General features: G+C 35.5%; 58 protein-coding genes, 2 pseudogenes and 3 riboswitches (1 of these 63 running past the window's edge). Of the genes and pseudogenes, 11 read left to right on the top strand and 49 right to left on the bottom strand.

Annotated features, from left to right (window positions below):
- The 3 genes from ACXYMZ_RS11540 to ACXYMZ_RS11530 form a co-directional block, all read left to right on the top strand.
- Positions 1–141: the 3' portion of a DMT family transporter gene (locus ACXYMZ_RS11540; RefSeq protein ID WP_458948553.1), read on the top strand. The gene continues 168 nt to the left of window position 1, outside the view; the window shows 141 of its 309 coding nt (coding positions 169–309); the start codon falls outside the window, past its left edge; the stop codon is at positions 139–141.
- Between the two features lie 11 nt (positions 142–152).
- Positions 153–503 carry a DMT family transporter gene (locus ACXYMZ_RS11535; protein WP_458948552.1) on the top strand — a complete coding sequence of 117 codons (351 nt, stop codon included), beginning with the start codon at positions 153–155 and terminating at the stop codon, positions 501–503.
- 137 nt (positions 504–640) lie between these two features.
- The gene (locus tag ACXYMZ_RS11530) at positions 641–2,536 is read left to right on the top strand and encodes a BCCT family transporter (RefSeq protein ID WP_458948551.1); all 1,896 of its coding nucleotides are present in this window, start codon (positions 641–643) and stop codon (positions 2,534–2,536) included.
- A gap of 52 nt (positions 2,537–2,588) precedes the next feature.
- Here ACXYMZ_RS11530 and ACXYMZ_RS11525 read toward each other — a convergent pair whose 3' ends face one another.
- The 9 genes from ACXYMZ_RS11525 to ACXYMZ_RS11485 form a co-directional block, all read right to left on the bottom strand.
- On the bottom strand, positions 2,589–3,020 hold the full coding sequence (locus tag ACXYMZ_RS11525; protein ID WP_458948550.1) for a hypothetical protein: 432 nt from the start codon (positions 3,018–3,020) through the stop codon (positions 2,589–2,591).
- Between the two features lie 2 nt (positions 3,021–3,022).
- Positions 3,023–3,235 carry a helix-turn-helix transcriptional regulator gene (locus tag ACXYMZ_RS11520; protein WP_458948549.1) on the bottom strand — a complete coding sequence of 71 codons (213 nt, stop codon included), beginning with the start codon at positions 3,233–3,235 and terminating at the stop codon, positions 3,023–3,025.
- A 105-nt stretch (positions 3,236–3,340) separates the two neighbouring features.
- Entirely contained in the window at positions 3,341–4,366 is a 1,026-nt protein-coding gene (locus ACXYMZ_RS11515) for a C45 family autoproteolytic acyltransferase/hydolase (RefSeq protein WP_458948548.1), read from the bottom strand.
- Positions 4,353–5,120 carry a MerR family transcriptional regulator gene (locus ACXYMZ_RS11510; protein ID WP_458948547.1) on the bottom strand — a complete coding sequence of 256 codons (768 nt, stop codon included), beginning with the start codon at positions 5,118–5,120 and terminating at the stop codon, positions 4,353–4,355. Before ACXYMZ_RS11510 ends, ACXYMZ_RS11515 begins: the two co-directional genes overlap by 14 nt.
- 143 nt (positions 5,121–5,263) lie before the next feature.
- Positions 5,264–6,532, bottom strand: coding sequence for a DEAD/DEAH box helicase (locus tag ACXYMZ_RS11505; RefSeq protein WP_458948546.1), 1,269 nt, complete (start codon positions 6,530–6,532; stop codon positions 5,264–5,266).
- A 129-nt stretch (positions 6,533–6,661) separates the two neighbouring features.
- Complete coding sequence (locus ACXYMZ_RS11500) at positions 6,662–7,186, bottom strand: RNA polymerase sigma factor (protein WP_458948545.1); 525 nt, start codon at positions 7,184–7,186, stop codon at positions 6,662–6,664.
- A gap of 23 nt (positions 7,187–7,209) precedes the next feature.
- Complete coding sequence (locus ACXYMZ_RS11495; RefSeq protein WP_458948544.1) at positions 7,210–9,438, bottom strand: sensor histidine kinase; 2,229 nt, start codon at positions 9,436–9,438, stop codon at positions 7,210–7,212.
- Complete coding sequence (locus ACXYMZ_RS11490; RefSeq protein ID WP_458948543.1) at positions 9,416–10,108, bottom strand: response regulator transcription factor; 693 nt, start codon at positions 10,106–10,108, stop codon at positions 9,416–9,418. Before ACXYMZ_RS11490 ends, ACXYMZ_RS11495 begins: the two co-directional genes overlap by 23 nt.
- Positions 10,109–10,302: 194 nt before the next feature.
- Positions 10,303–10,806, bottom strand: coding sequence for a QueT transporter family protein (locus ACXYMZ_RS11485; RefSeq protein ID WP_458948542.1), 504 nt, complete (start codon positions 10,804–10,806; stop codon positions 10,303–10,305).
- Between the two features lie 7 nt (positions 10,807–10,813).
- Positions 10,814–10,858, bottom strand: a riboswitch (PreQ1 riboswitch).
- Positions 10,859–11,038: 180 nt separating this feature from the next.
- Positions 11,039–11,146, top strand: a riboswitch (SAM riboswitch).
- Positions 11,147–11,257: 111 nt separating this feature from the next.
- Between ACXYMZ_RS11485 and ACXYMZ_RS11480 the strand changes: the two genes are divergently transcribed.
- On the top strand, positions 11,258–11,704 hold the full coding sequence (locus ACXYMZ_RS11480; protein ID WP_458948541.1) for an OsmC family protein: 447 nt from the start codon (positions 11,258–11,260) through the stop codon (positions 11,702–11,704).
- Between the two features lie 128 nt (positions 11,705–11,832).
- On the opposite strand, the gene ACXYMZ_RS11475 is transcribed toward ACXYMZ_RS11480, so the two are convergent.
- The 31 genes and pseudogenes from ACXYMZ_RS11475 to ACXYMZ_RS11325 all read right to left on the bottom strand — a co-directional run bounded on the left by ACXYMZ_RS11475 (position 11,833) and on the right by ACXYMZ_RS11325 (position 41,145).
- Positions 11,833–12,336 (bottom strand): DUF3231 family protein, encoded by a 504-nt coding sequence (locus tag ACXYMZ_RS11475; RefSeq protein WP_458948540.1) that lies wholly within the window; start codon positions 12,334–12,336, stop codon positions 11,833–11,835.
- 169 nt (positions 12,337–12,505) lie between these two features.
- The gene (locus ACXYMZ_RS11470) at positions 12,506–14,005 is read right to left on the bottom strand and encodes a carboxypeptidase M32 (protein WP_458948539.1); all 1,500 of its coding nucleotides are present in this window, start codon (positions 14,003–14,005) and stop codon (positions 12,506–12,508) included.
- 122 nt (positions 14,006–14,127) lie between these two features.
- On the bottom strand, positions 14,128–14,601 hold the full coding sequence (locus ACXYMZ_RS11465; protein WP_458948538.1) for an acyl-CoA thioesterase: 474 nt from the start codon (positions 14,599–14,601) through the stop codon (positions 14,128–14,130).
- Positions 14,602–14,632: 31 nt separating this feature from the next.
- Positions 14,633–15,676 (bottom strand): ribonucleotide-diphosphate reductase subunit beta, encoded by a 1,044-nt coding sequence (locus ACXYMZ_RS11460; protein WP_458948537.1) that lies wholly within the window; start codon positions 15,674–15,676, stop codon positions 14,633–14,635.
- Positions 15,657–16,103 carry a flavodoxin gene (locus tag ACXYMZ_RS11455; RefSeq protein WP_458948536.1) on the bottom strand — a complete coding sequence of 149 codons (447 nt, stop codon included), beginning with the start codon at positions 16,101–16,103 and terminating at the stop codon, positions 15,657–15,659. The genes ACXYMZ_RS11460 and ACXYMZ_RS11455 overlap by 20 nt, the downstream gene beginning before the upstream one ends.
- On the bottom strand, positions 16,088–18,322 hold the full coding sequence (locus ACXYMZ_RS11450) for a ribonucleoside-diphosphate reductase subunit alpha (RefSeq protein ID WP_458948535.1): 2,235 nt from the start codon (positions 18,320–18,322) through the stop codon (positions 16,088–16,090). Before ACXYMZ_RS11450 ends, ACXYMZ_RS11455 begins: the two co-directional genes overlap by 16 nt.
- Before the next feature lie 125 nt (positions 18,323–18,447).
- Positions 18,448–18,639, bottom strand: a riboswitch (cobalamin riboswitch).
- A gap of 160 nt (positions 18,640–18,799) precedes the next feature.
- On the bottom strand, positions 18,800–19,753 hold the full coding sequence (locus ACXYMZ_RS11445) for a zinc-binding dehydrogenase (protein ID WP_458948534.1): 954 nt from the start codon (positions 19,751–19,753) through the stop codon (positions 18,800–18,802).
- Between the two features lie 154 nt (positions 19,754–19,907).
- A complete protein-coding gene (locus ACXYMZ_RS11440; RefSeq protein ID WP_458948533.1) occupies positions 19,908–20,660 on the bottom strand; it encodes a sensor histidine kinase in 753 nt (250 codons plus the stop codon).
- A gap of 51 nt (positions 20,661–20,711) precedes the next feature.
- The gene (locus ACXYMZ_RS11435; RefSeq protein ID WP_458948532.1) at positions 20,712–21,392 is read right to left on the bottom strand and encodes a response regulator transcription factor; all 681 of its coding nucleotides are present in this window, start codon (positions 21,390–21,392) and stop codon (positions 20,712–20,714) included.
- Positions 21,393–21,428: 36 nt separating this feature from the next.
- Complete coding sequence (locus ACXYMZ_RS11430; RefSeq protein WP_458948531.1) at positions 21,429–22,025, bottom strand: redoxin domain-containing protein; 597 nt, start codon at positions 22,023–22,025, stop codon at positions 21,429–21,431.
- Positions 22,026–22,054: 29 nt separating this feature from the next.
- Positions 22,055–22,642 carry a peroxiredoxin family protein gene (locus ACXYMZ_RS11425; RefSeq protein WP_458948530.1) on the bottom strand — a complete coding sequence of 196 codons (588 nt, stop codon included), beginning with the start codon at positions 22,640–22,642 and terminating at the stop codon, positions 22,055–22,057.
- Between the two features lie 18 nt (positions 22,643–22,660).
- Positions 22,661–23,419 carry a cytochrome c biogenesis CcdA family protein gene (locus tag ACXYMZ_RS11420; RefSeq protein ID WP_458948529.1) on the bottom strand — a complete coding sequence of 253 codons (759 nt, stop codon included), beginning with the start codon at positions 23,417–23,419 and terminating at the stop codon, positions 22,661–22,663.
- A 5-nt stretch (positions 23,420–23,424) separates the two neighbouring features.
- A complete protein-coding gene (locus ACXYMZ_RS11415; RefSeq protein ID WP_458948528.1) occupies positions 23,425–24,066 on the bottom strand; it encodes a hypothetical protein in 642 nt (213 codons plus the stop codon).
- 172 nt (positions 24,067–24,238) lie between these two features.
- The gene (locus tag ACXYMZ_RS11410; RefSeq protein ID WP_458948527.1) at positions 24,239–24,820 is read right to left on the bottom strand and encodes a class D sortase; all 582 of its coding nucleotides are present in this window, start codon (positions 24,818–24,820) and stop codon (positions 24,239–24,241) included.
- Between the two features lie 108 nt (positions 24,821–24,928).
- Complete coding sequence (locus ACXYMZ_RS11405; RefSeq protein WP_458948526.1) at positions 24,929–25,903, bottom strand: c-type cytochrome; 975 nt, start codon at positions 25,901–25,903, stop codon at positions 24,929–24,931.
- A gap of 259 nt (positions 25,904–26,162) precedes the next feature.
- Positions 26,163–26,582 (bottom strand): arsenate reductase (thioredoxin), encoded by a 420-nt coding sequence (arsC, locus tag ACXYMZ_RS11400; protein WP_458948525.1) that lies wholly within the window; start codon positions 26,580–26,582, stop codon positions 26,163–26,165.
- A gap of 12 nt (positions 26,583–26,594) precedes the next feature.
- The gene (locus tag ACXYMZ_RS11395) at positions 26,595–27,893 is read right to left on the bottom strand and encodes an arsenic transporter (RefSeq protein ID WP_458948524.1); all 1,299 of its coding nucleotides are present in this window, start codon (positions 27,891–27,893) and stop codon (positions 26,595–26,597) included.
- A 15-nt stretch (positions 27,894–27,908) separates the two neighbouring features.
- Complete coding sequence (locus tag ACXYMZ_RS11390) at positions 27,909–28,253, bottom strand: ArsR/SmtB family transcription factor (RefSeq protein ID WP_458948523.1); 345 nt, start codon at positions 28,251–28,253, stop codon at positions 27,909–27,911.
- A gap of 118 nt (positions 28,254–28,371) precedes the next feature.
- Positions 28,372–28,818, bottom strand: a complete 447-nt coding sequence (locus ACXYMZ_RS11385) for a hypothetical protein (RefSeq protein WP_458948522.1) — start codon at positions 28,816–28,818, stop codon at positions 28,372–28,374.
- Positions 28,819–28,861: 43 nt separating this feature from the next.
- Positions 28,862–29,446, bottom strand: coding sequence for a hypothetical protein (locus tag ACXYMZ_RS11380; RefSeq protein WP_458948521.1), 585 nt, complete (start codon positions 29,444–29,446; stop codon positions 28,862–28,864).
- Positions 29,447–29,463: 17 nt separating this feature from the next.
- Positions 29,464–29,760 (bottom strand): hypothetical protein, encoded by a 297-nt coding sequence (locus ACXYMZ_RS11375; RefSeq protein WP_458948520.1) that lies wholly within the window; start codon positions 29,758–29,760, stop codon positions 29,464–29,466.
- Between the two features lie 297 nt (positions 29,761–30,057).
- A complete protein-coding gene (locus tag ACXYMZ_RS11370) occupies positions 30,058–30,285 on the bottom strand; it encodes a helix-turn-helix domain-containing protein (protein ID WP_458948519.1) in 228 nt (75 codons plus the stop codon).
- Positions 30,286–30,295: 10 nt separating this feature from the next.
- Positions 30,296–30,785, bottom strand: a pseudogene (locus ACXYMZ_RS11365) (DUF2975 domain-containing protein).
- Positions 30,786–31,057: 272 nt separating this feature from the next.
- Positions 31,058–32,530, bottom strand: a complete 1,473-nt coding sequence (locus tag ACXYMZ_RS11360; RefSeq protein WP_458948518.1) for a phospholipase D family protein — start codon at positions 32,528–32,530, stop codon at positions 31,058–31,060.
- A 97-nt stretch (positions 32,531–32,627) separates the two neighbouring features.
- On the bottom strand, positions 32,628–33,266 hold the full coding sequence (locus ACXYMZ_RS11355; protein ID WP_458948517.1) for a LysE family translocator: 639 nt from the start codon (positions 33,264–33,266) through the stop codon (positions 32,628–32,630).
- A 144-nt stretch (positions 33,267–33,410) separates the two neighbouring features.
- Entirely contained in the window at positions 33,411–33,650 is a 240-nt protein-coding gene (locus ACXYMZ_RS11350; protein WP_458948516.1) for a type II toxin-antitoxin system Phd/YefM family antitoxin, read from the bottom strand.
- A gap of 247 nt (positions 33,651–33,897) precedes the next feature.
- A pseudogene (guaA, locus tag ACXYMZ_RS11345) lies at positions 33,898–34,839 on the bottom strand (glutamine-hydrolyzing GMP synthase); the annotation flags it as partial.
- 114 nt (positions 34,840–34,953) lie between these two features.
- Complete coding sequence (locus ACXYMZ_RS11340) at positions 34,954–37,149, bottom strand: transglutaminase TgpA family protein (protein WP_458948515.1); 2,196 nt, start codon at positions 37,147–37,149, stop codon at positions 34,954–34,956.
- Positions 37,146–38,414, bottom strand: coding sequence for a DUF58 domain-containing protein (locus tag ACXYMZ_RS11335; protein WP_458948514.1), 1,269 nt, complete (start codon positions 38,412–38,414; stop codon positions 37,146–37,148). Before ACXYMZ_RS11335 ends, ACXYMZ_RS11340 begins: the two co-directional genes overlap by 4 nt.
- Positions 38,414–39,373 carry an AAA family ATPase gene (locus ACXYMZ_RS11330; protein ID WP_458948513.1) on the bottom strand — a complete coding sequence of 320 codons (960 nt, stop codon included), beginning with the start codon at positions 39,371–39,373 and terminating at the stop codon, positions 38,414–38,416. Before ACXYMZ_RS11330 ends, ACXYMZ_RS11335 begins: the two co-directional genes overlap by 1 nt.
- A gap of 275 nt (positions 39,374–39,648) precedes the next feature.
- Positions 39,649–41,145, bottom strand: a complete 1,497-nt coding sequence (locus ACXYMZ_RS11325) for an amidase (protein WP_458948512.1) — start codon at positions 41,143–41,145, stop codon at positions 39,649–39,651.
- 291 nt (positions 41,146–41,436) lie between these two features.
- On the opposite strand from ACXYMZ_RS11325, the gene ACXYMZ_RS11320 reads away from it, so the two are divergent.
- Positions 41,437–42,411 (top strand): MBL fold metallo-hydrolase, encoded by a 975-nt coding sequence (locus ACXYMZ_RS11320; protein ID WP_458948511.1) that lies wholly within the window; start codon positions 41,437–41,439, stop codon positions 42,409–42,411.
- 19 nt (positions 42,412–42,430) lie between these two features.
- Positions 42,431–43,012 carry a VanZ family protein gene (locus tag ACXYMZ_RS11315; protein WP_458948510.1) on the top strand — a complete coding sequence of 194 codons (582 nt, stop codon included), beginning with the start codon at positions 42,431–42,433 and terminating at the stop codon, positions 43,010–43,012.
- 37 nt (positions 43,013–43,049) lie between these two features.
- Here the strand turns inward: ACXYMZ_RS11315 and ACXYMZ_RS11310 are convergent, their stop codons facing one another.
- From ACXYMZ_RS11310 to ACXYMZ_RS11275, 8 genes are all read right to left on the bottom strand, one after another.
- Positions 43,050–43,964, bottom strand: a complete 915-nt coding sequence (locus ACXYMZ_RS11310; protein ID WP_458948509.1) for a chemotaxis protein — start codon at positions 43,962–43,964, stop codon at positions 43,050–43,052.
- A 50-nt stretch (positions 43,965–44,014) separates the two neighbouring features.
- On the bottom strand, positions 44,015–45,523 hold the full coding sequence (locus ACXYMZ_RS11305) for a methyl-accepting chemotaxis protein (protein ID WP_458948508.1): 1,509 nt from the start codon (positions 45,521–45,523) through the stop codon (positions 44,015–44,017).
- A gap of 45 nt (positions 45,524–45,568) precedes the next feature.
- Positions 45,569–46,840 carry a diguanylate cyclase domain-containing protein gene (locus ACXYMZ_RS11300; protein ID WP_458948507.1) on the bottom strand — a complete coding sequence of 424 codons (1,272 nt, stop codon included), beginning with the start codon at positions 46,838–46,840 and terminating at the stop codon, positions 45,569–45,571.
- A 39-nt stretch (positions 46,841–46,879) separates the two neighbouring features.
- A complete protein-coding gene (locus tag ACXYMZ_RS11295; protein ID WP_458948506.1) occupies positions 46,880–47,599 on the bottom strand; it encodes an EAL domain-containing protein in 720 nt (239 codons plus the stop codon).
- Between the two features lie 117 nt (positions 47,600–47,716).
- Positions 47,717–48,652 carry a ring-cleaving dioxygenase gene (locus ACXYMZ_RS11290; protein WP_458948505.1) on the bottom strand — a complete coding sequence of 312 codons (936 nt, stop codon included), beginning with the start codon at positions 48,650–48,652 and terminating at the stop codon, positions 47,717–47,719.
- 257 nt (positions 48,653–48,909) lie between these two features.
- Positions 48,910–49,191 (bottom strand): GNAT family N-acetyltransferase, encoded by a 282-nt coding sequence (locus tag ACXYMZ_RS11285; protein WP_458948504.1) that lies wholly within the window; start codon positions 49,189–49,191, stop codon positions 48,910–48,912.
- Entirely contained in the window at positions 49,191–49,478 is a 288-nt protein-coding gene (locus ACXYMZ_RS11280; protein ID WP_458948503.1) for a (4Fe-4S)-binding protein, read from the bottom strand. The genes ACXYMZ_RS11285 and ACXYMZ_RS11280 overlap by 1 nt, the downstream gene beginning before the upstream one ends.
- Positions 49,479–49,601: 123 nt before the next feature.
- The gene (locus tag ACXYMZ_RS11275) at positions 49,602–50,570 is read right to left on the bottom strand and encodes a DMT family transporter (RefSeq protein ID WP_458948502.1); all 969 of its coding nucleotides are present in this window, start codon (positions 50,568–50,570) and stop codon (positions 49,602–49,604) included.
- A 136-nt stretch (positions 50,571–50,706) separates the two neighbouring features.
- Here ACXYMZ_RS11275 and ACXYMZ_RS11270 point away from each other — a divergent pair, with 136 nt between their 5' ends.
- Positions 50,707–51,591: a LysR family transcriptional regulator gene (locus ACXYMZ_RS11270; RefSeq protein ID WP_458948501.1), complete on the top strand. Its 885-nt coding sequence runs from the start codon at positions 50,707–50,709 to the stop codon at positions 51,589–51,591.
- 181 nt (positions 51,592–51,772) lie between these two features.
- Here the strand turns inward: ACXYMZ_RS11270 and pdxS are convergent, their stop codons facing one another.
- Positions 51,773–52,657, bottom strand: a complete 885-nt coding sequence (gene pdxS, locus ACXYMZ_RS11265) for a pyridoxal 5'-phosphate synthase lyase subunit PdxS (protein WP_458948500.1) — start codon at positions 52,655–52,657, stop codon at positions 51,773–51,775.
- 123 nt (positions 52,658–52,780) lie between these two features.
- Here pdxS and pdxR point away from each other — a divergent pair, with 123 nt between their 5' ends.
- From pdxR to ACXYMZ_RS11245, 4 genes are all read left to right on the top strand, one after another.
- The gene (gene pdxR / locus ACXYMZ_RS11260) at positions 52,781–54,178 is read left to right on the top strand and encodes a MocR-like pyridoxine biosynthesis transcription factor PdxR (RefSeq protein WP_458948499.1); all 1,398 of its coding nucleotides are present in this window, start codon (positions 52,781–52,783) and stop codon (positions 54,176–54,178) included.
- Between the two features lie 116 nt (positions 54,179–54,294).
- The gene (locus ACXYMZ_RS11255) at positions 54,295–54,780 is read left to right on the top strand and encodes a Dps family protein (protein WP_458948498.1); all 486 of its coding nucleotides are present in this window, start codon (positions 54,295–54,297) and stop codon (positions 54,778–54,780) included.
- A gap of 135 nt (positions 54,781–54,915) precedes the next feature.
- On the top strand, positions 54,916–55,587 hold the full coding sequence (locus ACXYMZ_RS11250) for a hypothetical protein (protein WP_458948497.1): 672 nt from the start codon (positions 54,916–54,918) through the stop codon (positions 55,585–55,587).
- A 464-nt stretch (positions 55,588–56,051) separates the two neighbouring features.
- Entirely contained in the window at positions 56,052–57,512 is a 1,461-nt protein-coding gene (locus ACXYMZ_RS11245) for an Msr family ABC-F type ribosomal protection protein (protein WP_458948496.1), read from the top strand.
- The last annotated feature ends 159 nt before the right edge of the window (positions 57,513–57,671 follow it).

Raw genomic sequence — 57,671 nt, 5'->3', positions numbered from 1 at the left:
TTTGCCTATGCAGTATGGAGCGGAGTTGGTACTGCTTTAACAGCCATTATCGGTTTTCTAATTTTCAAAGAAAAAGTAACGATACAAACGGTCGTAGGTATATTTTTATTGATTATCGGAATTGTATTAATGAGATTATGAGGAGAATGAACATGAATGGATTTGTTTACTTATTTGGTGCAATAGTTTTTGAAATTATAGGAACAACAATGTTGAAGCTATCAGATGGATTTACTGTACTACTTCCTAGTATCGCTGTAGCAGTTTTCTTCGGCCTATCCTTTTACCTATTTGTTTTTGCATTAAAAACGATACCGCTTAGCTTAGGCTATAGCATTTGGTCTGGGCTTGGGACTGCTGGTGCTGCACTCATAGGCGTACTCTTGTTTAATGAAGTGCTTTCTGGAGTAAATCTAATTGGGCTCTTGATTATTATTATTGGTGTAATTGTAATGAATTTGCATAAAAAACCTGACACGACAAGTGAATCAACATCCTCATAAATTAAAAAATCCAATCCTTATTTCTTGATTATTTTTTGTTAGTTTCTCTCAAAGCAGGGTAATACTATCAATAAAATCGTTTCTCTATAAATTTTAGGCGATCGAAAATACAGTTATATATAAGGATTGTGATAGCAATGTCTAAAGAATTTACAAAAGAAAAAGAAACCCCTTATGTATTATACATATCTGCAACTTTAATATTTTTATTTGTTTTGTGGGGAGCATTCTTTCCAGGTCATCTAGGCGCTTCTGCTGGTGCAGCTTTGGATTGGGTCCTTGCAACTTTTGGGTGGTTCTATTTACTACTCGTTAGTGGATTTGTTCTTTTTTGTATTGTCGTAGCAATTTCTCCTTTTGGAAATATCCGACTTGGTAAAGAATCCGATCGTCCGGAGCATTCCTATATATCATGGGTTGGAATGCTTTTTGCGGCCGGGCTTGGTGCAGGATTTGTATTTTTCGGTGTAGCTGAACCGATTCTCTATTATCTTGATGCACCTCCTGGTTATGTCGGCGGAACACCTGAGGCAGCTGTTGTCGGTTTGCGTTATGGTATTTTTCACTGGGGACTACATGCTTGGGGCGCATTTTCTGTTGTAGGCCTTGCACTCGCATATGTTCAATATCGAAAAGGTCAACCAGCATTAGTTAGTTCAGCTTTTTATCCTTTGCTTGGTGAAAGAACAAAAGGCTGGGTCGGAAAATTAATCGATACACTTGCCGTAATTTCAACAGCAGCTGGTGTAGCTACAACCTTTGGAATTAGTACATTGCAAATGTCTGGTGGTTTGTCGTATCTTACACCTTTAAATAATGGGATTCCCCTGCAGCTAACCATCATTGCAATTGTTACTGTTCTATTCTTAATTTCAGCAGTACGAGGAATAAACCGTGGTATTAAAGTACTTACGAATATCAACTTGGTTCTGGCAGGGTTGCTTTTAGTTTTTGTCTTATTTTCTGGACCAACGATTTCATTATTCGAAAGTATGGTCACATCAATCGGTGGTTATGCAACAAATATTATTCCCATGTCACTAACAATGAGTCCATTTGAAAATAATGAATGGCTTGGTGCAAATACAATATTCTTCTGGGCATGGCATCTTTCATGGTCACCTTTTGTCGGCTTATTTATCGCCCGCATTTCAAGAGGTAGAACGATACGTGAATTTATTATTGGTGTATTGATTGTCCCTGCTGTACTGGCAATTATTTGGTTCTCAACATTTGGTGGAACTGCTTTAAATATTGAATTAGCAGGTATTTTCCCTTTAGCAGAGCAGGCAGCAACTGAAGTTGAATTAACACTGTTTGCGATGCTCGAGCAACTACCAATTCCACTTATTTCAAGTATTATTGCGATTGGGGTTATCAGTTTATTCTTCATTACTTCAGCTGATTCTGCAGCATTCGTGCTAAGTTCGATGACCTCGAACGGTACTTTAAATCCAACATTCCGATTAAAGATTCTTTGGGGACTGTTAATGGCTGGTACCGCTTCTGTCCTACTCGTAAGTGGTGGTGGCGGATTAGAAGCATTGCAAACAGCTGCACTTGTCGCAGCACTTCCATTCGCATTCGTTCTGGTATTTATGATGATTTCTTTAGTGATGATGATGACGCGGGATTTAAAAGTGTTAGAACTAAGAAAACAAAGAAATAGAGACAATACATTGAAACAATCTGTGCGTGAGGAAACATATGTCGATCTAAAAGAAGACCTAACAGAAGAGTTAAAAGAAGAAACATATGATGAGTTAAAGGAAGATCTAAAAGAAGAACTACTTTCTTTAGGTAAAAACAACGCAGAAATGATTCAATTTCAAACGAGTGAACAAAATTCCATTGTCGGTAAAGCACTTCGAGATATCGCTTTTCCTACACATGTAAATATCAGTGCTATTGAACGCGGCGAAGAAATTATTTCCCCTTCAGGTAGCACAATCATTGAAGCCGGCGATCTATTGTATATATTAACCGCTGCAGATCAGAAAGAAGCGATGCAGAAGATTTTGCTTGATAATTAAATAATTTTAAAAAGGTTTGCATCGTTCGACTAGATAAACGATGCAAACCTTTTTAATTCTCAAAATCATCCTTTTGACGTTTTGTTCGTAGGTAATAGATATAAACGAGAGGAATCAACCCGCAAATAAACAGTACTCCACCTGAGATTATCCCACTGATTACATCGAAGCCTTCTGTTAGCGAAACTGATAATCCAATAGTCGCAGCAATCACGGCTAGAACAATCAAAGAAATGATAAGACTCTTTCGTGGATTAATTTTTTCATTCTCATGATCAACGCTGATATTCATCGATAAATACGCTGCGACAACACTAGTTAGAATAAATACAATCCAAAGAGGGTTTTCTCTCATTCCATCAAACCCCTTGGTAATGAAGTCGTAGCCTAAAATTCCAAGTATTCCAATGGTTTGAACGAGATAGGCAATGCGAATGGTTTTTAAGTTCTTTAAAACTAATCGTTCGTCTGTAATTTTTTCCATTTTTAATCGCTCCCCTTTTCTACCCAAAATACTTCATCTAATGTTTTATTAACGGTGTAACAAATTTCTAGACATAGTTTCAGAGTGGGATTATATTTACCCTTCTCAATTAAACTAATGGTTTGACGAGTGACACCTACCTTTTTTGCGAGTTGTTGTTGGGTCAAGCTCATTTCTATACGTGAAAGCTTTACTTTATTTGCCAAGAGTAACATCCCTCCTCATCATTACTGTAACATATATATTACATAAAAAAGAACAAATTCGTTTAAGAATTCGTTCCTAGATTTGCTAAACTGATTAGTCATACTAATGGAAACCTATACTAACACTTCTATCTTCCCTGATATAGATTGAGGGAGTAGCTCTTCTCCTTTTAACCATTTTTTTAAAGAAAAATGATACGGCTCACAATCTCCACCAACTCCAACAATGATACTTAAATCTTTTGGATGGTATACTACCGTATGAAGTGTTCCGAAAAATTGCTCGTAGTATTTAAAGAATAATGGAGAATTTTTATTGTTAAATTTTTCATAGTAATTCAATGGGCTTGAGGACCTTACTTTTAAGTTATCAATTACTTCTTTTCTCTTTTTTGAACCTGTTAACATCATAGTTTGTTTATTTTTATCTTGTTGGGATTGAAAATGATTGGTGCAGGTAAGTGGTACGGAATGATGTGAAATCAGTTTATCTGGTGTGGCCTCTACAATCGCTGCGTTTCCATTACTATCTAAAATCGAATAGTTATAGCAATACCTTTGCGGGATTTCTTTAATCAATCTAATTGCTTCGTCTGTTGCGGTGCACTGATCTAAGACAAGTCTGCAAATTGTTGTCGCAAGAAAACCTTCACCTTTGAACTGTTCATTTACGAAATGCAATCCAATTACTAGCCCCTTCTCATTCATCCCATCAAGTCTTCCAAGTATTTGCTGACTAAAACCAACGCTAGCATATCCAGTTTCGGGTTTTTGAAAGACGAGCCTTGCATCATATAATTGGTCGCTGAAATCATAATTCCGTACATAAAAGGTTTCATTTGCGTATGTGGAACAACCCATTGGAGGCATGACAACATTATAACCACTAAAAAGTTGAATTGCAGTTTCCTTATTTATTTTAGCACCCTCAGCAAGACCAGTTAATTCTTGTAAAAACGTTGGAGAAATTTCTTCGAGTTTGTTAGCTGCATCTTCTGGATTTACAAATCGTTGCAAGGGTTCGAGCTTTTCAATAAAGGAACTATTCTTCAATCGTTTTCCTTGTGTATATCCCATTTCATTCGCTTCACCAACTAATTCAACTACAATTACATTTAAATTTTTATCAATTCTCAGCATACTCACCTTCCATCTTTAGAATTGGGATAACAAGATCCATTTTTTCTAACTCACTTCCTCTATACCATTCAAACACTGGCCCAGCTGGGATCCAGTTGTTTTCCATACAATAGGAAAATAATTTTCGATAGGCAGAAACGATGTTTGAAAACTTTCCACCAAAAGGCTGAGCGACACATAGTACTGCAGGTTCTTGAACGCGTACGCCCTCTGGAAAATACTGGTTTATGACATTTCCCCGGACTGCAAAACCAATTTCAGCTTTTACAAGACTAACAGTAGCTGAAGTGGTTCGAAGATATACATTATCAATAGAAAAATTCTGCTCAACGATTTCATTGCGTCTTTTTAGCATGATTTCTTTAAAGTCTCCTGGCTTTGCTTCAGCTTGGAACCAAATAACAGCTTCCGCAGCTTTTTCAAATAAATATACAGGCACTTCTTGTTGACTGGCTTCCAAATATTGAATACCTACATCTAGTTGCTGCTTTTTTTGTTTTAATAGCTTGATCCAATTCCTCTTCATCTCTAATTGCTCTGACTTATTTGCTTGTAAATAATTTTGAATTTCGTCAATAGAAATATCTGCTTTACGCAAGCTAGCAATAAGTTTGGCAGTTTGTATTTGCTCATCCCTATATAAACGATAACCATTTTCTTTGTTTCTCTCTGGGATTAGTAGTTTTTTTGTTTCATAATAACGTAAGGTACTTTCAGGAATACCTGTCTTCAAGGAAAATAATTTGATATTCATGCTCTCTTGCAAAAAAATGCACCTCCCTTAATAATAGAATAAACCTTAAAGTAACTTTAAGGTCAAGTGGATTCATTTAGAAGCCTAAAAAGACCTAGAGAACTAATTCTCTAAGTCTTTTATTTAGAATGCTGATTCAATCTTTAGCGAGTACGTTTCCTACCTTTTGGTCGACTCGTATTCATGTTTTTTCGTGAAGAAGGACTTGTAGTATTTCCTCTACGACTTCCAGAGCGTTTTTCTTCTTTAACTTTTTCCTTGCCAGCTCTTACATAATCCTCACGATCAGGGATACTTATGCCTTTTATGATTTGCATTTCCAATTTTTGATGAATTCCTTTTTCAATCATTTTCAAGAACTCTAAGTCTTTCGGAGCCACTAAAGTATAGGCAACCCCGTCACCACCTGCACGGGCAGTTCGTCCAATTCGGTGAACATAACTTTCAACATCATGTGGAATATCATAGTTGTAGACATGTGTCACGCCTTCTACGTCAAGCCCTCTTGCAGCCACGTCAGTTGCAACTAGGAATTGCGTTTTCGCATCTCGAAAGCGTTTCATTGCTTTTTCACGTTTTGCTTGTGATAGATCACCATGCAATTCATCAGATTCGAATCCAGCTGCAATTAAAGCTTCATGAAGTTTTTTGGCACGTATTTTTGTTCGACAAAATATAATTGCTAAGAAAGGCCGATGTTCTTCGATTAAATGGATTAAAGTAGCTTGTTTTCTTCGATCTGTCGTTTCAATTACCACTTGCTTTACTTCTTCAACCGTCACCTTTTTCGCTTTCACTTCAATAAATTCTGGATCTGCCATATATTTATTTGTCAGCGTTTTAATTTCTTTTGGTATTGTCGCAGAAAATAGCATCGTTTGCCTTGAAGAAGCTGTTTCATTCATAATCTCAGTTACTTCTGGAAGAAAACCCATATGTAACATTTGATCCGCTTCATCTAACACAAGCATCTGAACGGTTGAAAGATCAATACTTTCGCGTTGAATATGATCCAATAATCGCCCTGGAGTTGCAACGACAATATGAATTGCACCTTTTAACTTTTTTAATTGGTGCTGAACATCTTGACCACCGTACACAGCTAGCACGTTAATACCTTCAACGTTTTCAACCATTTTCTTTATTTCTTTTGAAATTTGCTGTGCCAATTCTCTTGTTGGAGTTAAAATGAGTGCTTGGATGTCTGCTTGCTCCACATCAATTTTTTCTAATATAGGAAGTACAAAAGCAAGCGTTTTTCCTGTTCCAGTTTGTGCTTTTGCAACAACATCCTTCCCTTCAAATATAGCCGGGATCGTCAATTCTTGAATAGGAGTTGGCGCAACTATTCTTAATGACTGTAATGTATGGTTAATTTCTTTTCGAATACCAAGTTGTATAAAGTCAGACAAAGTTAATCACTTCTCTTTTCTTAATCATAAAGCCGTAGTATCTGTTTCATGACTTTTTTTAACTATAGCATAATAAGGCTTAGTATTTACAGTGTGAGTCGGATTATGTGTGTCATGCTCGTGACTTTTTTAAATTTGTTTTGTAACAACTTGGGCTACAAGCATTTCCTTTAAATGGATTCTAGCTCTACGCAAGCGAGTTTTTACAGATGTCGTTTTCAAATCTATATGACTTGCTATTTCTGCATCTTGTAGTCCATCATTGATTTTCAAAAATATTACTTCTTGGTAAATCTTGTTTAAGCGGAGTACCATACTTTTTATCTGCTCCAACATTGCATGGAATTCTACTTCCTCCTCTACTATATTTTTTTCAGTTTGGACAACGTCAGCTAATTCTTCACTCTCAATTGGTGTAGCTTGCTTCCTCGCTTCACTTCGCACCAAGTCGATGGCCGTCCGTCTTGCGATTACAGACAGCCATGCACTCCATTTCGTGTTGTCTTTGATGGAATCTTTTTTCTTAATTGCTTTAATAAAAGTTTCTTGCACAACGTCTTCTGCCAATTGCATGTCCTTTGTGATTTTAAAACAACTATATAATAACCGCTGATATTCCTTACGATAAATTTCATTTATATCTAAAGTATGCATATTCAACATCCTTTTCATAACAACTACAGTGGCAATTCAATGGTAACTTTGAATAAATCTCCATCTGTTTCTATAGTCATACTTCCGTGATGAAGTTCAACGATTGATTGCGCGATGGCTAAGCCTAGCCCGCTACCATCTGTTTGTCGGGAAGTATCTCCGCGTTTAAAACGTTCCGATAATTCATTTGTATTTTCATTTAATTCATATTTCGATACGTTTTTAAATGAGAATATTGCTTTGTCTCCACTCACAGAAAGATTAATATACACGCGTGTTTGCTCTAATGAATATTTCAATATATTTTCGATTAAATTATCAAATACTCGCCATAGTTTTTGTCCATCTACAACTGTTTCAATTGGTGGATCATCGAATGTAACTCTGAATTGCAAACCGGATGCAGTGATCATATCATCGTATTCACCTAAAGATTGCTGAAGCAATTGGACAAGATCTACCCTAGCCTTTTGCAATTCAATATTCCCACTCGTCATCTTAGAGATTTCAAATAAATCATCAATTAACACCTTTAATCGTTTGGATTTCCGATCAATTATTTCCAAATAAGCAGCACTTTCGTCGCCTAGATCATTTTGATTTTTCAAGAGTTCTGTATACGTGATAACAGAAGTAAGTGGCGTCCGTAAATCATGACTTACATTTGTAATTAACTCTGTTTTTAATCTTTCACTTTTAGCCTGTTCTGATTGGGATTGTTTTACCCCTTGCTTTAGCTCATTTATATTTTGGGCAAGTTTTGCGAGAACATTATCACCCTTCACATGAAGATCCGGACGTAGGTTTCCAGCTGCCAATTCATTTGTGTTTTCTACAATTTGATTAAAATCACCAATTTTATTAATAATCATAAGTGCAGTTGGAATCCCTATTATTCCTAGAATCAGAATGTAAATCAAGATAAATAGTGGATGCATGATAGCTAAAATACTCGCTAATCCTAGCGCGAATACTAATCCAAATAACAGTAGGATTTGTATGCCAATTGACTGGCCAAGGAAAGCTAGTTTTAATCTTTCAATCAACTTAATCGTAGATTTCTTGGTAACTAGAAATCCTCTATAAGATAAACTTAGTTTCCATTCTTTTTCAAGAACTTTCCAATCTTTGATTGTTGATAATAGGTAAATACTTTGAATGTATGAAAGTGCTAATCCCAAGGTAGCTATTAAAACGCCTATTACGATAGATGGAATAAAGGCAGTAGTTATATAGTAAACTTGATTTATTAGAATCAAAAATGATATGAAAGTAAAAATTAAGGTTACACCTAATAATAAAAACCTGATATCAATTGGAAGTTTATTATAATAAATGCTCCAGTGCTTGATCTCTATTCGCATTTTCTTGGCTTTTTTAAAAATAAGTACCGATAAAATTAAAGTAATTATAGTAAGAGCTACAAGGCTCCAAAAGATTACTCGCTCTACTTTATATTCTTCATAAAGTTGCATATAAGGATGTGAACTAGCTAAGGTAGTTGGGACCCCAATTCTCCCTTCAAATTCTCTATCTCCGTTGCTCATAACTTCAAAGCTGTATTCCATTCCCGAACTTTCATAAGGAATATAATTCCAGTTCATAAAAGATATCTGCTTAAAATAGAGCATGTTGCTGCTATTAATATCATTTACCTGGGCATCTTCACTCGTCATATTAGTGAAAACTTCTCCTGTCACTGTGTCCTTAAAATAATATTGAAAGCTCTCTTTTAATTGTTCATACTGAGCACGATGATTCTCTTTATTTTTATAATATTCTTCAAGAGCTTTTTCTTTTTCTTGTAAAACTTTCGCTTCAATATGTTCCTCGCTCTCAAAGTTCTTCGTAATATCTGCAATCTTTGAATCTCTATCTTCTATATAAGAATCAGCGAGAGTTTGTCGTTCATTGCTCAATGCGTCCTCAATCATTTCTTCGTATTGAAAGTTGATACTCTCAATTTGTTCGGATAAATCACCAAAGCGATAGCGGTGCTCTTCAATTTCATCTCTTGAAACGGTTAGCCCTTCCTTTGCTTCCTCAAGTGATAAGTCATTTACCTCAAATGTATCAAAGAGTCCGGTAAATTGATCGACCTCACCATATTCGAATTCTGGTGTGTGGAAGTAACTTTTTTGCCCGTAATAGTAACCATGATCAACGAGTAAAAATATGCCTGTGATCCCAATAGTAAAGAGTAACGAAGTAATTAGTAGAGTCGTTAAGCTACTTTTCCATTTTGTACCCAATGCCCCACACCACCTTTAAGTATCTTGGATTTTTTGAATCGATTTCAATTTTCTCACGGATTTTACGGATGTGAACTGCTACCGTGTTTTCCGCATTGTAATTTGGCTCGTTCCACACTTTTTCATAAATATCATCAATAGAAAAAACACGACCGGCATGAGTCATAAGCAGCTCTACAATTTTGTATTCGATTGGCGTGAGCTTCACCACTTCCCCATGCGCTGTTACTTCTTTCGAGGCCACATCTAGTGTAAGTCCATTTAAATCAATAACTTTAGTGGCACCTTCAAATGTACCGAGCGTGACATACCTTCTTAACTGCGATTTTACTCGAGCGACAAGTTCCATTGGATTGAATGGCTTTGTAATATAATCATCGGCCCCAACTTGTAATCCTAGAATCTTATCCGTGTCCTCTGTTTTTGCACTTAAAATAATGATTGGGATATTCTTTTGTTCACGTATTTTATGTGTGGCAGAAATACCGTCTAATCTCGGCATCATCACATCTAAAATGATGAGGTGTATCTCCTGTTTATGTAAAATTTCTAATGCCTCGATTCCATCTTTTGCCTTGATAACTGTTACTCCCTCATTCTTCAGATAAATTTCAATAGCATCGCGAATTTCTTTTTCATCATCTACAACTAATACATTATAATTAGCCAATGCTTCCCCTTCTTTCCGTACTTCTTATCTAAAACAATCATAGCCTGTAAATCTTAAACTTAAGTTAGTAAATTTCTGAAGATTTTCTTAAGATTTATGAATGTCTCTATTATATAGTTCAATAAGAGTCACGACAAAAAAGAGTGCAAAACGCTGTTATGCGTCTTGCACCCTAAAAAGAATTGCTTCATTTTTTAAGAATATATATTTTTATCCATTAATTGATTAAAATTCAATCGTTTATTTAATGCATAAATCAATGGGATACCTACTGCTAGAACTGCAAACTCACCAACTGCTGTTGTGAACCATGTGAGTAGGAATGGTAATCCTAAAGCAAGATTCAGTTCAAACGCAATGATAAACATATTGAATGTAAACACCAGCGTATTTGCAACGAGTAAGATCCATATATTCTTGATGTACTTCGCTAGTAAGATAATAATACCAAGTGAAATTGCTGAATGCGCAACTCCAAATACTAAATCAAACCAACCGAGCGGGGAAAATAAATAATTATAAATAAATACCCCTGCTACAATTCCGAAGAAGTAACGTTTATCAAACACAATTAAGTGATTGAAGATCTCCGAGATTCGGAATTGAATATTTGTAAAACCAAACGGCACAACAAGTAGAGACACAGCAATATACAATGCAGCAATCAGCGCATTGACAACAAGTGTCCTCGTCTTCATAATAAACCTCTCCTTAGTTTTTTATCGTGGGATGGTTACGAACCACGTCAATAATCAAAAAGCCTTACCATTATATAATAGATTAAAAGGTTTACACAAGTTTAAAAGAGTGCAACATGGGGACGGTTCTCGTGTTGCATTCAATGCAACAGAAGAACCGTCCCCATGTTGCAAAAAGAGTTTGACAATTGAAATTATACATGTTATCGTTTATAAAATTCATATTAGTGACAACTCATCCAGAGAGAGGGAGGGACTGACCCGATGAACTCTCGGCAACCGCTATTTATAGCAAGGTGCCAATTTCAGAAGCATATTATATTTATGCTAAAGATGAGAAAGGACGGTATCCGTATATTCTGCTCCCTTCTCATTTTCTTGAGAAGGGGGTTTTTATTTTTTCCTCGAGTTGTCATGAATTGAATAAATAAAAATTTGAGGAGAGATAATGATGGCAACACAAGTAATTAAAGCAAATGCACATTTAAAAGAAAGGGTCCTTGTAGAAACTACAGCAAGACAACATCGAGTAATTGTTGATGAACCCGCATCACTTGGTGGAACTGACACAGCAATGAATCCTGTTGAATTACTATTGTCTGCACTTGGCGCATGCCAGTCCATAGTCGCACGCACTTATGCTGAAAAGTTTGGAATTAATTTAAATGACTTTAAAGTTGAATTAGAGGGCGATTTAGATACAGATGGATTTTTAGGCAAGGCAGACGTTCGACCAGGGTTTTCAAATATCCGTTCCACTTATTCCATTGAAACAGATGCGCCAGAAGAAAAAGTCGTTGAGTTCCTGGAGTTTTTAGAGAACCACTGTCCAGTAGGAGATACGATTGAAAATGCTGTAGGTTTTTCATCATCTTATCGTATTAATCAAAAGGCTTAATTATTAATAAATATTGGTTTCAATTGCATTTTTATTAAGTGCAATTGAAACCTTTCTATAGCTTTATAAAAATAAAGAGACGATTCTCTATTTTATAGGAGAACCGCCAACTATATTTTAGATATTCATTAACTACTTTTAGTATGCAATGGTGGTGGAATTAACCAGCCTTTTGCTTTGTTTAATTTTAGTGCTTTCGCTCCTAATTGTGCTTTTTGCATATGGAACTGGCCAAACATCATGGCGATATCTTCTCGAATGGATTGCCCCATGATTGTACTACAAGCAACGAGTCCCGCAGCAATATTTCCTGAAAGTATCGCTGAGATTTCTGGATCTGCAAAACGTGCACCAACTGGAATATCATCTAAGTTAGCATTCGGACGCTCTGGTGGTGCTGGTGGTAGCCCTATTCCATTTGCTTTTAATAATTCTTCAACCTTTTTAACTTCTTCTTGTGCGCCTTGAATTGCTTCTTCAAGTAATCTCTTTAAATCATCATCGCCAGTGTGGTTTAAATGTGTTTGATAACCTGCGATTGCTCCTTTAGCTACTAATATAAATGACCATGTACTAAAAACTTCACCATAATGCATCGGCTCATCTGTTGGATTTCCACTTAATACACCCATCTTAATCCTCCTAATTAATTTCATGAATTGTGACACCTTTCATTACCTCATATAACATATTGTTCTACATTTGCTCGTTTATATACATGCTTTGCGCAATATAATGCAACATGGGGACGGTTCTCGTGTTGCAATGATTGCAACACGAGAACCGTCCCCATGATTCATCTTATAGGTTATAAAGTTTTGTGTATTTTTCTTCTAGGTATGTTGCTAGGTGTTTGGCGTTAAGTCTTTCGCCTGTTGTGTCTTGGATAATTTCTAGTGGTTCTTTCATTTTTCCGTATTGATGGACATGTTTTGTTAGCCATTGTAAAATCGGCTCAAAATCTCCTTTTTCACATAGAGAATCGAAATCTGGCAAGTCCTTTAGCATTGCATTTTTTAATTGGGCAGCGTACATATATCCTAATGCATAGGATGGAAAATACCCGAACAAGCCACTAGACCAATGAACGTCTTGCAATATCCCTTCCCCATCGTTTTCTGGGCGGATACCTAGGTATTCTTCATACTTATCATTCCAAACCTGTGGTAAATCTTTCACCTCTAGATCCCCATTAAATAATTCCTTTTCAATTTCATAACGAATCATAATATGAAGTGGGTAAGTTAGCTCATCCGCTTCAATTCGAATAAGTGAAGGTTGTGCAATATTAACTGCGCGTAAGAATTCTTCTAGGGAAACATCGCCAAATTGTTCCGGTGAATGTTCTTGTAAACTCTCATAATTATATTTCCAAAAACCTTCGTGATGGCCGATAAAATGCTCGTAAAACAAAGATTGTGACTCATGAATACCCATTGAAGTTCCATCTGCAACTGGATAGCCTTCTAATTTTTTATCAAAATTTTGTTCATATAAAGCATGTCCACATTCATGAATCGTACCAAATATCCCTGAACGAAAGTCATTTTCTTTATAACTTGTCGTAACCCTCACATCACCTGTATTGATACCCATCGCAAATGGATGTACGGTTTCATCTAATCGTCCTGCTTCAAAATCAAACCCTAACTGATTCAAAATTTTATAGTTAAATGCATTTTGCTTTTCTATTGGAAAATCTTTAAATATAAATGAAGTGTCGGGTTGATTATTTTGTGCACCGATTTTTTTCACAAGTGGTACGATTGTTTCTTTTAATTGGTCAAATACTTCATCAATGATATCCGTCGTTAATCCTGGCTCGTATTGGTCCAGAAGACGATTATATGCATTACCGTCTTTCTCTCCCCAATAATTAATGAATCTTTTAGTCATCGCAACAACTTTTTCAAGATAGGGTAAAAACATTTGGAAATCTTCTTTTTCCTTTGCTTCTTCCCATATGGATTCTGATTCAGAGCATAGAATGACAAACTCCTGGTATTCATCTGCCGGAATCTTTTTACTCAAATCGTAATTCTTTTGCACCTCTTCCACCGTTTTCTTTAATAGAGGTGTTAATTCTTCTTTATTCTTTTGGAGTTCATCCAAATAAGTTTTCATTTCATCTGAAACACTCATATTAAATACTTCAGTAGATAATACTCCTAAAGCTTCTGATCGCGTAGATATTCCTTTTTTAGGCGCTCCCGTACGCATATCCCAGTACATAATTGAGGTTGCTTCATTATATGCATTCATTTTTTTCAGTAATGCTTCAAACTTTTTAATTGTTTCCATTTCATTTCGCCTCCTTGTTACATAAGTTATTCTAACATAATAGGTAAAAGTCATGCGATTACAATGAAAAATGGGACAGCTTCTTTTTCAAAAGAGAACCATCCCATTTTTTCATTTTTCCGTTACGCATGCATTCGATTCATCAAACGTCTTTCTCTCCTCTCAGAGGCAGTTGAATAGAATACTTTTTCTTCTTCTGTTTCGGGGATAACTTTAGGTATTACAGTAGGCTTCCCTTCGCTATCCACAGCGACCATTGTTATTATTGCTGTTGTCGTAAGTTTTTCTTCTCCAGATTTTGTATTTTGACATTTTACTTTCACATATACCTCCATCGAAGTTCGTCCCGTGGAAATGACGACACCTTCTAGAATCAGTATGTCACCTACAATAGCAGATGATAAGAAATTAACTGTATCAATTGAGGCGGTGACTACGATATGTCTACTATGCTTCATAGCTGTAATAGCTGCAATTTCATCGATATATGCTAAAACAGTTCCTCCAAATATTGTTCCCATATGATTCGTATCGGGAGGTAAAACCAATTTTGTCTGTGTTGTTCGAGATACACTTGAAGATACTTTTTCTTCCATATAAGATATTTCCTCTTTTCCTAATCATTGATTATAAATCATCAAAACCATTTAAATCACTTGTTTTCGTGTATTGCCTTGATTTTTGTTCAAAGAAATCTGTTTTTGTTCCATCAAAGTTGTCGACATATGCGCGAATCCATTTCATCGGGTTCTCGATATTTTCTGGATATAACTCACTAAGGCCCATCATACGTAGCATCTTATTTGCTCGATATTTGATATAGCCTGCCATCTCGCCTAAATCAATTCCTTCAACTTCTTTGAGCACATAATGTGACCATTCCGTTTCCAGTTCCACAGAATTTTGAAAATGTGTATAAACCCATTCCGTAAGCTCTTTCGTGTTATGATCAGGATTTTCATCTAACGTTGCACGGAATAATTCAGCGATAAAACGACCATGCTCAAGTTCATCACGGTTTATATAACTAATCATTGTTGAAGTTCCGACCATTTTATTCTGTCTAGCTAAATTATAAAAGAACGCAAATCCCGAGTAGAAAAACATTCCCTCTAGTAAGGATGTGTAGACTAATGTCTTCAAAATGTTATCAATCGTCGGCGCCTCGACGAATGCATTGTATTGGTTCATAATCTGTTCGTTACGTTTTAAAAGTACTGGGTCTATCCTTCCATGTTGAAAGGCTTCATTCTGTTCAGCAAGAGATACAACAGATGAGAGTACGTAAGAATAACTCTCATTATGAACCGCCTCTTGTTGAGCAATAACCGCCATAATTGACTGAACGGAAGCATCTGTAGCATATAAAGAAATAAGTAACGCGGTTCTTGTTTGAGGCGCGTCTAAAGTAGATAACAAGCCAATAATCTTTAAATATGCTTCTTGTTCTGCATCCGTTAAATCAGGAAACTGTTTGACATCACTAGACATATTCACTTCATCTGCTTGCCAATAATTCCCTAATAATCGCTTATACATTTTATACCAATGTGGATAAGCAATATCATTCCAATTTAAAATACCACTAGATTTTCCGCCAAATAAGCCTGTTGATTTATTCGGATGTAATGGCTCTAGCGTTTTCGCTTTTTCAAGCAAAGACTTTGTCATGTTGTAATACTCCTTCCACCCATGCTTTAACTTTTCTCTCCTGACTTCCCCGTGGCGATTGTTCAATTTTTAGCCCTGGCCATTTACTATCATAAAACCTTGTCAACTTGTCTACCGCTGCACAGTATGTATCATCTCCTCCAAACTGAGTGTCTCCTGTACCAAAAATCGCAATATTATTCGGCCTGTATCCAATTTCTAAAATTAATTCCTTTATTTCTTCTGGTACTTCTCCATAATCCCAAGTGAAAGTCCCTAAGAAAATATAGTCATAATCCTCTGGTTTGAAGGTAGGGCTAATTCCAATCCGATACATATCCACAGAAAAATTATACTTTGTTAACTCAGTGGCAATTAGCTCCGCTACCTCTTTTGTATTTCCGCTATAAGATAAATAAGGAATTATTGCTTTCAACTTTGACACCACTCACATTCCTCGACATCATTTGAAGTAGAACGCACATAATAAGTCGTCTTTAAGCCTTCATGCCATGCTTGTAGATGGAGATCAAGCAAAATGGAAGCACGTATCGTATTTGGCACATAAAAATTGAATGAAATACTTTGATCAATATGCTTTTGTCTAGCAGCATTTTGCCAGACTGACCAACGCTGATCGACAATATATGCAGATCGTCGATAAATATGATAAGTATTATGATCTAGATCTGGTGCCGTTACAGGAATACGGAAATCTTTTTTCTCCTCACTATAAAAGGGTTTAAATACTGGATCTATACTCGCAGTCGACCCTGCAATCATCGAGGTAGACGAATTAGGTGCGACAGCCATAAGGTAACTGTTTCTAATCCCATGGTGCTTTATATCATTCCTTAACATATTCCACTTTTCGTCGAGATAGCCTTTTTGATCAAAATATTCGCCCGTACTCCACTTACTTCCTACAAAATAAGGATAACTTCCTTTTTCTTTTGCTAAGGCTGCACTTATTTTGATCGTATAATAAGCAATCTGCTCATATAATTCATCTGCATAGTCGACTGCTTCATCTATTTCCCATTCAATATTTTTACGTGCTAGTAAATGATGCCAGCCAAATGTTCCAAGACCAATCGCACGATACTTTTGGTTTGTGATTGTTGCTTGCTTGACTGGCAGGTTATTAATATCAATAACATTATCAAGCATACGAACTTGAATGGTAATTAAACGCTCTAATACTTCGTCGATTACAGCCCTTCCCAAATTAATCGAACTAAGATTACAAACAACAAAATCTCCTGATTTATATTTCTTAACAATCATATCTTCGCCTTCTACGTACTCCTCAATTAACTGTGTTGGAGATTGATTTTGAGTAATTTCTGTACACAAGTTTGAACAATAAATAATTCCTGTATGTGAATTTACGTTCTGACGATTCACCTCATCTCGGTAAAACATAAATGGAGTTCCAGACTCTAACTGAGAACGCATGATTCGTTTCATAATATCAATTGCTTGAACTTTTTTCTTACTCAAAGTTTCATTTTGCACACATGCTTGATATTTCTCTCTAAAGGATCCACTACCTTTTTCTTCATCATAAAAGTCTTCTAATGAAAAGCCCATCACTTGTTTCACTTCATGAGGATCAAATAAATACCAATCGCCTCGATTTTCGACCGTCTCCATAAATAAATCTGGAAGAGTTACACCAGGAAAAATATCATGTGCTCGCATCCGCTCGTCACCATTATTAAGTTTTAAGTCAAGAAAGGCCTCAATATCCTGATGCCAAACATCTAGATATACTGCAATCGCACCTTTTCTTGTTCCAAGCTGATCGACACTTACTGCTGTATTATTTAATTGCTTAATCCAGGGCACTACCCCACTAGACATCCCTTTAAATCCCTTGATTGAACTTCCTCTAGCCCTAACTTTTCCCATATAAACGCCAATTCCTCCACCATTTTTAGACAAATTGGCTATATCTGTATTACTATCATAAATCCCTTGTAAGCTATCCTCTACGGTGTCTATAAAGCAACTTGACAATTGCCCATGCGTTTTACCTGCATTGTTTAAAGTTGGAGTAGCTACTGTCATGTATAAATTACTTAATGCCCAATATGCTTCTTTTACAAGTTCCTTACGTTTTTCTATCGGTTCATCTTGCATCAGATACATAGCAATGACCATCCAACGTTCTTGGGGTAATTCATATATATTTTTCGCGTGATCGGTTGCGAGATATCGTGTTGCTAGCGTATACAGAGCCAAGTAATCAAATAATAAATCTCTCTTTGGATCTATCACTTTTTCGAAATAATCCAGCTCTTCTTTCGTATACTTCGAGCTTAGTGTAAGTGAATAAATCCCTTTTTCTGTTAAATTATCGATTAACTTAGACAGAGAACCATATCGATCAGATGTTTGATATCCGCGATTCTTAGCTGCTTTATGATAAAGCTCTTGTAAATAAAGCCTCGCCGCAACAAACTTCCAATCTGGACTTGCTTCATCAATATTCTCAAGTGCATTCTTAATTAAAATGTCTGTTATTTTTGCATTTTCTGTTTCTGATTGAATTGTTTTTAAAGCTTTTTCTTTATAGGTGGTTGTTTCAACGTTTAACCCCTTTATTGCTTTCTCGATACTCTGTAAAAATTCACCTTGCTTGTTAATTTCAATCGTTATCATCTGGTACCCCTCCTCATTTTTTCAAACAAAAAAGCCGTTCCCCTTTAGTAGGCTGAACGACTATAAAACGACAGAAATACCCTATGTAACTTTCTATCGCTTCATAATCTCTCACCCCGGAGAAATGAAACTTTAGAGTTATGGCAGGTCTCCTGACTTGTGCTGACTTCATTAGAATCCTTCCCATATCATCGCCGTGAAGCAAATCATACAGTGGATTTCTAACTCTACACACTTACAGTTGCGGGGGCAGTTCCAGCGTTTCACTGGATTCCCTTTTAAGACAAATAAATGTCACCTTAACTCCAAAATACTATATATAGTTGTATATCGAATAAACCTTACAATATATTGTATACAGACTAGCATATATAAAAAATGAATACAAGTATAATTAAAATCCACAGTAATCTATAAATATCAAAAAGCCTAAGAAACAAAGATGCTTCCTTGTTTCTTAGGCTTGAGTTGCCGTGTTTATTTTTCCATATTCGCTACTAGTCGTCCAGTAACTTTATTATCTTCTAGCATTTGAATACCTTCTGGAATCTCATCAAAAGTAATTTCAGTAATCTTTGGACTTACTTTCCCGCTAGCAAATAATTCATAGATTTCTTCAATGTCTTTTTTCGTACCGCCATTACTTCCAACAACGGTTACTTGTTTTGTAATCATAGAAGTAACATTAAGAGTAGTTTCTAGTTTACCCATACCAACTAGGACAACTTTCCCTTGGAAACCTACAGCTTCTACAGCATCTCTAGTAGTTACACCAAAACCAGCATAATCAATAATAACTTCTGGTTCAAATTGTGCAATATCTTTTACATCTTCGTAAACACCTGCTGCACCTAGTTCTTTTGCTAATTCACGCGCCTTTGGATTCAAATCTACTGCGTAAACTTTAGCTCCAACTGCAATAGCTGCTTCTAAAGCAATTTGACCTAAACCGCCAATACCGATCATACCAACGGTCATACCTTTTTTAATTCCACCTTTAGTAAATGCAGCGTGGTATGATGTCATTCCAGCGTCCGTGCCTGCAGCTGCTTGAGCAAAGGAAACACCTTCAGGAATCAGAACTAAGTCACTAGCTGGTGCTAAAACTTTTGTACCAAAACCTCCATCATATGCATAACCTGGAGCAGTTCCGCTTGGCCCAGTAGGACATACAGCTACTTTATCTCCAACTTTATAGTCTGTTACGCCTTCGCCAACTTCACTTATGACACCTGCAACCTCATGTCCCATAATGACAGGCAGTTCACCAAGTAATGCTTTCCAACCTTCATCTCTAAGTACACCAACATCTGAGTGACATAATCCTGCCACCTTCATATCAATGACAACCTTGCCTGCTTCTGCCTTTGGATCTTCTTTTTCTACTAATTCTAATGGTTTGTTTGTATCTACGAATTGCCAACCTTTCATCATGATACCTCCTTAAATGTCTACCTCTATTATACGACACGTAACTAAATTATCCAAAAGATAAGATTAAAAAAAACGAAGTACTATCCTTCGCCTCTCATCAATCATTTTGAGTTTCTATAAAATCCCATAACACGTAATTCATATCTGGATACTAATTTTCTAATGATACAGTAAACCAAAAGGTATGCAGTTGTCCATCAGAATCCAAACCAATCTCTCCTTGATGCTCCTCAATTATCTCTTTGGAAATAGCTAGTCCCAAACCAGAACCACCTAATTTACGTAATTTTGAAGCGTTACCCTGATAAAGTCTTTCAAATATTTTTTCTCGATCGACTCCAGTGATTGGAATCCCAGGTCCACGAATAGAAACCTTAAACATCTTTTCACTGCAGCTCCCAGTGATTGAAATTGGCTCGACTCCATCGTAATAACGAATCGCATTATCAACTAAATTATTTATTACCTGCGAAATACTTGTTGGATCAATTAAAACCGGACTTGAATCAACGTCAATCTTTAATTCAATTCCCTTCTCTATCAACGACCACCGAAAGATTTCAACGGATTTCTCAATGAATTCCTTACTATCAACCATTTCTTTTTCTTGTTTTGACTGAGTTCCCCAATTAGAAGACTGTTCTAGCATCTCTAGCTGTTCAACGATTCGAATTAACTTTGAAGATTCTTCATAAAGTGCATGGTATAGCTTTTCGTTACCTTCAATTATCCCATTTTGTAGTGCTCGTAAATAACCATTTAAATTAGTTAAGGGCGTCCGAAACTCATGTGACAAATCAGCAATCGTTCTCTTCCTTTGTTCTTCCAAATTAGGGAAATGTTTTGTTGACTCTTCCTTTTCCTTATCTATTTGATTATCATCAGAAAGCCGAGTATATTTCATATTTTTCACCCTTCTAATAAAAGTGTTTCCTACAAAATTATCTTCTATTTACTATGTGACAAACTTATAACCCATTCCTCTTACAGTAACAATACGTTCTGGGGATGCTGATTTAATTTCAATTTTTTTACGGAGTTTTTTGATATGAGCATCAATTGTGCGCGACGATACTAATTTATCTGCAAAGGGATACAGATTATCAATTAAGCTTTCTCTAGAAATAACGACATTGGGATTTTCCATAAATGTATATAACAGATTAAATTCATGTTTTGTAAGCTTGATTGTCTCATTATAAAGCAATACTTCGCCTTTTCTTGGTTTAATACACAGACCATCGTGTACGATTTTCTGACAGTACTGACCAGTTCTACGTAACACCGCCTCCACATGAGCAATCAATTCTTCTGGATGAAATGGCTTTACAAGGTAATCGTCTGCACCAAGTTTTAATCCATTTATTTTATCTTCTGTACGCGCCTTTGCTGACAGCATGATAATAGACACTTCGTTTCGCTCTTGCTCTCTAATCCAGACACAAAATTCTTCTCCTGATAATTTAGGAAGCATTAAATCAAGAATAACCATACATGGATGTTTTTCTAAAAAAACTTCTTTAGCTTCTTCACCGTCAGAAGCTTCCACCACATCGTAACCTGCTTTTGTTAAATAAAGGGTAACAAGCTCTCGAATCAATTTATCATCTTCTACAACTAAAATTGTCTGCTTCATCCCCATCACCTCTTCTTAATTGTACACTATTAAGAACTAATTAATATTGTCAAATACGTGAACCATTTGATCATATGTTAGCGGACCGAATGTTTTATATTGAATAATACCTTCTGTATCTACCATATAAGAAGTTGGGACAGGCTGAATTGCATAAACCTTTGCTACCTCGATTATTTCATCTAATAAGATTGGAAAAGTTAAATCGTATTCATCAGCAAATTGCTGCACTTGACCTGGGTGAGCTTCTGTTTCTGTTAGGTTAATTGCCAAAATCTCAACTTCTGTATCATTATAAAACTTCTCCATATCCGGCATTTCCGCACGACATGGCGGACACCAAGTAGCCCAGAAGTTTATCATCACTTTCTTCCCACTGTAATCTGATAACGCTGCTTCTTCTCCATTTAATGTAGCCAATTGAAAATCTGGTGCAAGATTTCCAACTTCCAAACCAATTACCGCTTCTGTTTCATCTTGATTACTTTCTTCTACATTTCCACCTGCAATATTTTCATCGCTTACTTCTTCGTTCGCCTGAACATTTTCCAAATCATTTGAACTTATGGCATATTCATAAACCGCCCAACCAACCATTCCAAATAATATGACCGCAATTAAAAGTTTTTTCATATAAAAACCTCCCATAGTTTTTAAGTGACTTAATCCATTCTGCCTAATTGCTGATACATTTGATCATAGTTCATAGCGCCAAGCGTAATGAATTGAGTTCTTCCGTTCGAATCAATCATATAAGTGGTAGGATATGCTGCAACACGGTAAGTCGATGTAATATCTGCTTCATCTAAAAGAATAGGAAAGGTTAACTCGAATTCATCAACGAAATCCTGAACTCCTTCTACACTGCTTTCTGTAGAAGTCATGTTCATTGCCAGTATAACGACATCTTCCTTTTCATACAGTTTTTGCATGTCAGGCATTTCAGCTCTACATGGTGGACACCAAGTTGCCCAGAAATTAAGCATAACCTTTGAGCCCTGATAGTCCGATAATTTTGCTTGTTCACCATCTAAAGTAACTACCTCAAAATCAGGAGCAAACTCGCCTCTTCCCAGACCAACTTCATCTGATTCCGTCAATTTACCTGCATCATCAAGTGGTGGAGAAGAAATACTTCCACCCGACATCAAATTATCTTCATCCGTCTCTTCTGTTGATGTTCCAATGAAGTCAACTAACACCCAACCAAACATCCCTAAGATTAAAACAATAGGTATTACCTTTTTCATTGTCAAACCCTCCTATAATTAACCAAGCCGCGACATCCATGTATCTTGGATTAAATCCAACAAAAATGCTGAAATACGAGGCATTAAACCAAAGAATAAAACCAGCCCCATTATCACCATTAGAGCCCCACCAACCTTCATAATGATTCCGCTACGTCTGACAATCCATTTTGTCGAACCAAGGAAAAAGGTTAAAATTATGAAAGGTAGCGCAAAACCGATGACGTAAAACACAGTGTAAAGTATGCCTTGTCCTGGATTAGAAGCTGCTAGGAATAAAATCGAACCGAAAATAGGTCCAATACAAGGTGTCCAACCTGCTGCAAAACCTAGTCCTACAAAGAAAGTTCCTAAAAACCCAACAGGTTTCCTCGCATGACGAAGACGTTTTTCCTTCATTAACGCAGGAACTGTTATCCAACCCGCAACAAATAATCCCATGAAAACAATAAAGATTCCAGCAATTCTTTGGATAAGTAGCCCAGTATCACCAATTAGTAAACTCTGTGCCCATTGTCCAAAGAACGACGCACTCGCTCCTAAACTGATGAATACTAAAGACACTCCCAACAAAAAGAACAGCGAATGACTTAATAACTTTTTACGGATTTTTGTATTATGATCTCCCTGTAAATCCTTGACGCTAATACCAGTAATATAAGACATATATGCCGGAAAAATTGGCAGTACGCAAGGGGAAAGAAATGACATTGCTCCAGCTCCAAGCGCTAATATAAGACCGACAAACAACATTGTATCTGCTTCAATAATGCCCATTAAGATTAATCATTCCTTTCAAAAATAAAGAGACACGCTAAACTTGCTACAAAAAACACGATTATAAACCATTGTTCAATCAAAAAACCAAATAACGCAACATAAGGATAAATTATATTTAGAACAAGGAGGCCAATCGTTAAACCAATTAAAAGGATAAGAAGTAAATTTCTCGTCTTTATTCGCCCTTGCAGAAAGTATAAAACTAAAAGTAGAATCAAGAATAAAATAAGATATCCAAGTGAAAAAGCATTTTCATTTAGAATAAATTGCAAGAACTCATGGAAAAAGACAGCCAAAAGAAATACGTATGTAAAAGCTTCTGCAAATAATAACAAATTCAAATTTTTCCGTAGTTTTTTATAAATAATAATCATTGTAGTAAATAAAACTGCAAGATAAAAAGCATTTGAATCACTTGGGTATGCTAACACAGCAAGTGGATCTTGAATGAATAAGGGGAGATTTAATAGGATTTTTGCGGCCCACATAAATAAAATAAAATTGACTAACTGTGAAATCAATTCATCTGTGTATTTTTTCTTCTCTTCCTTGCTAAAATCACTAAAGAAATAAAATAGTAGGAATGCCAGCCCTAAACTAATTATAATAACTCCAATTGTCCCTGCTTTACTTGCTATTACCATTTCTTGTTCCTCCACGTTTATCACTTAATATAATTATACCGTTCGATTATGAAAGTTTAATGAAAAAGCCTAATAAACTTATGTTATTATCTGTTACCACAATATACCCAAATAGGTATGTAATCGATAAATTGAATTTTGTACCAACTACTATTAAATTTATAGTTGGTTATCATTCTGGATATGCATACAATACATAACGATCAGGAGCACTTCCTAACATATGAAAAGGATAACAAGTAGAAACGGTTAGATACTCATCTTCTCTTGATGGATCGATTACTGTTGTGTTATCTGCTGCTACAATTTCATAATCTCTAATTTTATAAATATATGTTCCATATTCCATTTTTACATGAAATTCGTCGCCATCTTCTAATTGATCAAAGTTCCTAAAAACAGTATCACGGTGGCCCGATAGTAAAATTTGCCGATCCTGACCAGGAAGTCCTGTATCATGGTAATGCCCTACCCCTTGTGCAAGCTCGTCTTCATCTGTACCTTCGACGATAGCGATTTCTCGATCTAATTTAGGAATATAGAGCAATCCAATTGTTTCGCCCTTCTCATATTTTATATCCACGACTTTTTCTTTTGGAACTTCTTTTATACCATGATTATCATCTGATAACATTGCTTGAGCTTCTGATAATCTTTCTTTTTCTTTATGAGAGGATTCCCATAATTGATACCCAGCAAATGATAAAGTAAGGATACCTGCAACAATGAGTAGCCAAGAAAGTAGTCTGAGCATTATTGTAATCTCCCATTCTTTTTTAATCCACTTGTGCTTAATTTTTTAAAAAAATATTTAATAAAAAGCCCTCTATTATTATCTTTATAGAGAGCTTTTTACTTGTTATTATTCTACTCTTGGTATTACATTATCTATTTCTGACCATTCAAATGTACCATTTTTAATACTTTCTACACGTTCTCTATCAAAGATATCTGTTGGACGACCGTTTGGCCAATCATTCGCATGTCCATCAAACTCCGGTCGATATTGTGCTAACATATATGCAGCTAAGTCAGCTGCTTCTTGATCTGATAAGGTGCCTTCTCCACCAGGAGGCATATTATCTTGAATGTACCCTGCTGCTTTAGATAAACGTGCCATACCAGCGCCGTCATTAAAGGAGTTATCTCCCCATAAAGCTGGACCAGTATTCGCTCCAGTACCTGAACCATCAGTAGCATGACATGTCATACAGTTTAATTGTTCATAGAGTTCCTCACCATTTACAAAATCTGGCTCTGGAATTTCCGGCATATTACTCGGAACACGCCAAGGAACTTCTTCCCCTATTTCAATTCCTTCTGAAATATATGTTAGAAAAGCTACCATAGAGCGCATTTCTCTACTATCTTCTTCTAGTTTTTCGCCGTTCATGCTTCGAATCATACAACCATTTATACGATCTTCAATTGTAAATACTGTACCTGCCCTTTTGTTAAACTCTGGAAAGTTTGGAACAACCCCAACCATTGAGTTTGACTGTGCCATTCCACCATTTGCATGGCAACTCGCACAAGACAGTTCGTTACCAACATGTTCAGACATTACAGTGTTAGATTCACTAAATAATTCATCACCATACAGAATATACTCTGTCATTGGATCTTCAGGATCTAAATCATCTAGCGATGGCGGATTAAATTCTAATTCCCCTTCATTAGAATTTTCTTCCCCCGTTTCGGATGATGCCGTTTCATTAGAACTTTGTGTTTGTTCTTGTTCAGGTGTGTACGCTAACATCCCTAATCCAATTACCGTCACAATCCACACGCCGACAATTACTGCAATAAATGTCTTTTTCGATTTTTGCTCTTGCATGTCTTTTCCTCCTCTTAGTAAGTTTAGAAACAGACTTCACCCCAAAAAACAATTTTTACTTTAATAAATTTTATATTTATCTATACATTCTCCACTTCTATTGTAATCTTTGATTGTGAAAGTTTGATGAAAATAAGGATTATTGACCCTACTAAACAGCTAGTTATGGCTAATCTTTGAACGCGGTTAGTAATCTTAAGCATCTTAGAATTAAAATACAAAAAAGACGAGACATCACTGCCCCGCCTTTTAAACTTTATTATTCACCAGTTTCTGCGAATTTTTTTATTCGTTCACCGATTTCGTCTCGTACGCGCTGAAACACTTGCCAAACTTCCTCTTCTGTACCTTCTGCTTTCGCTGGATCATCAAATCCCCAATGTTCTCTTTTTACATGAGGTGGTGTCATCGGGCATCGATCAGCTGCATCTCCACAAAGTGTGACAGCAAGTGTAGCGTTATTCAAAAATTCAAGGTCTATCGTTTCAGACGCTTGACTCGATATATCGACTCCTGCCTCGCTCATTGCCTCGACAGCTTTTGGATTTAAGCCATGCGCTTCAATTCCCGCGCTTCGTACTTCCCAATCATCACCGAGATATTCCTTTGCCCAACCCTCGGCCATTTGGCTTCTACAAGAATTCCCTGTACATAAGAAGTAAAGTGTTTTTTTATTCATCATGCTCCTCCTTTAGAAAATAAGTAACGTTAGATAAAGTCCAATTAGCGTAATAAATAATATTGGAACGGTCAACACAATCCCTGTCTTGAAATATGTTCCCCACGAGATTTTAATCCCTTTTTGTGAGAGAACATGTAACCATACTAAAGTTGCCAGGGAACCTATTGGGGTTATCTTTGGACCCAAATCAGAACCAACAACGTTTGCATAAATAAGTGCTTCTCTCAGTAAACCAGTTGTGTTCGTTTCAGCAATTGCTAGCGCATCAATCATTACTGTTGGCAGATTGTTCATGATAGATGATAGAAATGCAGCAATGAATCCCATTCCAATTGTTGCGGCAAATAAACCTTGATCAGCGACAGTTTGCAATACGCCAGCTAAAGCCGATGTTAGTCCTGCATTTCCCAATCCATACACCACGACATACATACCAATTGAGAAAAGCACAATATCCCATGGTGCTTCTTTGATTACTTTTTTCGTGTGAACAGCAGGACTGCCTTTACTAATCATGATAAAAAAGATGGCAATGAAACCTGCGACAAATGATACTGGTATACCAATAAACTCACTAGAAAAATACCCAATCACTAATAATCCTAGAACATACCATGACAGACGAAATAATTTCATGTCTTTTATCGCAGCTTTCGGTTCGTTCAACTTAGTCATATCATATGACTTCGGTATATTTTTCTTAAAATATAAAAATAGCACCGTAATTGTAGCTATTAGCGAAAACAAGTTAGGAATAAACATTCTCAAAGCATACTCCACAAATCCAATCCCAAAGAAATCAGCGGAAACGATATTTACCAAGTTACTAATTACAAATGGAAGCGATGTTGTATCCGCGATAAATCCACTTGCCATTATAAATGGGAAAATCATTTTTTCTTGGAAATTTAAATGTCGAACCATTGCAAGTACAATTGGTGTAAGAATAAGTGCGGCACCATCATTTGCAAATAAAGCAGCAACGATTGCACCTAGGAGGCTAATGTAGATAAACATTTTCACGCCATTACCTTTTGCGATTCTTGCCATATGTAATGCAGCCCACTCAAATAATCCAATTTCATCAAGTATTAGAGAAATAAGAATGATAGCAACAAATGCAAGCGTTGCATTCCATACAATTCCTGTCACTACAAAGACATCATCAAATCCAACGACGCCAACTAGTAAAGCAATTGTAGCACCACCCATTGCAGACCAACCAATATTCAATCCCTTTGGTTGCCAAATAACGAGTGCGATTGTGATAATAAAAATTAAAACAGCGAGTATGAGCGTTGATGACAAAATAATACCTCCGATTTAACTACAAGAAATGCGAGTGCCATTTTCTTCAAGTTCTTTTATTTTAAATTCTTGGCTTGGTACCTGATCAAGAATTGGCTTAATAAATGAATAATACCCATTTTCTTTATTTAAAGAGTAAAAAATCCATTGTCCTTTTCTTTCTTCTTCTACTAGCCCTAAATCTTTTAATTTTCGTAAATGTTGACTGATTGAAGGTTGACTGACTTGGAATATTTCAACAAACTCACATACACAGCAAGCGTGATTATCCATTAATTTTAACATCGTTAGTCTTGTTTTATCTCCAAGTAACTTTAGTAGGACTGTTGCATTGTCCATATCAATTGCTGTATGTAACATTGTTTTCCTCCTCATAAATTCTATATAATCATATAACTATTTGCTTATATAGTCAATAAAAAAATGACCTATTCTTTAATAGATCATGTACTTTTTTATTCATACCCTTTTTTGGATTTCAATCTGGATCTTCAGCCAACACCCAAGGAATAGCTGCTTCAAAATCCAACTGCAGAACAGGACGAGGGTAATCTTCAGGGACAAATTCCAACTCTCTCGAAAACCCGAATGTGAAATTCTCGCGTTTGATTGTATTCGACTCATTCCAATCGGATGATGTACTCCATTCCCCTGCTAACAAATTTCCTACTAAGTGATAATTTCCAATGTATAATTTAGTCATTTGTTCCTCGGTTGGAAACTGAGAAAGATGTGCAGGCATACTAGGATTAATTCCTAATTCATTAAAAAGAAATGTGAGGGAAGCATCTAATTGCTTACAAGCTTCCACATAATTTTTACAGTCCAAGCAGTCACATACATCGATACCTTTATCATAGAATTCTCTTGTTTTCTCAACGTCTACTTCTAATAACCAGTTTGCCAGTTTAATTTGCTGCAGCAATTCCGTGCACTCCCTCGTTCTTTTTTATACCAATCCACTTCATTTACCTATCATTTTGCACTTGTTCATAGAAAATTTCATAGAACGTCAATTGACTTATAAAGCTGACATGTAGATTCCTAAATTGTCTATTTAGTGTACTTCTCGTGCTAAATGAACTCATCTTTATCTTGTTGATTTGCTCTTCTACTGATAAAAGGCTATCAATGCTGCCAACTAAATATTCTCTTTGTTCATAATTATAATCTTCTCTTACTATCAACTCTAATAAAGCGTTACGCGCACTTTTAACTTCATCTAAATTATTACTAAGCATATCTAAATCCATTTTTATTGGATCTTTACTACTTATCCATTCCTGTTCAAATATAGATGCCAAATACCGAGTCCGATCTAGTGTTAAATTAATATTATCTTCACCGAAAGCTTCTTCTAAATCGTTTTCAAATGAAGTTATAAATTCATTTAATTCCCTAGTGTATTCATCGACAGTAACTGGGTCAGCAGTGAAGGAATAACTTTTATTAATACTAAAAATAGAAAAAGGATAAAACCAAGTCATGACCAAAATAAAGAATAAAAAAAATGCTACTAATTTAGTACTGTATTTCCTTGTTTTATTAGGCACATGTATTCCCCCAGAGGTTATGTTGTTTGTTTTTCCTCTTTCTTATCAGACTCCTGTTCACTTCGTTGCTGTATTGCAGTTATTATTACTGCCTGAATGAACATCGCAACCAAAAGTAAAAACAAATGCGAAATTTGATATTGTAATAGTGACGCCGCAAAGAAAACTGGAGCCGCAGACAATATAGACACATATTTATTTTTAGATAATATAAATATTATTGTTGAAATACAAGCTGTCACAAATAAAAGTTCAAGGATAATTCCAAAAGAGTGCATATCAAAAAAGTATTGCATTTCGTCAATATAAACCATACTCAATTCCTCCTTTTATTATTGACTTAACTACGTCAACTTCAATAAGTATTTCTGTAAAGATATCGTTCAATTTATTTTAACACAAATATTCAGATAACATTATGTAACAATTAAAATAGAACAAAATTAAAACTGCACTCCAATTATTCTATATTCCATAATTGGAGTGCAGTTCAAAGTCCGAGCCTATTTGATTAAATAAGTTACTATCTTTTTAATATTAAGCATCTATTACTGAAAAAAGTTTTTTATATACCTATCCTAGTTCTCCATACATTTTTCTTTCACGAATCATTACCCATTCTCTTGATTTTCTTCATCACTTTTATATTCCAAAATATCTCCTGGTTGGCAATCTAATGCTTTACAAATTCCATCTAGAGTGGAGAGTCTAATCGCTTTTGCCTTTCCGTTCTTCAATATAGAAATATTGGCCATTGTAATTCCAACCTTTTCAGATAGCTCCGTCACACTCATTTTTCTCTTCGCTAACATCACATCAATATTTATGATAATCGCCATTATTTTCACCTCAGACCGTTAAATCATTTTCTTCTTTTATAGCAATAGCATTTTGCAGAAGCCTTTGGAGAACAGAAGCAAAGACTGCAACAGCAAAAGCAGCACCAATAATTACTAATCCAACTAAAATAAGTCCCGGTGCGTCGTCCCATTCCGCTACAAGAGCAACTAATGGTAATACTAAAACATATAAACCACTAATTATTTTGCCACAGTTTTTGATCTTTTTTAGAGCTACTACCGGAATATTAGAAAAAGCTAGGTTCTTTTCAATATAACTTAATAATATTAACGTTTGATATAGCGCAATAAAGAATGGTACTGCCGTTACATACATCACAACTAAGATACCAAGTATAATATCCCAATGTATCTCCATTTGCTGCATGCTCAATTGCTTCTCTCACTAATTTCGGAAAAACTAATATTAACAAAGCAAGAACGGGAATTCCCATCATAGCTAAAGTTATTTTTAAAAATAATGTTGAAACTTGTTTCAAAAAAAGCACCCCACTTAATATTTTTCTTTTTTAAATCCAAAAATCTATTTCGTCTTCCATAACTTTATTATTATATTTAACAATTCACCTTTCAAATTTTCTATAAACTAACTTTAACAGGTTATTTATCGTAAATCAATAAATAATTATTGTTTATTATTTTAAATTTATTGTTAATCATGTAAAATATATCAATAAAAAAAGCATTTCTCAATAGAGAAACACTTTTTATCTTCCATATCATTAACTATCAAGCTACAAGAAAGACTCCCCTAATAGGTAGTAAATCTAAAGATCTGCTGCATCCAATATAAAATATACTTTGCGAAACCTAAGTCATCTTCTTCTACCTCATATGAAAATGTGAAAATAGCATCTTCATTATTCCATATTCGTTGGAAGTAAGAATCTATGTCCTGCATGAAATCTGTATCATTTGGAGCAGTAACAACAATATTATTCTCTAAATTATAATTATCTAGATTACGAGATGTAAAATTCGTTGACCCAAGCGTCACATAGCTTTCTTCCTGACCTTTTAAGTATGCTATTTTTGAGTGATATTGTTCTTCATTTGTTCGATACCATCTAATTTCTATCTCGCCATTCGATCGCTCCATTAATTCCTGTGCAATCGGAATATTAGGTAGTCCCATTTTCTGTGAACCAAATGCATTTTCGTTTGGATCTAAGATTAATCGAACGTCAACTCCTCTTTCAACTGCTTCTATTAATGTTGCAACAATTGTCCGATCAGCTAAATAAAACATTCCAACCCAAAGTTCGTCACCTGCTCCTAACTTAGCAGCAGCTTCAATGAAATTATTCTCCACTTGCTTCTCAGTTACGACTCTCGCTTGGATAGCACTTTCTTCTGGTGATGCATTCTCTGAAAGGCTTGATTCTAGTGCTGCTTCATCAGGAAAGGCTGCTAGATCACCACCTGAAAATGCTGCAACAGCACGTTCAGACTCTACCATATCCTTAATAATCGGTCCTGTAACTTTCACGGCTACATTAGAATGATAGCCACTCGAATCATGGATATTCGCAGAAGTAACAAGCCCTGCATTTTCTGTAATTACTGCTTTTCTATGATTCGCTTTGATATTACTCAACTTTAAATACGAGCGCGCTGTTACATCTGGTGAAGTTTCTCCAAAAGGATTTGCTAGCCAGGTTTTCCCTTCTTGGCCGAACCATTGGAAAAACATTCGCCAAATGCCTGAATATAATAGATTTGGATCTCTTAATTTCGTCAAATCAGTATAAACAATTTCAGCACCATAATCAGCAAGTCCATCAATATGCAATGCCTCATGTGAATTATAAGTAGTATTAACTTCATCAGTTATAATTACTACTTTTAAATCAGGTTTCTGTTCGAGCTGTTCTTTCACCGTTTCATAAAATATAGTACTTAACTTCGGAAAATCTCTTGATTCGTCAGAGAAATCATTTATCATAAACATATCTACAACCAAAAATTCTTCAGCATTCTCAATCATTTCGATTATTGTATCAAAAATGACATGGTCATAAACTTCCTCTCCATCTTCTTGATAGGTCAGATCATAAAGGAAAGTAATATCATCATCTGTAAGAGCATGCTCTTCCCCTAAATAAGAAACTCCTTCAGGTAATTCTTTTGTTTGGTGATAAACAAGTGTTGCTATGTAGATTAGAAAGAGAATAATAAGTGTAGCGCCTAGTATTAGATTCCGTTTTTTTCGCCTATGAGCCATTGTTTTGTTTACCTCGTTCCATCTAATTCAATCTACTATCTAATACCCCTTCCATCACAAGTCTAAGCACTGCTTGGATTGAGAAGTTTTCCCTGTCTTAAAAAATGTTTTCTAACCCATTTGTAAATACAAAATAAGCAAAGTATAAAAATAATAGCCCTGAAACGAGAGAAAAAATTCTAATCATCTTATTTCCCATCAATCTACCACCAACACTGCTGATATAAGCAAGTACTGCTCCCCACACTGCAGAAATCAAAACAAAACCAATGATAAATGGAAGCACACTTTGACCCTCAGAACTTCCAATAGCTGAACTAACGACACTTCCTGCAACCGTAGCAAACCATATTAATCCAGTTGGCGAAGATACAACTAAAATAAATCCCGTGAAAAAGTAAGCCAATAAAGATTTCTTTTCAATTGCATCTACATCCATACTCAATTCTTTTGGACGTACAACATCCTTAAACGCTTGGAATGCTAGATAGAGTAGCATTATTGTACCGACTATCCACATGACGATTTGGAATAAAGCACTCGACTGCAACAATAATGCGACACCATAAACAGCCAAGGTAGCATAAAGCCCATCACCAACCGCGCACCCTAATGAGAATATAAAAGCTGGTAAAAATCCATTCTTAATTCCTGTACGAATAAGTCCCACATTGGCAGTACCGATTTGTAATACAAGAGAAAATCCAATTAATAATCCCGAAATAAAAAGTCCCATAAGTTTTCCTTTCTATTATTAAAAATATATGTAAAAAAGTTCCGTCTAAAGTGTACAGGAATTAGCTGTACATTTAAACGGAACTGGTTTTTTATACTAATCCCTTTGGTTGAAACTGTATACTAACTATTTTAATTGTGTGTCTCAATCAATATCATCCAAATTCTCTACATCTTCTTTTTCGTTTTCTTTGATTCGATTAAGGACACCTGCGCTTTGTAAATACAAGGTTTCTTGAATTGCATCCCAATCTTTTTTGCTTATTAGGACAGCAGCCTCATCATTTCTTTTACTAACTATTTCAATAGGTCTACTTTCAACATTAACTTGTTTAATCAATTTAAAAAGGTTTTGTCTCACGTATGATGGACTAAAACTCAACATGACAATATCCCCTTCCTTTAAAAGTAAACTAAATAATAATTTTCGTATACGTTTTTGTGTACATCAAGTAGTAAATGCCTATCCATATTGGGGTTATGCTTACTTAAAAATATCTAGTTAGACCTTTTATTCATAGCACTTTCTATTTGTTTTTAAATTTATAATATATTTTAAAATCCCTACCAACAATAAGGTGGTAGGGATTTTCATTAATCTTATTAAGTATTATTGATTTATATAGGAATTTCTACTCCCACTCAATCGTTGATGGCGGCTTACTCGTCACGTCATAAACCACACGGTTAACTTCATCAATCTCATTTACAATTCTTGATGATATTTTCTCTAAAACATCCCAAGGAATTCTAGCCCAGTCAGAAGTTACACCGTCAACTGAATTCACAGCGCGAATTCCAACAGTATGGACATACGAGCGTTCTCCATCTTTTACACCAACACTACGAATATTCGGTAGCACGGTGAAGTACTGCCAAATTTCACGATCAAGTCCTGCGTTTGCGATTTCTTCTCTTAAAATTGCATCTGATTCTCTTACAATTTCAATTTTCTCTTCAGTAACTTCACCTAGAACTCGGATACCAAGACCTGGTCCTGGGAATGGCTGTCTCCAAACGATATGGTCAGGAATACCAAGTCCTGTACCTACAGCACGAACCTCTTGTTTATATAGTGTTTTAAGTGGTTCAACTAGCTCAAAATCCATTTCTTCTGGTAAGCCACCTACGTTATGATGTGACTTAATTACTTTTGAACCTTCTTTACCACTTTCCATAATGTCTGTATAAACCGTTCCTTGTGCAAGGAAACCAATATTTTCTAACTTTGCTGCTTCATCGTCAAATACATAAATAAATTCATTTCCAATAATTTTTCTTTTTTGCTCAGGGTCTGTGACACCTTCTAATTTTGATAGGAAGCGTTCTTTCGCATCTACTTTAATAATATTCATATGAAAATCTTCAGCGAATACTTTCATTACTTCATCGGCTTCATTCTTTCTCAGTAAACCGTGATCAACAAAAATACATGTTAGCTGATCACCAACTGCTTTATGCACCAATGCTGCAGCAACAGAAGAATCTACTCCGCCACTTAGACCACAAATGACATTTCTGTCTCCGACTTGTTCTTTAATTGCTTTGACTTCACGTGCAATAAATTCTTCCACATTTAATTCATTCGTTCCCATCGTTTTGCTCCCATCTATTCTTGGTGCTAAAGAATAAAGATTTCATAGCTACCATTTATCATATGTCAATTTTACTCATCCAAAGAAATATGGTCAACCTGTAATTTTATGAATGAGATTTTCCCATAGTTGTTTTAACTTCGCAGACTCATCCGTGTTAAATTCATTACGGTAGAGCATGCGCTCATAATAATTGGTTAGCTCTTGCATTTCTTTTGTTCGATACCTGCCATCAACTCGTTTTGCAAATTGTCTTAATGTCTGTCCTGCTTCACGTTCATATCCGTAATGCGCGAGTAAATCAAGCAGATACATGTATGCCGATTGGAAGTTCTTTTCGTTTTGATTGCGATTTAATTTAAATCGGTAGTACATAGCCCTTATTCGATAACGATTTTTGAATAACAGGTAAGCTATTGCAAGTACACCCAATACGACTAAGGCAACTTGCCACCATTTGAAATCAAAATTATTTTTTGAGGCACTTGCCATTGCTGCTTCTGATTCTTCATCTTCAGGATTCGTAACATCTTCTTCAGGAAACTCTGGATCTGGCTGATCAAGTACATCATCAAATGCATTATTATCAGAGTCTGATGTTTGTGATTGGAAAGATGTTGGGTTAGAGAATCCTTGTGTTGGCTCGAATGTTACCCAACCAGCTTCTGGGAAATATACTTCAACCCATGAGTGTGCGTTAGCATTTGTAACTTCATACGTATCATGCGTTTCACCAGTTTGAATTCTTTCCCCACTTGTGAAACCTTTCGCCCAGCGTGCAGGAATATCTAAAGTTCTTAACATAACAACCATGGAACTAGAGAAGTTATCACAATAACCCATCTGTGTTTCAAATAAGAATTGATCGACATAATCTTCATTAGGTCCTGGAACAGCTACACCAGTTGTTTCATAAGTAAAGTCATTCGATGAAAAATAGCGTTCAATTGCCCTTACCTTATCATACATGGAAGCATGATTTTCAGTAATTTCCTCGGCTAAATCACCAACTCTTGAAGGTAAATCATTCGGTAGCTGCAAGTATTGCTCCATATCCGAAATCTCGTTTGTGCTATTTTGCAATAGCTCTAAAGGAATTGTCGGGTGATCATACGTTAATGTATAATCTGCTGAATTTAAATAACCACCATCTTGGAGTCTTGCTTGAATCGCATGTGAAACAGTATCTACATAATAATCAATTTGAATGGAACCAACTTCAATATTGATATCACGTAACCCATAGGGATAAACAATTTTATCAATCATTTGATCTGGTTCAAATGAAACCTGTGCGGTAAGTTCCTCGGTTTCTATATGGTCAGCAAAAGTTCTTACACGAATGTCATTCGCTTCTTGCAAAACATAATTCGTGTCATAAGCATTTTCCCAACCCTTACCGGTATATACATCTCTTGTCTCAATTCTCCAGTAGTGATTTTCTGCAGCTTCAGCAAAAAACACAGTTGAGTCATCTTGAATAAAAGAACCACCTAATCTTGAATCATCTTCCCCATAGCCAACTTTCTGTACAGTACCTCCACCTGGACTACTGCCCGATCGATCGACTGCACTTTGGATAAATGGTACAGGATCTGGCCACTGTGGATCGAACTTCGGTAAAGACGTTCCAATGATAACTGAGAATAGAACCGTTGCAGCGATTGGAAGTAACCAAGTGGATGCTTTTTTTAACCACTGGAAAGAAACTTTCTCTTTTTCAAGGTCTCTACTAAAATTAACTAATGATAATGCAACCAATGAAATGATAAATACGCGAATAATGGAATTGGAAGCATCGTATAAAGTGAAGGTGTCAAGCACCCCTATATAGATAAAAGTTAACATGATGAAGATAAAGATTCGCTTCATCTGTACAAACCAATAATGTAGTAAATAACTCATTAACCAAATTAACAATAAAAATAAGAAACTACGGAAAAACGGCGTTAAGTAATACCATTCTTGGGAAAATAGTAGACTAATATTTTGACCAATTTCCATAAATAATTGACCAAACCATGCAGGACTAAGAAATAGCATTTCGAAATACAATCCATTTAAAATAAAAAGTAATCCGAAAGCTTTAAGCCCAAAGCTTAGCCACCATTTCATATGAATCATCGAGATAAAGAAACAAAATACGGCATATAAGACAAAAATCGCGATACTACTTGTATCTGTAATGTCACGAACTGGATATAGCCATTCAATAAATAACAATAAAGCGCATAGATACAAAATGGAAGAATAAAAGACGGGCATTGTAAGTTTATTTTCTTTGCTCATTTGATGCTCACCTCTACTGGTGTTTCTGCCAATTCTTTCTCAGTCAGCACATGAATAATCATGCCTTCTTTTCTCATTTGGCCAATGATTTCTTCTTCATTTTTATAAATAAAGTTAGAGTATTGGATGTAGAGCACAACTACATGACCTGTGCGATGTCTCAGTTCTTGAATGGATTGTTTGAAAAAGTCATCAATAGTCGTCGTTAAAATAACAATCATATCTGCACGAGCTGCCATACGTAGCCTTTCTTTTAACACGACCGAAAATGGTCGGGGCCCATTAGGCTGGACTCTTGTAAGAAAGCTCTTAATTCTTTCTTTTTCTCTCATTCCTTGACTTGCTGGAAAATAATTTGTTTCATCTCCAATAGCAAGTAATCCTGCATTAACATCTGATTTTTCCATACGAATAAGCAGCGATAACGTTAGCTCTACAACTGCTTCAAATGCTAGTGGGTTACTTCTTTTAGCAAAACAACTATCTAAGATAAATAATAAGTCCGAACTTCTTTCTTGCTCAAACTCTTTTGTCATTACGGCATTGGTTCTTGCCGTTTGCTTCCAATGAATCCAAGAAAAACGATCTCCAGGTGCATATTCTCTTACTCCTGTCGCAACATTTGTATTCTCCAAATGAAAGGTACTCTGGGCAGTTGAACCTTGTTCAAAACTACTTCTGCCTTCTAGTAGACGTAATTCTCTCACGTTAGGATGCACAATTAATTCATCTTCCACTTCGAAAAAATGCTCTTTTTTTACAAAGCCAATAACGTCACTTGTGAACATTCGAACTGTTCGTAAGTGATGTTCTCCTCGTGGTAATTGATTGAAGGTATAGGGTATTTCGATTTGCTTCCGGAAGCCAACAAACATCATTTTCTTGATTGTGCGGTCAACTTGTAAAAGTTCTGGTTGATTCATATATTCGTATTTATGATGTTTATTATCTTTGAGTTTCAAAGTTTCAGGTATGACTTCTTCAAATACACAGTAATAAAGCGGAAAGGGAAAAGATCTTTCCAGCGTTAAAGTAACCGTGATCTCATCACCTGCTTGGACGACATGATTTGAAAGTTTTCGTTCGACCTTCCAATTACTTAAAGGATAAAATAATAAACCAAAGTGATAAATTATAATTGGCAAGAAACTATAAAATAAAAACCAACTAACAAATCCACCTTGAAACATCGCATAGGAAAATAAAAGAACAAACAAAAGTAAGACGAAAACCAGATTACCAATGAAGCGAATGGAATCCTTCATTAGCTAAATTCCTTTCGAACTGGTATATGGGTTGTATCTAAGATTGAATGTACAATTTCTTCTCCAGTAGCCCCGTCATACTTCCCTTCTGAAGTCATAATCATTCGATGAGAAAGCACATATGGTGCAAGATATTTCACATCATCGGGAATGACATAATCACGTCCTTTGATATAAGCATAGGCCTTAGCTGCTTTCATGAGAGCAATAGAGCCTCGGGGACTAACACCTAGAAATGTTTTCGGGTTTTCTCTAGTTCTTTTCACGATGTTTACAATATAGCTTTGGATGGATGTATCAATGTACACCTCGTTTACTTCTGCTTGTAGCTCGATTAATTCCTCACGCGTCATAACAGATTCAATTGATTCAATTGGATGATTCTTTGCGGTATTTTCAAGCAGTTCTAATTCCTCAGCAAAAGAAGGATAGCCCATCTGGAGTTTTAAAATAAAACGGTCAAGCTGAGCTTCTGGTAAAGGATATGTTCCCTCATATTCAATCGGGTTCTGTGTCGCCATTACGAAAAAAGGTTCATTAAGTAAAAGTGTTTTACCATCCACACTCACACTTTTTTCTTCCATTGCCTCAAGTAAAGCCGATTGCGTTTTAGGCGATGTTCTATTGATTTCATCTGCCAAAATAATATTACCTAAAATTGGTCCTCCACGAAATTCAAATTCCATTTCTTTCGGGTTATATATAGATACTCCAGTTACATCGGATGGAAGTAAATCAGGAGTAAATTGGATTCTCTTAAAATCACAATCTAATGATTTTGCTAGTGTTCGAACGAGCATTGTTTTTCCCACACCAGGTACATCTTCTAAAAGAACATGACCTTTTGCTAATAATGCTACTAAACTTAAGGTAACTACTTCCTCTTTACCAATTATAACTTTATTAATATTCTGAATTACGTCGTTGATTCGTTGATTATTAACAGTTGTCTCTTGCATATATATTGGTCCTCCTCGGAAATCTTAATCTATTGAAAGTCTCTATGAACATAGTATTCTACAAAAAAGTTATATTTATACTTCTAACTATACAAAATAACAGGTATGAAGTAAAAGGAAGATTAATGAATTTTGTAGGAAAAGAATAGAAAGTCATTGAATCTTCATAGACGCTCTTCGTTGTCTTTGTTTAGCAATCGAATTATGTCAATATCGAATAAATAAAATCACTTCACTTAATTCCTCTTGCTTATAATGTGTTGAGGAAATACCCGCTACTGAAAATACGGATTTCCGTTCATGCCTATCCAGTGATCTGTTTGTTCTAATTGATAGGCTAGCTGTAGTAGTCGGTGTTCTTCACCTTTATTTGCAATCACTTGTACGCCTAAAGGCAATCCTTCATTAGATACATAGACTGGTAGTGATATCGCAGGTTGTCCTGTAAGATTTGTCAGCATTCCAAATGGTGTATACGTTAAACTTGGTAAAAACATGTCATAAATTAATTGTTGTTGCTCTGCTTGGTTGGCAATCTTAATATCATGTAATAACTGTTCCTTTTTCTCATCTATAACTGCCAACTGTCCTATTTTCGGAGCAACATCTGCAGTCGTCGGTGTTATGTAAAAATCATATGTTTCATGGAGCTTCGCCATCTTTGCAGCTGCTACATCCCATGATGCAAGACTTCTTGAAAAATCAGCTCCAGAGATAGACTTTCCTGCTACATGTAATAGCCATCCTTCAAGCTCCATATCGTCTGAGGTAAACTCGCGACCAAATGCAGCTTCCATCGTTGCTACGGTCATGGTCATTTCTCCGCTATTCATCATATAATAATCTTTCATTAACTGAACGCCATCAACATCATTTGTTTTTTCTTCCACAATATGTCCTTCCGATTCCAGCCAATGAACAACTTTACGCACTGCAGTTTTCGCATGGTCAGAAACTGACGTACCTACTGGTGATTCTGTTGTAAAAGCAATTCGGAGCGGCTTTTTCATATCTGCTTTCATAGCAGTTAAATATTTATCAGGAAAAAGCGGTGCATGAAAAGCTGCTTCTGGTTGGAAAACTTGAAGTTCATCAAGCATTGCGGCGGTATCACGAACCGTTCGACTTAACATAAAGTTAATCGAAGCTCCTTGCCAGTCACGACCAGAACCTGGCCCAACTGGCATTCTTCCACGCGTTGGTTTCAAACCTACGAGACCTGTAAATGAAGCAGGAATTCGGATCGACCCTCCACCATCACTTGCCCCAGCTACTGGACTCACTCCTGAGGCAATTGCAGCAGCTGCTCCTCCACTTGAACCACCAGGACTATGCTCAACATTCCATGGGTTTCTTGTTGGCCCATATAATGCTGGTTCGGTTATATTTTTTAATGCAAATTCTGGGGTGTTCGTATGACCTAGAAATAAAAATCCTGATTCTCTTAGTCTTTTTACAAAATTCGATTCAATAGTTGCAATATTATCTTTTAGAATCTTGGAGCCCGAAGTCATTTTCTCTCCTGGAAGGGTTTGTGACACGTTCTTTAACATGGTTGGAACTCCAGCAAACGGGCTATCCATCACATTTATTTTTTCGGCTTCAGCTAAGACCTTTTCTTTACGAATACTTGTCGCAAGATTTAGGGTTGGTTGAACTTTTTCTAATTGTTCCAAAGCTAACAGTGTGAGTTCTTTTGGTGTAACTTCTTTTTTCTTTAATAAATCACTCATTGCTACTGCGTCTAACTGTAAATATTCTTCTGTTTTCATTCCTACACCTCTATGTACAATTTATCTAATTTTATCTTAACATTGATTAGTGTGTCTTTCCTAAATTTTCGCTTTTTTATGATGTTTATTAAAATATATGCCTAATAGAGTAGTCAACCAGCTTCGGAAATATACTACGATTTCCGCGGGAGTCTTCATATTTCCGAAGCTAATTTTGATTCATTTACGTTGTAAGATTTAAATAACATGCAATATAACAAAACGCAATTGTTGTTTGTAGTTTTAAATTTGCTGTATACTTGTACATAATTAAGAGGAGTTGAAAAAGAATTGTCACTTATTGTCAATACGGATAAAACGAAGGTCATTGCTATTGAGGTACCTGTGCCAAATATATTAAAAAGTATTAATTTCTATCTTGTCGAGAGGAATGAATCACTTTTTCTAATAGATGCTGGTTATAATGAAGATATTTTTTGGGAATATTTTCAATCGAGCTTGCAAAAGTATGGTTATCAGTTAAGTGATTTAGATGCTATCTTGCTAACTCATCACCATATCGACCATGTTGGATTAGTTTATCGAATCAGAGAGCAGCATGATATTCCAGTTTACATACACCCGCATGCTGGTCCCAAATTAAAAAGAGACCCATTTTATCTTTATAAGAGCTATCAATTTTTTAAAGATTTATACATAAAATTAAATACTGGTGACCTTGGTCAAAAGAAAATAGAAAGCATGTATAAAAAACAGATGGCAGTTGAAGTTTCAGCTATCGATTGGAATCTGCATGAAATACAGCAAGATAAAGTTTTTGATTTTGAAGTGATTCATATTCCAGGACATGCATCAGATCAAATTGCTTTTTACATCCCTGAGGAAGATATCCTCTTTGGTGGAGATTTAATTATTGAGCATCAAACAGTGAGTGCATTTATTGAACCACCATTTAAAGGGGAACGGGTAATTGTATTAAAAGAACATCTGCAGTCATTGGAAAAGATTGTGAATCTTAATCCTGCTCTTATTTTATCTGGCCATGGCATTCCAATTAAAGATGGTGCCGCACTAGCTAAAAAAAGAATCACTTTAATAGAAAATAAATCGGAAAGTTTTCTTAAATTAATTGAAAATGAACGAACGACAGCGAGTGAAATAGTGAAAGAAAGACATCCTGTAAAATATGAAAAAATATTCCCTATCGTTATGGGCGATGCCTTAGGTTTTCTAGATTATCTAGAAGATAGTGGAAGAATTAGTAAAGAAGAGATCGATGGGATTTGGCATTACAAAGCGCACTAAAGGGTAGGAGACTTTATACATGTCCAAAAATATAATTTTCTCTTTTATAATTTCACAGCTTATCTTTCTTCTTTGTCTCCCGTTCTTTTTGGATCTGTTTTTATATTTGCATCCAATTGTTATTGTTGTTCTTTGGATGTGTTTAACAGCTTTCATTTGTTTCATTCTTTTGTTATTTTGGAAACAAACAATAACAGTTCCGAGATATATTCTAATGATTTTACTATTGGCATATTCGGTTTGCCTTCTTATTCTCTTGTTTTTCAGGCCGAATGAGCAAACTTATGAGAATTACAACTTGATTCCGTTCTCTACCATTAGCATATTCTTGAGTGGGAATGTTAGTTTCCTTGTTTCCTTTTATAACCTTGCAGCGAACATCGGCTTATTTATCCCTTTTGGTATTGCTTTAATGTTAACCGTACAATCATGGCCTTTACGGATTCTAATACCTATTTTAGCCATCAGTGGAATTGAACTTACGCAATTTCTAACCAAGCGTGGAAGTTTAGATATCGATGATCTCATCTTAAATTTATTAGGTGTATGTATCGGATTTTTATTGACGCCACTATTTCTTCGTGTCATCAAAATAAAATAAAAAACATCCTTGAGCATTTATAGCCCAAGGATGTTTTTTATAGAATATATTTATCAATTTCCTTCACTAAGTTAACGAGTTGCGGTTTGCTCACCTGTGCACTTGCTCCAACTTTTTCTCCTTTATGGAAAAGATCGTTCGTAATTAGAGAAGAAAAAATCACGACGGGAATGTCTCTTAATCTAGCGTTTTGTTTTAACTTATATGTTAAGTGATGTCCGTCCATTTGCGGCATTTCAATGTCTGTTAAAAGCAGTTGCACACTTTCTTTCGGATCAACAGATTTATCATTAGCAAGAGCTTCTAAGTGGTTCCATGCTTCTTTTCCGTTTTGGAAAAATACAACATTATCATAACCAGCTTCACTTAACGTATCTTTTAGTAAAGCTCGTAAAACACCCGAATCTTCAGCCGCTATAATTTTCTTCTGTGATCGTTCACGAGTTCCAAGTGTCTTAATACTTTCCACGTTCCCACCTAGCTCTGGATTAATTTCCACAATAATTTTTTCAATATCTAAGAAGATTGCTAGCGTTTCGTCACGTAACTTAATAATTCCTGTGGCATATGGTTGGCTACCTGCAGCAAGTTCTGATGGCTTCTCGATTTCTTCCCATGATATACGACTGATCTGTCTGATCCCATGTACCCGAAATGCAATTTTTGTTTGATTCATTTCTGCTACGATAAATTTATCGTTTTCAGGTTTTTCAGATGTCGGTGCTCCGATAATCCCAGCTAGATCGACGACAGGTAAAATATCGCCACGTAAATGAATGATTCCTTCTACATACTCTGAGGAGTTAGGGATTCTAGTAATTGGCATTGGTGTAATAATTTCTCTCGTTTTTAGTACGTTAATCGCAAAGCATTCGTCCCCTAATTCAAACAGAATTATTTCAAGTTCATTTGTTCCACTCTGTAATAAGATACCTTCTCTTTTTTCGTTCATTATACGTCTCCTAAGTTTTAGTTTGATCGTTCTAGAATCTCAATTTCTGTCTAATTAATTTCCTTCATTAATTCGAGTAATTTACCTGACATCACATTAATATGGTCTGTGGTAGCATTAATTTCTTCTGTGACAACGGCTTGTGATTGGATTTTATCACTCATATTATTAATACTAGTTACGATATTAAGTACGGCGTCACTGATATCCTCTAATATTTTTTCAATTTGCTCTACTGCTTCAGCTGTATTAAGCGAGAGTTTTTGTACTTCCGATGCAACAACACTAAAACCTTTTCCTTGTTCTCCAGCACGTGCAGCTTCTATCGATGCATTCAGACCTAATAAATTTGTTTGCGTGGATATATTTTTAATCAAATCAGTTATTGATTTCGTCAAATCAATGCATGCTTTTGCTTCATCAGCAGACCTTGTGGTTACTTCATGTTCTTTAGCAATTTCAGTTGCTTCATTCGTATTACTTCTTATATTTCCTGTAAGTTCACTTAGTAAATTTGTAAAATCATCCATTTCGCTTTCTATACGGTCGTCATATAATTGGCGTTCAATTTCATGGTTTATATCACGCAATAAGCCTGACAACAATGTTGCATTCCCATTTACATCACGTACGACGGTTAATAACATTGTAAACCAGCGAGGGTTACTAGGACTTGTTTCCATTTGGAACTTAATTTCTAAGTCTAGTTGATTTGTTTGATTGTATAAGAAATTATTAATTGTATCTTTTACTTGTTCTCTTTCATCACTTACAATGAGATCCATCCATGCATCAAGTTCATAAATACTTGCTTCATCATCTAAGCCAACTAATCGCTTGAATTGTGGTGAAAACCATAATTTATTTTCAACTTGTTCTGCTTGTAGGTCCATTCCCCATGAACCCTCTAAAGTTGAAACACTATAACTTAGTGATTTTTCTATAAGCTCGAGTCGAGATAATAAGTTCTGAACTCGAATAGCATTTAATTTATTTTCATGGATATTTACTAGCGTTCCAACATTTCGGTAAGGTTCACCCAATTCGTTCCTTAATGTGTCTGCCTTCCCATGAAACCATTCAATGGAGCCATCTTTCTTAACACTTTTAAACTCTATATTATAGTCTTTCTGTAAATCTTTATCATAATGTTCTTCAAATGCCTTTGTTACTTCATTCGCTTCATCAGGTGCTACAGAATCATACCAGCTTTTAAATTTGTTCGGAAAATCATTCTCGTCCTCATATCCTAAGGCATGTCTAAAGATATCATTATAAATATTATTCTCTGTAGGCTCACCATTCTTAATTTCTAAATCCCATGTGCCAATATTATTTAATTCTGTTACAATTTGATATTTCTCATAAAGTTTAATATATTTCTCCTGCATGTTACGAATATATTTATTCATAGAATCTACTAGTTCTTTCATCTCATCACTCTCTGGCTTTAAGGAGATTTGATTATAATAGATCTCTTCCTGCTGCGGCACTTGCTCCATTTGTTCTAGCTCATTAATTAAAAGATTAATATCCGTATTTCTTTTTAATTTAAACAAATCTAATTCGCCTCTCTCGTCTACTAATGATTTATGAATTTCTAGTTAGTTTTCAGAATAAAATAGATACTGATTTCTTTGTTCTTTTGCTTTATATAAAGCCTCGTCTGCTCGGAAAATCAATGACTTCGTTTCGCTGGTATTATCTGGAAGGATAGAGATACCAATACTTGCTGTAATATGAAGAGTTAAACCATTAATTTCGTATGGTTCTTGAAATGTATCAATCATTCGTTCGGCTGTTCGAGAAATCTGAGTTTTATCTTTTACGTTTCGGAGTAAAGCTAGAAATTCATCTCCACCTACACGACACAGAATGTCATCTTTTCGAACGGAATTCTTTAATCGTTCAGCAAAGTGTTGCAGTAATTGATCACCAACATCATGTCCATATTCATCGTTTACTTCTTTAAAATTGTCCATATCGATGTACATCATTGCTAGTTTTTCTTTGGTTTCTATTATTTCTTCAATACTCTCATTTACCATATCGGTAAATATTCTGCGATTCTTAAGTCCTGTTAGTGGATCATGATAAGCTAAGTACTCTAATTTTGACTCATAATTTTTTCTTTCTGTTACGTTGCGTATAACTATTTGGATATCGGGGTCCTCTTTGCTTCCAATCGGGATTATTTTTATTTCCGTCCAAACTTTTTCCCCATCTATTCTTTTTAACTTCCCTACGAATGTATTATTTTCAAATGTACTCTTTTTACATGCTTGAGCAATCATATGGTCAATTTCCTTGCGTTCGATACTTTCAAAGAAATCCCAGATTGTTTTACCGATAATATCATCTTTAGAACGTTGTCCAAATAACTCAACACCAGCTGAGTTAATAAATTCTATTTTGTCATAACGTTGTTTGATTACAGCCTCTGGTAAATGCTCAACAAGTGTACGATAATTATGTTCACTTTCTTCCAACTTGTCTTGAATATACATTTGTCCAGTAAAATCTTTATACATAGCAACGGCTAGGATATCTCCTTTATTAACAGAACGATAAGATGCAAGGATGTCTAAGGTCTCTCCGTTTTTTGTTTCTCTTTTTACTACAGAGTATGGATAATTATTCCCCATCTCTAGTTGCTCGATGAATTTCCTATGTTGCTCTTCTGTCATATCGATAATGAAAGGTGGAAATGTATTATCTTTCAGTTCTTCAATATTCCAGCCTAGCATTTCTTCAAATGATGGATTAACATTTCTTATCGAACCATCATGACAAATTGTAAAAATAGCATCTGCAGTATTGTTCCAAATTAAATCTAAAACCTCTTGATCAATATCTCCTCCAAATGTATGAAGCATTCTCTTCACCCTTATCTTTTATAGATTTGTTTGGTTACGTTATTGATTTAAATAATGTTCGAATGATTCTGGTTTGCCAAGATAAAATCCTTGAACATAACGAACACCAAGTTCTCTAGCTTTTTCCAAATCAGCTTCAGTTTCAATACCTTCTAATATATACATTGTTTCATCACTAAAAAGTTTAATAAGCGACTCGACAACCTTCTGTTTTCTTGTAGACTTTGCTAAACCTTCTGAAAAATAGCGATCTATTTTAACTACATGGGGTTCAAGCTCTATAATATAAGGGATAGTAGAATCTCCTTTACCTAAATCATCTAACGCAATTAAAAAGTCTTCGTTTTTTAAATTAACAATCATATTTTGGCACATCATTAATTCTGCCTCTTTTTTTGCTTCTGTTATTTCAAAAACAATTTTACCGCTTTCTAATTTCATATCTGCTTTGAGTTTAGATAATTGACTCAACGTTATCGGATTTCTAACTGTAGAGGGATGAATATTTATAAATATATGTAATCCTTCTAAATCGGATGTTGATAGATTGATAGCCTCAAAAGCTTTTTGAATGGAGTGCATATCAAGATCAAATAACAAATCTTCTTGTTCAGCATATTGAAAAAGTAGTTCTGGATTCTTAATTTCATTAGAACGTAATAACATTTCGTAACCGAATATATGATTATTCTTAATATCGATAATTGGTTGAATGACATGGTAAAAATCTAAATCCATAATTGTCTGCTGTTTCTCCATGTTCCACTTACCTTCTTTCCTATTACTTTTATACTATATATTATACAGTAAAAATGCATGATTAACTTGAATTTTAGCTAATCATGCATTGAAAATTATTACTTATATATTCTAAGCCTACTTATCAAGGTTTTTAATTTCTATTGGAATAAGCGTTTCTTCTAATTGCTCTCTGCGACTTTCATATTGTGCCGGCAACTTCAACTCTTCTCCCATTGTTTCATGTGATTCGTCATGAGCAAAACCTGGTGGGTCTGTTGCAATTTCAAATAGTATCTCTCCATGTTCTTTGAAATAGATTGCATTGAAGTAATTACGATCTTGAACAGGAGTTACTAAAAACCCTTGCTTGGTAGCATGGTTCTTCCAAGCTAACTGATCAGCATCGTCTTTAGCACGCCATGCAATATGATGAACTGTGCCTACACCCATTCGCCCTCGGCCCATAGGTGTTTTTTTGACATCGATAATGTTACCAATATCTCCGTGAGATTTAAAACGAAGTAAATCATTTTCTTCACCAACGAATTCTAACCCCATTGTCTCTACAAGCGTATCTTTTGTTTTTTCAGGATTTGTCGAAAATAAAATTGCACCACCGAATCCTTTTATGGCAACTTCTGGTGTGATATCCGCATGAGACCAGTTATTCAGTTCACCTTCTTCACGTTCTACTAGCTCTAATTTTAATCCATGCACATCGTCAATTTCTAAATAATGTTCACCAAAACGTTCCGAATCTGTATATTTTATATTAAATTTCTCTAATCTTTTTCTCCAGAAATCCATTGCTCCTACTGGAATAACATATGTTGTCACTCCTACTTGTCCTCCGCCAATTTTTCCTTGGTAAGCATTTACCCAAGGGAAAAATGTGATGATTGTTCCTGGTTTTCCTCCACCGTCACCGAAATATAAATGATATGTGCCTGGATCGTCAAAGTTCACTGTTTTCTTAACTAATCGGAGTCCTAGAACTCCTCCATAAAAATCCGCGTTTTCCTGTGGATGACCAACTATCGCCGTAATGTGATGAATACCTGCAGTTTTCATTTTATTATTCTCCTTTTTATTTGTAATTAATTTATATTTAATTACAATATCTTTAATTAAGTATATCTTAACCTATTCATTTTATTTTGTCAACTTTTTTTAAAAGTTATTTATGGATGGTGATATTTGTTCTGAGTATGTTTTTAGGGTTTTCTAGCATCTTGACCAATCCATGTAATGCGTATTTATATTTCATGCGTATGATAAAAAAAGACCTTTTGAATATAGTATTTATCCAAAAGGTCATTTGTATTTAATTATTTATGTTCTACTGCTTTATACTCTTCTTTTTCTTCAAATTGTTTTTTAGCAAATGGGCAAAGTGGCATAATTTTAACATCTTCCTTCTTTGCTTTTTCGACTACCTTGGCAACTAGTTGTTCTGCTAAACCTTGTCCACGGTGTTCTGGGTCTACTCCAGTATGATCAATAATTAATAAATTGTCACCAGCACGAGTGTATGTTACTTCACCTGCTTCGTTTCCACTTGCATCTTTAACAACAAATCTACTTGTTTCTTCTTCAAATTGATAGCTCATTATGCATGTCCTTCTTTCTCCATTAGGTCTTTTTGAGGCATTGCTTGTGTTTGTCCACTAAAAATATACTTAAGTGCACCTGATGGACAAGTATCTATTACCCTTGCCACTTCTCCAGCTTCTGCTCCGTCTGCAAGTATCCATGGTCTCCTTTTAGTATCAAATACATCTGGATTACCATTTACACAATTTCCCGAATGAACACATGTAGTCTTATTGAAAAAAACATCGATCTTCTCTCCTGTATACTTCCGATAACCATTCTCCAGGAGTTCTTTCTCATTCATTAGAATCCCTCCCAACAGTTTTTTTAAGTATAGCATTTATTGACATTTCGCCAAAATATTATAACTAGATAGCACCATAATAAAAGAACCTCCACTTTTAGGAGGTCCTTTTGTTATTTTCATTTAATATGATTGTTCCACCATTTCCGTTCGAGATCGTCTCGTCGCTTTTCTTTTCTCTAAAGTTCTTAGGAATATATTATTACCGATTAAAGATATGATGATCAGAATAGTACCCATCACGTCATAACCTGTAACAGTGTTCCCTTGAACAATTGAGATTGTTAGTGTCGTAATTGGAACAAAGTTAATAAATAGTAACGCGTTTAAAGGAGAAAGTATGTTTACTCCTATATTCCACCCTAGAAGTGCTATAACTCCAGGGAATACAATCATAAATAATAAATGCGGGCTTGTAATTGCAACTACTTCCAATGTCGGTACAGATATATAACCTGTAAACGTAGTGAAAACAACTACTACACCAGCAGTTATCGTACCAAGTAAACAACTCATAGCAGAATACCTTAAGGCCGACCAACCTGGAAATGATGAACCTCCCATTGTATAAATAACCCACCCAACAACCGCAATGAAAATCATTAACGATGGAATCATATTATCCGTGGCACGAAAGAAAATTTGGATATCGCCTTTTGTAATTACTAAAATCGCTCCGACAAAAGCTATTAGCACGAAAAATAATGTGATTTTATGTGGAAATCTTTTATATATAATAGATACAATTACAATTGAAATCATCGGCATTAATGCTTCCATAATTGAAGCGATCATAACACCCGGCTCTCCCAATAGGTCCTCTCCCCAGAAAATTAAGAGGTTATAGACCGTGAATGCCATCGTTCCGAAAAACCATAATTGCTTTCCTTTACCTTCGAGACGGAATGCTTTCTTCCCCTCTTTCCATAATAACAATGCGACTAAGATTAACGTTACAAAACCGTAACGGATGATTGTAAAATAAAATGGATCAATATGTTTAAAAGCTGAATGCGCGACAGGAAACATTGCTCCCCATGAAGCTGCCGCAATAAAACATAAGAACGCTCCGAGTAATGCACTATTTTTCAATTTTACCTTTCTCCTTCTACCAGATTCTGACTTTATTATCCCAGTTTTATGATATCAAGTAAAATGAGTATAATTGATGACTTATATCATTAATAGTGATACCATAAAAGAACCAAGATAGTAAAGGACGGATCACATGGAGTTTAAGGATTTAGAAATTTTTCAAGTCGTTGCAGACAAAGGAACCATCACAGAAGCTGCAAAGGAATTAAATTATGTGCAATCAAATATAACCTCTCGAATAAAGAAATTGGAAAAAGAAATGAATACTCCTTTATTTAATCGACACCGCCGAGGGATGACTTTGACACCTGAAGGAAAGAAGTTACTATCTTATAGTGAAAAAATAATGGCTTTAACAAATGAAATGAAAAAAGCGGTACAAAGCAAAAGTGAACCTGCAGGGAAATTAGAAATCGGAACAATCGAAACGGTCTTTCAGCTTCCAAATATATTAGCTACCTTCGATAAACAATATCAGAACGTGGAACTTTCCCTGTTTTCAGGGGTCACGGAAAAACTCGAAGAAAAAGTTTTGAGTCATAAACTAGACGGAGCCTTCGTAACAAAGGCAAAATTCTCACCAGAAATTATTGCACAAGATGTATTCGAAGAAGAACTTGTTTTGATTTCTAGTAAAGATACGTCGCCAATGGATAGATTAATGAAAGATCCTATTTTGTGTTTCTCTAAAGGTTGTGGATATAGAAGCCGTCTAGAAACTTGGTTTAATGATCAACAACTTATTCCTCATAAGATGATGGAGTTTGGGACATTAGAAACAATTTTGCGTAGTGTGGTTGTTGGGTTAGGTATTGCCTTTGTTCCTCGCTCTTCTGTAGCTCATTTAGAAGAAAGTAATCTTATTCATACGCATACGTTGCCTAAAGAATATAGTAATATAACAACTGTTTTCATTCGACGTGCGGATAGTTTTCTCACAACAACTCTTGAGCGATTCATTGAAACAATCGAAAGAGAGAATAATCAAGTAGCAGCATATAAAGTAGATAATTTTTAAATAGAAAAGTTGGTTGCCATTTTTCATGTGGCAACCAACTTTTTATTTTTTCTTGATAATATGTGACGATGTCGGGAAAAGTTGTGTCCATATCGGGATTAATTGTGACAGTATCGGGATAAGTTGTGTCCATATCAGGATTTATCCGAATATATCGGGATTCAACGCCAACCAACGCAATTTACCAGCCACGATCCTGCATTCTTTCCTCTTCCCTCAACGTAGAAATCTCAATTCCTTTCATTGCTGTACCTATCTCTTTAGATAACGCTGCAATTAGCGCATAATCTTGGTAATTAGCAGTTGCTTGAACAATCGCACGAGCAAATTTCTCTGGATTTTCAGACTTGAAAATTCCTGATCCAACGAAAACACCATCTGCTCCTAGTTCCATCATGAGTGCAGCATCTGAAGGAGTTGCAACACCACCAGCTGCGTAATTTACTACAGGTAATCTGCCTGCTTCCTTAATTTGTTTTAACACCTCATAAGACGCACCGAGAAGTTTAGCTTCAGTCATTAATTCATCCTCGTTCATCATAACTACTTTACGTACTTGCGCTTGCACCTTACGCATATGGCGAACTGCTTCTACAATATTGCCAGTGCCTGGTTCCCCTTTTGTACGGAGCATTAAAGCACCCTCTCCGATTCTTCGTGATGCTTCACCCAAATCTCTACACCCGCAAACAAATGGTACTGTAAAATCACTTTTTAATAGATGGAACTCTTCATCAGCAGGTGTAAGTACTTCACTCTCATCAAGAAAATCAACACCCATACTTTCCAGCACACGTGCTTCAACAATATGTCCAATACGTGCTTTTGCCATAACTGGAATAGAAACTGCTCCCATTACTTCTTCTATAATACGAGGGTCAGCCATGCGGGCAACTCCACCAGCAGCTCTAATATCAGAAGGAACGCGTTCAAGAGCCATGACTGCGATTGCTCCACTAGCTTCAGCAATACGCGCTTGTTCTGCATTGACCACGTCCATAATCACGCCGCCAGCTTTAATTTTTTCTAATGTCTTTTCTTTATCTACCGCTGTTACTACTCCCATTCCCAACACTCCATTCAAATTTTTATTGATTAATTCTAATTTTAATTTATTATAAAGAATAGGTGACACTAACGAAAGTGTCAGTTTTATATAATTCGACAGGGTCAACAAAGGAGAAATTTTATGGAAATACTTACTTGCAACCTTGACCGTAAAAGTGAAATACCACTTTACGAACAATTATATACATTTATAAAAACAGAAATTATGGAAAGTCGAATAGCTTACGGGACGAAATTACCATCAAAAAGAAAGCTCTCCAAATTTCTTCTGATTAGTCAAAATACAATTGAACAAGCCTATGATCAACTTGTCGCAGAAGGATATATTGAAGGGGTTCCTAGAAAAGGTTTCTTTGTTTTAGCACATGAAGATTTAGAATACACTTCACCAATTCGATATCCTTCTATGGAAGAAGAGAATGTTACAAAAATCGAATATAATTTTCATCCTAGCCGTATTGATACCGAACATTTTCCCTTTGATACATGGCGAAAATACGCTAGAAAAATAATCGATAAAGACAATCAATCACTCCTTCTTATGGGGGATTGGCAGGGTGAAAAACTACTTCGGGAAGAGATTGCCCAGTATATCTATCAATCCCGCGGTGTTCAAGCAACTGCTGAAGATATTATTCTCGGTGCTGGAGTAGAAACTTTATTGCAACAGTTGATTATTTTACTCGGGGAAAATAAATCTTATGGGGTGGAAGACCCTGGGTATCATGCTATCTCAAGGATTCTAAAAAATTATCATAACAGTGTATTTCCATTAGAAGTTGACGGTAAAGGAGTAAAAATAGAAAATCTCGAAATAAAGAATCCTGATATTGTTTATGTAACTCCTTCCCGTCATTTCCCGTATGGGTCTATCCTTTCAGCAAATCGAAGAATTAAATTACTGAACTGGGCAAGCGTTGAAAATAATCGATATATTATCGAGGATGATTATGACAGTGAATTTCGTTATGAAGGGAAATCAATTCCTTCCTTACAAAGCATGGATAAGAATGGAAAGGTAATTTATTTAGGAAGTTTCTCAAAATCACTCATCCCCTCTTTACGTATTAGCTACATGGTGTTGCCGAATCAGTTAATGAAGCAATATAAGGAAAAGCTCTCTTTTTTCCAGTGTTCTGTCTCTAGAATTGATCAACATATGCTCGCTCACTTTATGAAAGATGGCGAATTTGAAAAACATTTGAACCGGATGCGTAAAGTATATCGGAGAAAGATGAATCTAACCCTAGAATTGATTCAACCTTTTCAAGACAAAATTGAAATTATAGGAGATTTATCTGGCTTTCATCTTGTTATAAAAGTAAAAATAAATCGTAGTGAACAAGAATTACTTGAACTTGCTACCAAGAAAAATATTAAGGTCTATCCACTTTCCATCTATTTACTAGAAAATCATGAAGAAAAGCATCCTATCTTTATTTTAGGCTTTGCCGGCATTCCGGAAGCGACCTTACCAGAAGCAATCCAGGCATTATTAATAAGCTGGGAAATAGAATAATGGAGTCGATTGTAAAAGAACATTCATGTTTTAACCGCATTCATTAGGGTATACTTATCTTATAAGAAAGAATATACACATTCGGAAATTAATTATTAAAAAGGAGAGATTTTTTAATGGCAATGGAACACTCACACATTCAACATCACGCTTCTGCAGCTTCGATGACAAACCATATTGTAGCGAACTTAGGAGTTTTATATGTAAAATTACATCAATATCACTGGTATGTTCAAGGCCCTAAATTCTATACACTTCACGCTAAATTCGAAGAGCTCTACAATGACGTAACAGCAAACTTCGATGCATTAGCTGAGCGACTAATTGCACTTGGGGAAAAGCCATACTCAACATTAGGTGAGTATTTGGAGCATGCCTCCATTGAAGAGAATGTTTATGATAAAAAAATATCAGCAGAGAAAATGGTAGAGAATCTTGTGGAAGATTACCGTACCATCCGTGACATTACGAATCGCGGAATCGACTTAGCTGGAAAAGAGAATGACACTGTTACAGAAGATTTACTTATTGGCTATAAAGAGAGTGTTGAATTAACGATTTGGATGCTCCAAGCCTTTCTTGGAAAAGATGCAACTGAATAATTTTTGACAACAATTATTGCACGTATAATGAGAGCTTTATGAGACTCATTATATGTGCAATTTTTATTTTTAAACTATTATTTTTAACCGAAGTAGCTTATAATATATTCAATCTATTAAAAGGAGGTGCAGAAAATGTCTGAACTATTATTGCAGGAAATTTTATCGGAAGTTAAAGACGTTAAAAATGAAATGCAAGTATTACATGAATGGAAAAATGAAGTGACGGAATGGAGAAACGAAGTTAACGACTGGAAAAACGAAGTGTCTGAGTGGAGACATGAGATGACGGAGTGGAAAGAAGAAGTCAGCGACTGGAAAAATGAAGTGTCTGAGTGGAAAGAAGAAGTCAACGACTGGAAAAACGAAGTGTCTGAGTGGAAACATGAGATGACGGAGTGGAAAGAAGAAGTCAGCGACTGGAAAAATGAAGTGTCTGAGTGGAAAGAAGAAGTTAGCGACTGGAAAAACGAAGTAACTGAGTGGAAAGAAGAAGTTAGCGACTGGAAAAACGAAGTAACTGAGTGGAAAGAAGAAGTTAGCGACTGGAAAAACGAAGTAACTGAGTGGAAAGAAGAAGTTAGCGACTGGAAAAATGAAGTAACTGAGTGGAGACATGAGATGGCTGAATGGAAAGAAGAAACAAATGCTACACTTGAAACAATTGGGTTACACGTTAGCACAATATTGGAAGAAGTCCAAGAGATTAAAGTTAATCAAGAAAGACAGGGAAAAGTTTTAGAGACACTATCTTTTCGCTCATTAGAACATGAGGCAGACATCCGTATGTTAAAGCGTGGAATTTAATCTTTTCTTTTTATTAATTATTCTTACTGTTATTCACTTCAAGGTTATCTTCTAATATATTATCCAACCATCCCATCATCGATTGACAACCTCCCTGTTTATTAGATATAATTTAATTAATTAAAACTTTAGGAGGGTTGATTACTCATGAGATTGCGTTTCCCAACTTTGAATTCGTAAATAAATACGATCAAAGGTCTGCTTGTGAAGCAGCTCAAAGGGAATAGTCTGTCTATTTTAGTAATCTTCCATCATGAAAAGATACGTTTATTAAAGACACTGATTATTTAGTGTCTTTTTTTGTTTCTTCCTTTTTTGCATTTCACAGGCACACCTGCGACTTAAATGGAGGAGAACAAACATGATGACATTATTATTCTATTGATACAAGCAACTGCTAACACGCAAAGCTTGTATCGGTTTTGCTACCGATACGAAAAATTAAATTTTCGGAGGTAGTTATAATGGAAAATATCCTTTTTGATATAAGAAAAGTAAAAATAAAGTTTTTAGATAAAGAAATTATTAATATTGATCACTTAGCGGTACATCAATTCGATCGGATTGGAATTGTCGGTAAAAACGGTGCTGGAAAAAGTACATTACTTCGACTTCTTTCAGGCGAGATCGAACCGAATAGTGGAAAGATCAATCGCTACACGAAACCAGGAATTTTTAAACAAATGGAAAATCCAACAGAAAAAAATGCAGATGGAATGCTTCTATCCAAACTCGGCATTTCATCGATTGGTGAAAATGCAAGTGGAGGTGAACAGACAAAACTCAAGCTTGCTGAACTTTTTTCAACTTATTATGAAGCGCTGCTAATTGACGAACCAACCACTCACCTTGATCAAGATGGCATTTCTTTTATTATCGAACAACTAAAACATTACTATGGTGCCTTACTATTAATCAGTCATGACCGAAATCTATTAGATGAACTGGTCGATACGATTTGGGAAGTATCTGACTTAGAAGTAAAAATATATAGCGGAAATTACACTGCTTACGAAGCCCAGAAAAAACTTGAGATTCGGCAGCAAAAAGAAGCACATGAAAATTATATAAGAGAAAAAGAGCGACTTGAAAAAGCTGTTGAAGAAAAACTTCAAAAAGCGAGTAGTATGTTAGGCAATGACAATAAGTCAAAGCAAAAGGCAAAAGAAAAACCAAGTAGATTGGGTAAATCAAAATCAAAAGGAACGTCACAAAAAGGAATTTATCGGGCAGCAAAATCTATCGAGCAAAGAATAGATAATCTTGAGGATGTTGCAGCTATTAAAGTAGAGAATGAAATTGTTTTTCACCAGTCAAAAGCACTTGCTCTTCATAACAAATTTCCGATTATGGCAGAGAATTTAAGTCTTTCAGTTGGCAATAAGCTACTACTTGATCATGTTAATTTTCAGTTTCCACTCGGTAAAAAGATAGCAATCACTGGACCAAATGGTTCTGGCAAAAGCACTTTGCTTCACCATATTCAAAAAGGTGGCGACGGATTAAGTCTCTCTCCAAAAGTGAAGTTTGGTTTCTACGATCAGATGAGCTATCAATTTATATCAGATGAAACGATTATTCAGTACATGCGTAAAAAATTTGATCAACCAGAAGGCTTTTTACGAAGTGTTTTACACAGGATGCTATTTACGGGAACAGACTTGAAAAAGCAGCTTAACAATCTAAGTGGTGGTGAAATTATTCGCTTAAAGCTATGTGAATTATTTCTCGGAGAATACAATATTCTCTTATTAGATGAACCGACAAACTTCCTAGATATTCACGCGTTAGAAGCACTAGAACAATTCATCTTAGGATATGAAGGAACCGTGATTTTCATTTCCCATGATAAGACTTTTATTAATCATACAGCAGATATTGTTTTTAAAATTGATCCAGAGAACAAAACTATTTATCAAATCTAAAATGCACAAGCTAACTATTAAACACAATAGTTAGCTTCACTAGTGTTGCATTAATATAGTTTGAATTTTCAGTTACTAACTTTTTTCTAAAAGAGCCAAAAAACTAAATACCCTATTAAAGGTGGCTCCATCCATTTGGGATTTATTTACAGTTAGACG

This window comes from Oceanobacillus sp. CAU 1775, from assembly GCF_054482815.1.
This window is presented reverse-complemented; position numbering and strand designations above follow the sequence as displayed.

Coding starts and splice junctions, on each gene's coding strand:
- ACXYMZ_RS11535 (WP_458948552.1), top strand. CDS start 153: ATGAATGGATTTGTTTACTTATTTGGTGCAATAGTTTTTGAAATTATA.
- ACXYMZ_RS11530 (WP_458948551.1), top strand. CDS start 641: ATGTCTAAAGAATTTACAAAAGAAAAAGAAACCCCTTATGTATTATAC.
- ACXYMZ_RS11525 (WP_458948550.1), bottom strand. CDS start 3,020: ATGGAAAAAATTACAGACGAACGATTAGTTTTAAAGAACTTAAAAACC.
- ACXYMZ_RS11520 (WP_458948549.1), bottom strand. CDS start 3,235: ATGTTACTCTTGGCAAATAAAGTAAAGCTTTCACGTATAGAAATGAGC.
- ACXYMZ_RS11515 (WP_458948548.1), bottom strand. CDS start 4,366: ATGCTGAGAATTGATAAAAATTTAAATGTAATTGTAGTTGAATTAGTT.
- ACXYMZ_RS11510 (WP_458948547.1), bottom strand. CDS start 5,120: ATGAATATCAAATTATTTTCCTTGAAGACAGGTATTCCTGAAAGTACC.
- ACXYMZ_RS11500 (WP_458948545.1), bottom strand. CDS start 7,186: ATGCATACTTTAGATATAAATGAAATTTATCGTAAGGAATATCAGCGG.
- ACXYMZ_RS11485 (WP_458948542.1), bottom strand. CDS start 10,806: ATGAAGACGAGGACACTTGTTGTCAATGCGCTGATTGCTGCATTGTAT.
- ACXYMZ_RS11480 (WP_458948541.1), top strand. CDS start 11,258: ATGGCAACACAAGTAATTAAAGCAAATGCACATTTAAAAGAAAGGGTC.
- ACXYMZ_RS11475 (WP_458948540.1), bottom strand. CDS start 12,336: ATGGGTGTATTAAGTGGAAATCCAACAGATGAGCCGATGCATTATGGT.
- ACXYMZ_RS11470 (WP_458948539.1), bottom strand. CDS start 14,005: ATGGAAACAATTAAAAAGTTTGAAGCATTACTGAAAAAAATGAATGCA.
- ACXYMZ_RS11465 (WP_458948538.1), bottom strand. CDS start 14,601: ATGGAAGAAAAAGTATCTTCAAGTGTATCTCGAACAACACAGACAAAA.
- ACXYMZ_RS11460 (WP_458948537.1), bottom strand. CDS start 15,676: ATGACAAAGTCTTTGCTTGAAAAAGCGAAAACGCTAGAGCCATTACAT.
- ACXYMZ_RS11450 (WP_458948535.1), bottom strand. CDS start 18,322: ATGATAACGATTGAAATTAACAAGCAAGGTGAATTTTTACAGAGTATC.
- ACXYMZ_RS11445 (WP_458948534.1), bottom strand. CDS start 19,753: ATGAAAGGTTGGCAATTCGTAGATACAAACAAACCATTAGAATTAGTA.
- ACXYMZ_RS11440 (WP_458948533.1), bottom strand. CDS start 20,660: ATGAAATATACTCGGCTTTCTGATGATAATCAAATAGATAAGGAAAAG.
- ACXYMZ_RS11435 (WP_458948532.1), bottom strand. CDS start 21,392: ATGAAGCAGACAATTTTAGTTGTAGAAGATGATAAATTGATTCGAGAG.
- ACXYMZ_RS11430 (WP_458948531.1), bottom strand. CDS start 22,025: ATGAAAAAACTTTTAATTGCGGTCATATTATTTGGAATGGTTGGTTGG.
- ACXYMZ_RS11425 (WP_458948530.1), bottom strand. CDS start 22,642: ATGAAAAAGGTAATACCTATTGTTTTAATCTTAGGGATGTTTGGTTGG.
- ACXYMZ_RS11420 (WP_458948529.1), bottom strand. CDS start 23,419: ATGGGCATTATTGAAGCAGATACAATGTTGTTTGTCGGTCTTATATTA.
- ACXYMZ_RS11415 (WP_458948528.1), bottom strand. CDS start 24,066: ATGGTAATAGCAAGTAAAGCAGGGACAATTGGAGTTATTATAATTAGT.
- ACXYMZ_RS11410 (WP_458948527.1), bottom strand. CDS start 24,820: ATGCTCAGACTACTTTCTTGGCTACTCATTGTTGCAGGTATCCTTACT.
- ACXYMZ_RS11405 (WP_458948526.1), bottom strand. CDS start 25,903: ATGCAAGAGCAAAAATCGAAAAAGACATTTATTGCAGTAATTGTCGGC.
- arsC (WP_458948525.1), bottom strand. CDS start 26,582: ATGAATAAAAAAACACTTTACTTCTTATGTACAGGGAATTCTTGTAGA.
- ACXYMZ_RS11390 (WP_458948523.1), bottom strand. CDS start 28,253: ATGTTACATACAGCAATTGATATGGACAATGCAACAGTCCTACTAAAG.
- ACXYMZ_RS11375 (WP_458948520.1), bottom strand. CDS start 29,760: ATGGTTTATATTGACGAAATGCAATACTTTTTTGATATGCACTCTTTT.
- ACXYMZ_RS11370 (WP_458948519.1), bottom strand. CDS start 30,285: ATGGCGATTATCATAAATATTGATGTGATGTTAGCGAAGAGAAAAATG.
- ACXYMZ_RS11360 (WP_458948518.1), bottom strand. CDS start 32,530: ATGGCTCATAGGCGAAAAAAACGGAATCTAATACTAGGCGCTACACTT.
- ACXYMZ_RS11355 (WP_458948517.1), bottom strand. CDS start 33,266: ATGGGACTTTTTATTTCGGGATTATTAATTGGATTTTCTCTTGTATTA.
- ACXYMZ_RS11350 (WP_458948516.1), bottom strand. CDS start 33,650: ATGTTGAGTTTTAGTCCATCATACGTGAGACAAAACCTTTTTAAATTG.
- ACXYMZ_RS11340 (WP_458948515.1), bottom strand. CDS start 37,149: ATGAGCAAAGAAAATAAACTTACAATGCCCGTCTTTTATTCTTCCATT.
- ACXYMZ_RS11335 (WP_458948514.1), bottom strand. CDS start 38,414: ATGAAGGATTCCATTCGCTTCATTGGTAATCTGGTTTTCGTCTTACTT.
- ACXYMZ_RS11330 (WP_458948513.1), bottom strand. CDS start 39,373: ATGCAAGAGACAACTGTTAATAATCAACGAATCAACGACGTAATTCAG.
- ACXYMZ_RS11325 (WP_458948512.1), bottom strand. CDS start 41,145: ATGAAAACAGAAGAATATTTACAGTTAGACGCAGTAGCAATGAGTGAT.
- ACXYMZ_RS11315 (WP_458948510.1), top strand. CDS start 42,431: ATGTCCAAAAATATAATTTTCTCTTTTATAATTTCACAGCTTATCTTT.
- ACXYMZ_RS11310 (WP_458948509.1), bottom strand. CDS start 43,964: ATGAACGAAAAAAGAGAAGGTATCTTATTACAGAGTGGAACAAATGAA.
- ACXYMZ_RS11300 (WP_458948507.1), bottom strand. CDS start 46,840: ATGCTTCATACATTTGGAGGAGATATTGATCAAGAGGTTTTAGATTTA.
- ACXYMZ_RS11295 (WP_458948506.1), bottom strand. CDS start 47,599: ATGGAGAAACAGCAGACAATTATGGATTTAGATTTTTACCATGTCATT.
- ACXYMZ_RS11290 (WP_458948505.1), bottom strand. CDS start 48,652: ATGAAAACTGCAGGTATTCATCACATTACGGCGATAGTTGGTCATCCA.
- ACXYMZ_RS11285 (WP_458948504.1), bottom strand. CDS start 49,191: ATGAGCTATCAATTTGAAGAAGAAACAAGTAGATTTGTTGTTAAAGAT.
- ACXYMZ_RS11280 (WP_458948503.1), bottom strand. CDS start 49,478: ATGAATGAGAAAGAACTCCTGGAGAATGGTTATCGGAAGTATACAGGA.
- ACXYMZ_RS11270 (WP_458948501.1), top strand. CDS start 50,707: ATGGAGTTTAAGGATTTAGAAATTTTTCAAGTCGTTGCAGACAAAGGA.
- pdxS (WP_458948500.1), bottom strand. CDS start 52,657: ATGGGAGTAGTAACAGCGGTAGATAAAGAAAAGACATTAGAAAAAATT.
- pdxR (WP_458948499.1), top strand. CDS start 52,781: ATGGAAATACTTACTTGCAACCTTGACCGTAAAAGTGAAATACCACTT.
- ACXYMZ_RS11255 (WP_458948498.1), top strand. CDS start 54,295: ATGGCAATGGAACACTCACACATTCAACATCACGCTTCTGCAGCTTCG.
- ACXYMZ_RS11250 (WP_458948497.1), top strand. CDS start 54,916: ATGTCTGAACTATTATTGCAGGAAATTTTATCGGAAGTTAAAGACGTT.
- ACXYMZ_RS11245 (WP_458948496.1), top strand. CDS start 56,052: ATGGAAAATATCCTTTTTGATATAAGAAAAGTAAAAATAAAGTTTTTA.